General features: G+C 58.6%; 50 protein-coding genes (2 of these 50 cut by a window edge). 17 read left to right on the top strand and 33 right to left on the bottom strand.

All coding sequences use genetic code 11. From position 1 onward, the window contains the following. On the bottom strand, positions 1-471 hold the 5' portion of the coding sequence (locus KBP52_RS18665) for an Lrp/AsnC family transcriptional regulator (protein ID WP_095119717.1). 3 nt of this gene lie to the left of the window's left edge; the window shows 471 of its 474 coding nt (coding positions 1-471); its start codon is at positions 469-471; its stop codon lies beyond the left edge, outside the window. Positions 472-615: 144 nt separating this feature from the next. Here KBP52_RS18665 and KBP52_RS18660 point away from each other — a divergent pair, with 144 nt between their 5' ends. Next, positions 616-1245 carry a LysE family translocator gene (locus KBP52_RS18660; RefSeq protein WP_212620729.1) on the top strand — a complete coding sequence of 210 codons (630 nt, stop codon included), beginning with the start codon at positions 616-618 and terminating at the stop codon, positions 1243-1245. Here KBP52_RS18660 and KBP52_RS18655 read toward each other — a convergent pair. The 7 genes from KBP52_RS18655 to KBP52_RS18625 all read right to left on the bottom strand — a co-directional run bounded on the left by KBP52_RS18655 (position 1242) and on the right by KBP52_RS18625 (position 10436). Further along, positions 1242-3380: a hypothetical protein gene (locus KBP52_RS18655; protein ID WP_212620728.1), complete on the bottom strand. Its 2139-nt coding sequence runs from the start codon at positions 3378-3380 to the stop codon at positions 1242-1244. The two genes, KBP52_RS18660 and KBP52_RS18655, sit on opposite strands and share 4 nt — an antisense overlap. Beyond that, positions 3367-4551 (bottom strand): DUF3142 domain-containing protein, encoded by a 1185-nt coding sequence (locus tag KBP52_RS18650; protein WP_212620727.1) that lies wholly within the window; start codon positions 4549-4551, stop codon positions 3367-3369. Before KBP52_RS18650 ends, KBP52_RS18655 begins: the two co-directional genes overlap by 14 nt. A 147-nt stretch (positions 4552-4698) precedes the next feature. Further along, entirely contained in the window at positions 4699-5526 is an 828-nt protein-coding gene (locus KBP52_RS18645) for a class I SAM-dependent methyltransferase (protein ID WP_212620726.1), read from the bottom strand. Further along, entirely contained in the window at positions 5520-6674 is a 1155-nt protein-coding gene (locus tag KBP52_RS18640) for an acyltransferase (RefSeq protein WP_212620725.1), read from the bottom strand. The genes KBP52_RS18645 and KBP52_RS18640 overlap by 7 nt, the downstream gene beginning before the upstream one ends. Further along, positions 6671-7543 (bottom strand): class I SAM-dependent methyltransferase, encoded by an 873-nt coding sequence (locus KBP52_RS18635; protein ID WP_212620724.1) that lies wholly within the window; start codon positions 7541-7543, stop codon positions 6671-6673. The genes KBP52_RS18640 and KBP52_RS18635 overlap by 4 nt, the downstream gene beginning before the upstream one ends. Continuing rightward, on the bottom strand, positions 7540-8844 hold the full coding sequence (locus KBP52_RS18630) for a glycosyltransferase (RefSeq protein WP_212620723.1): 1305 nt from the start codon (positions 8842-8844) through the stop codon (positions 7540-7542). Before KBP52_RS18630 ends, KBP52_RS18635 begins: the two co-directional genes overlap by 4 nt. After that, positions 8838-10436 (bottom strand): glycosyltransferase, encoded by a 1599-nt coding sequence (locus KBP52_RS18625; RefSeq protein WP_137218465.1) that lies wholly within the window; start codon positions 10434-10436, stop codon positions 8838-8840. The genes KBP52_RS18630 and KBP52_RS18625 overlap by 7 nt, the downstream gene beginning before the upstream one ends. 427 nt (positions 10437-10863) lie before the next feature. Here KBP52_RS18625 and KBP52_RS18620 point away from each other — a divergent pair, with 427 nt between their 5' ends. Genes KBP52_RS18620 through KBP52_RS18585 form a run of 8 tightly spaced genes read left to right on the top strand, consistent with a single transcriptional unit; the run spans position 10864 to position 19873 of the window. Next, positions 10864-11778, top strand: a complete 915-nt coding sequence (locus tag KBP52_RS18620) for a GDP-mannose 4,6-dehydratase (RefSeq protein ID WP_212620722.1) — start codon at positions 10864-10866, stop codon at positions 11776-11778. Further along, positions 11775-12746, top strand: coding sequence for a GDP-mannose 4,6-dehydratase (gmd, locus tag KBP52_RS18615; RefSeq protein WP_011336673.1), 972 nt, complete (start codon positions 11775-11777; stop codon positions 12744-12746). Before KBP52_RS18620 ends, gmd begins: the two co-directional genes overlap by 4 nt. A gap of 3 nt (positions 12747-12749) precedes the next feature. Further along, complete coding sequence (locus tag KBP52_RS18610; protein WP_212620721.1) at positions 12750-14192, top strand: mannose-1-phosphate guanylyltransferase/mannose-6-phosphate isomerase; 1443 nt, start codon at positions 12750-12752, stop codon at positions 14190-14192. Continuing rightward, entirely contained in the window at positions 14193-14990 is a 798-nt protein-coding gene (locus tag KBP52_RS18605) for an ABC transporter permease (RefSeq protein ID WP_212620720.1), read from the top strand. After that, positions 14990-16255 carry an ABC transporter ATP-binding protein gene (locus KBP52_RS18600; RefSeq protein ID WP_212620719.1) on the top strand — a complete coding sequence of 422 codons (1266 nt, stop codon included), beginning with the start codon at positions 14990-14992 and terminating at the stop codon, positions 16253-16255. Before KBP52_RS18605 ends, KBP52_RS18600 begins: the two co-directional genes overlap by 1 nt. Next, positions 16252-17628, top strand: a complete 1377-nt coding sequence (locus tag KBP52_RS18595; protein WP_212620718.1) for a glycosyltransferase family 1 protein — start codon at positions 16252-16254, stop codon at positions 17626-17628. The genes KBP52_RS18600 and KBP52_RS18595 overlap by 4 nt, the downstream gene beginning before the upstream one ends. Beyond that, positions 17612-18742: a glycosyltransferase family 1 protein gene (locus KBP52_RS18590; protein ID WP_212620717.1), complete on the top strand. Its 1131-nt coding sequence runs from the start codon at positions 17612-17614 to the stop codon at positions 18740-18742. Before KBP52_RS18595 ends, KBP52_RS18590 begins: the two co-directional genes overlap by 17 nt. Further along, positions 18743-19873, top strand: coding sequence for a glycosyltransferase family 4 protein (locus tag KBP52_RS18585; protein ID WP_212620716.1), 1131 nt, complete (start codon positions 18743-18745; stop codon positions 19871-19873). It begins immediately after the preceding gene. A 137-nt stretch (positions 19874-20010) separates the two neighbouring features. On the opposite strand, the gene KBP52_RS18580 is transcribed toward KBP52_RS18585, so the two are convergent. The 20 genes from KBP52_RS18580 to mnmG form a co-directional block, all read right to left on the bottom strand. Continuing rightward, entirely contained in the window at positions 20011-22041 is a 2031-nt protein-coding gene (locus KBP52_RS18580; RefSeq protein ID WP_212623145.1) for a pyridoxamine 5'-phosphate oxidase family protein, read from the bottom strand. A gap of 45 nt (positions 22042-22086) precedes the next feature. Continuing rightward, on the bottom strand, positions 22087-22713 hold the full coding sequence (locus KBP52_RS18575; protein ID WP_212620715.1) for a glutathione S-transferase: 627 nt from the start codon (positions 22711-22713) through the stop codon (positions 22087-22089). Between the two features lie 105 nt (positions 22714-22818). Beyond that, entirely contained in the window at positions 22819-23745 is a 927-nt protein-coding gene (locus KBP52_RS18570; protein ID WP_212620714.1) for a LysR family transcriptional regulator, read from the bottom strand. Positions 23746-23755: 10 nt separating this feature from the next. Then, positions 23756-24955: a Fic family protein gene (locus KBP52_RS18565; RefSeq protein WP_249122195.1), complete on the bottom strand. Its 1200-nt coding sequence runs from the start codon at positions 24953-24955 to the stop codon at positions 23756-23758. Between the two features lie 212 nt (positions 24956-25167). Continuing rightward, a complete protein-coding gene (gene glmS, locus KBP52_RS18560; protein ID WP_038359538.1) occupies positions 25168-27000 on the bottom strand; it encodes a glutamine--fructose-6-phosphate transaminase (isomerizing) in 1833 nt (610 codons plus the stop codon). Between the two features lie 2 nt (positions 27001-27002). Further along, positions 27003-27779: a DeoR family transcriptional regulator gene (locus KBP52_RS18555; RefSeq protein ID WP_212620713.1), complete on the bottom strand. Its 777-nt coding sequence runs from the start codon at positions 27777-27779 to the stop codon at positions 27003-27005. A gap of 160 nt (positions 27780-27939) precedes the next feature. Further along, entirely contained in the window at positions 27940-29307 is a 1368-nt protein-coding gene (glmU, locus tag KBP52_RS18550) for a bifunctional UDP-N-acetylglucosamine diphosphorylase/glucosamine-1-phosphate N-acetyltransferase GlmU (RefSeq protein WP_116028604.1), read from the bottom strand. Between the two features lie 118 nt (positions 29308-29425). After that, a complete protein-coding gene (locus KBP52_RS18545) occupies positions 29426-29851 on the bottom strand; it encodes a F0F1 ATP synthase subunit epsilon (RefSeq protein WP_007911962.1) in 426 nt (141 codons plus the stop codon). 45 nt (positions 29852-29896) lie between these two features. Continuing rightward, positions 29897-31276, bottom strand: a complete 1380-nt coding sequence (gene atpD, locus KBP52_RS18540; protein ID WP_016984062.1) for a F0F1 ATP synthase subunit beta — start codon at positions 31274-31276, stop codon at positions 29897-29899. Positions 31277-31303: 27 nt separating this feature from the next. Then, positions 31304-32164, bottom strand: a complete 861-nt coding sequence (gene atpG / locus KBP52_RS18535) for a F0F1 ATP synthase subunit gamma (protein ID WP_007911960.1) — start codon at positions 32162-32164, stop codon at positions 31304-31306. A gap of 50 nt (positions 32165-32214) precedes the next feature. Continuing rightward, positions 32215-33759: a F0F1 ATP synthase subunit alpha gene (gene atpA / locus KBP52_RS18530; RefSeq protein ID WP_016984064.1), complete on the bottom strand. Its 1545-nt coding sequence runs from the start codon at positions 33757-33759 to the stop codon at positions 32215-32217. A gap of 21 nt (positions 33760-33780) precedes the next feature. Then, positions 33781-34317: a F0F1 ATP synthase subunit delta gene (locus KBP52_RS18525; RefSeq protein ID WP_007911956.1), complete on the bottom strand. Its 537-nt coding sequence runs from the start codon at positions 34315-34317 to the stop codon at positions 33781-33783. A 12-nt stretch (positions 34318-34329) separates the two neighbouring features. After that, on the bottom strand, positions 34330-34800 hold the full coding sequence (locus KBP52_RS18520; RefSeq protein WP_003229781.1) for a F0F1 ATP synthase subunit B: 471 nt from the start codon (positions 34798-34800) through the stop codon (positions 34330-34332). 59 nt (positions 34801-34859) lie between these two features. Then, positions 34860-35117: a F0F1 ATP synthase subunit C gene (gene atpE, locus KBP52_RS18515; RefSeq protein WP_003097235.1), complete on the bottom strand. Its 258-nt coding sequence runs from the start codon at positions 35115-35117 to the stop codon at positions 34860-34862. A gap of 133 nt (positions 35118-35250) precedes the next feature. Then, positions 35251-36120: a F0F1 ATP synthase subunit A gene (gene atpB / locus KBP52_RS18510; RefSeq protein WP_007911917.1), complete on the bottom strand. Its 870-nt coding sequence runs from the start codon at positions 36118-36120 to the stop codon at positions 35251-35253. A gap of 16 nt (positions 36121-36136) precedes the next feature. Further along, the gene (locus KBP52_RS18505) at positions 36137-36544 is read right to left on the bottom strand and encodes a F0F1 ATP synthase subunit I (RefSeq protein WP_008084411.1); all 408 of its coding nucleotides are present in this window, start codon (positions 36542-36544) and stop codon (positions 36137-36139) included. Positions 36545-36692: 148 nt separating this feature from the next. Continuing rightward, the gene (locus tag KBP52_RS18500) at positions 36693-37565 is read right to left on the bottom strand and encodes a ParB/RepB/Spo0J family partition protein (RefSeq protein ID WP_116028606.1); all 873 of its coding nucleotides are present in this window, start codon (positions 37563-37565) and stop codon (positions 36693-36695) included. A gap of 9 nt (positions 37566-37574) precedes the next feature. Then, positions 37575-38372 carry a ParA family protein gene (locus KBP52_RS18495; protein ID WP_007911909.1) on the bottom strand — a complete coding sequence of 266 codons (798 nt, stop codon included), beginning with the start codon at positions 38370-38372 and terminating at the stop codon, positions 37575-37577. A gap of 18 nt (positions 38373-38390) precedes the next feature. After that, positions 38391-39035 (bottom strand): 16S rRNA (guanine(527)-N(7))-methyltransferase RsmG, encoded by a 645-nt coding sequence (gene rsmG / locus KBP52_RS18490; protein ID WP_212620712.1) that lies wholly within the window; start codon positions 39033-39035, stop codon positions 38391-38393. After that, positions 39032-40930: a tRNA uridine-5-carboxymethylaminomethyl(34) synthesis enzyme MnmG gene (mnmG, locus tag KBP52_RS18485; RefSeq protein ID WP_212620711.1), complete on the bottom strand. Its 1899-nt coding sequence runs from the start codon at positions 40928-40930 to the stop codon at positions 39032-39034. Before mnmG ends, rsmG begins: the two co-directional genes overlap by 4 nt. A gap of 571 nt (positions 40931-41501) precedes the next feature. On the opposite strand from mnmG, the gene KBP52_RS18480 reads away from it, so the two are divergent. The 3 genes from KBP52_RS18480 to KBP52_RS18470 all read left to right on the top strand — a co-directional run bounded on the left by KBP52_RS18480 (position 41502) and on the right by KBP52_RS18470 (position 45511). Further along, positions 41502-42008, top strand: coding sequence for a sigma-70 family RNA polymerase sigma factor (locus tag KBP52_RS18480; protein WP_137218455.1), 507 nt, complete (start codon positions 41502-41504; stop codon positions 42006-42008). Beyond that, positions 42008-42955 carry a FecR domain-containing protein gene (locus tag KBP52_RS18475; protein WP_137218454.1) on the top strand — a complete coding sequence of 316 codons (948 nt, stop codon included), beginning with the start codon at positions 42008-42010 and terminating at the stop codon, positions 42953-42955. The genes KBP52_RS18480 and KBP52_RS18475 overlap by 1 nt, the downstream gene beginning before the upstream one ends. A gap of 120 nt (positions 42956-43075) precedes the next feature. Next, a complete protein-coding gene (locus KBP52_RS18470) occupies positions 43076-45511 on the top strand; it encodes a TonB-dependent siderophore receptor (protein WP_212620710.1) in 2436 nt (811 codons plus the stop codon). Between the two features lie 43 nt (positions 45512-45554). Here KBP52_RS18470 and mnmE read toward each other — a convergent pair whose 3' ends face one another. The 5 genes from mnmE to rpmH all read right to left on the bottom strand — a co-directional run bounded on the left by mnmE (position 45555) and on the right by rpmH (position 49482). Then, positions 45555-46925: a tRNA uridine-5-carboxymethylaminomethyl(34) synthesis GTPase MnmE gene (gene mnmE, locus KBP52_RS18465; RefSeq protein WP_212620709.1), complete on the bottom strand. Its 1371-nt coding sequence runs from the start codon at positions 46923-46925 to the stop codon at positions 45555-45557. Positions 46926-47006: 81 nt separating this feature from the next. Then, a complete protein-coding gene (gene yidC, locus KBP52_RS18460; protein ID WP_212620708.1) occupies positions 47007-48689 on the bottom strand; it encodes a membrane protein insertase YidC in 1683 nt (560 codons plus the stop codon). Between the two features lie 2 nt (positions 48690-48691). Next, positions 48692-48937: a membrane protein insertion efficiency factor YidD gene (yidD, locus tag KBP52_RS18455; protein WP_010465488.1), complete on the bottom strand. Its 246-nt coding sequence runs from the start codon at positions 48935-48937 to the stop codon at positions 48692-48694. Next, complete coding sequence (gene rnpA, locus KBP52_RS18450; RefSeq protein ID WP_016984072.1) at positions 48930-49331, bottom strand: ribonuclease P protein component; 402 nt, start codon at positions 49329-49331, stop codon at positions 48930-48932. The genes yidD and rnpA overlap by 8 nt, the downstream gene beginning before the upstream one ends. A gap of 16 nt (positions 49332-49347) precedes the next feature. Continuing rightward, positions 49348-49482: a 50S ribosomal protein L34 gene (rpmH, locus tag KBP52_RS18445; RefSeq protein WP_003213577.1), complete on the bottom strand. Its 135-nt coding sequence runs from the start codon at positions 49480-49482 to the stop codon at positions 49348-49350. Positions 49483-50048: 566 nt separating this feature from the next. Here rpmH and dnaA point away from each other — a divergent pair. From dnaA to KBP52_RS18420, 5 genes are all read left to right on the top strand, one after another. Further along, the gene (gene dnaA, locus KBP52_RS18440) at positions 50049-51575 is read left to right on the top strand and encodes a chromosomal replication initiator protein DnaA (protein WP_212620707.1); all 1527 of its coding nucleotides are present in this window, start codon (positions 50049-50051) and stop codon (positions 51573-51575) included. 39 nt (positions 51576-51614) lie between these two features. Next, on the top strand, positions 51615-52718 hold the full coding sequence (dnaN, locus tag KBP52_RS18435; RefSeq protein ID WP_007911887.1) for a DNA polymerase III subunit beta: 1104 nt from the start codon (positions 51615-51617) through the stop codon (positions 52716-52718). A 14-nt stretch (positions 52719-52732) separates the two neighbouring features. Further along, positions 52733-53836 (top strand): DNA replication/repair protein RecF, encoded by a 1104-nt coding sequence (recF, locus tag KBP52_RS18430; protein WP_038359568.1) that lies wholly within the window; start codon positions 52733-52735, stop codon positions 53834-53836. A 5-nt stretch (positions 53837-53841) separates the two neighbouring features. After that, the gene (gene gyrB / locus KBP52_RS18425; protein WP_007911885.1) at positions 53842-56259 is read left to right on the top strand and encodes a DNA topoisomerase (ATP-hydrolyzing) subunit B; all 2418 of its coding nucleotides are present in this window, start codon (positions 53842-53844) and stop codon (positions 56257-56259) included. A gap of 146 nt (positions 56260-56405) precedes the next feature. Continuing rightward, positions 56406-57671, top strand: the 5' portion of a protein-coding gene (locus KBP52_RS18420) for a DUF6311 domain-containing protein (RefSeq protein WP_212620706.1). 858 nt of this gene lie beyond the right edge of the window; 1266 of the gene's 2124 nt are visible here — the first part of the coding sequence; it begins with the start codon at positions 56406-56408; its stop codon lies off the right edge, out of view.

The following is a 57671-nucleotide window of genomic DNA, read 5'->3' as shown; positions in this document are numbered from 1 at the left end:
GGCCGGGAGATGCCCCAACGGCAAAGCACCCGGCGTCTTCACCGTATGAATCGCAAAGTTGCTGCGAATATCGCTCACCCCCGGCAGTTTCAACAGACAGCCGCTGAGAAAGCGGTCATACGCACGCAAATCCGGCACCACCACTTGCAACAGAAAATCCGACTCGCCCGAGACCAGAAACGCTGAAATCACCTCCGGCAGCGCCGTCACCGCGGTGTAAAACGCCTCGGCCTGTGCATCGTTGTGGCGCTCGACCTTGACCCCGACAAACACCGTCAGCCCCAGCCCGACTTCATCGCGATCGAGATTGGCCTGATAGCCGCGAATCACCCCAGCCTCTTCCAGCATCCGCACCCGGCGCAGGCACGGCGAGGCCGATAGGCCGATTTCATCCGCCAGCTCGACATTGCTCAGGCGTCCATTGCGTTGCAGGGCCGCGAGAATCTTGCGATCAAAGGCGTCGAGTTTCATGTTTGGCAGATCCCGATAGTCGTGCAATGGAAAACCAGCAGATTATGCCAATCAACAAGGTTTTTGAAGCTGACTACGCAAGCACCTGCCCCGCCCTTCGGCCCTAGACTTGGCGCACCGAATCGACAACGAAAGGGCGGCAACATGGCGAATCTCTGGCTGTTTTTCCTGGCATTGGCCGTGGTCTATCTGCTGCCCGGCCCGGACATGATCCTGCTTTTGCAAACCGGTGCCCGCCAGGGTCGCAGCGCGGCGCTGGCCACGGCCATCGGTCTGGGCGTTGCCCGCGGTTGTCACGTGGCCTTGGCGGCGTTGGGGCTGGCGGCGCTGTTCAAAGCCGCGCCGTGGACATTCGAGGCGGTGCGACTGGCGGGGGCGGCGTATCTGTTGTGGATCGGCATTCAATGCCTGCGCAGCAGCCTGCTGCCGAACCTGAGTGCTGACGAAGTTATTAGCTCCCAAGGCCAATGGCGCGAAGCGATCCGTCGTGGCCTGCTGACCAATCTGCTCAATCCCAAGGCGTTGCTGTTCTGCTCGGTGCTGCTGCCGCAATTCATCGTCAATGACGGCGCACCGGTACTGAGCCAGTTCGCCGTGCTCGGCATGCTGCTGGTCGGCGTCGGCCTGCTCTTCGACAGCGCCTACGCCCTCACCGGCGCCGCGCTGGGTCGTTGGCTGCAACACAGTCCAACGGCCCAACGCGTACAACAATGGCTGTTCGGCAGCCTGCTGATCGGTTTCGCCGTGCGCCTGACCTTCGTCCAGCAGGCTTAGCCTTTGCGGGTCTTGCGCTGGCGTCGGCTGATCAAGAGCAAGGCAGCGGCCGCGACCAGCACAACGGCACCGATCTGCACCGGCCACTTGTACGGCCGCAGCGACGAGCGCACAGCATCGGTGACCTGGGTGACGTAACGCTTGTCGGCGTTTTCGAAATCCGGGTACGGGCACTGATTGCCGAAGTCCACCGCCCACGGTACGAACGGCCCCTCCTTGATGTAACGCTGATACAGCGCACTCTGATCTTCCAGGCTGCTGTTCCAGCCAGCAGCGTTGCACAGCACAGCGGCAAACGCCTGACTGGTGTGCGGCAGGTTGTCAGCGGCACGTCCGGCCAGCTCAGTGGCGACGAAACGGTAGTGATAGCGCTGATCCGGTTTCGCTTCGCTGGCGGCCTGACGCTGCACTTCGGCTTCGCTCACCAGCGGGCCGACTTTCAGCTCCGTGCTTTCCAGACTGTAGTTGCCACCGAACGTGGCGTAGTCCGGCGCCATCTCGTAACCGAGAATGTCCATGCCCCACTCGCGAGCTGTCCACGCGGCGTTGTACAGCGCACTCGCACGTTTGCTCGGCCACCACGCAGCATCGGCCTTGAGCCGTTGTTCGCCGTAGAGTCGGGCTTTGTTTTGCAGGTCGGGATTATCGAAATACGCCACCGCTTCGGCGTAATGCCCTTCGCGCAGCAAGCGCCGACCGAGCAGATTGCGCAGGCTGGCGGCAACCGGCAGCGGCACGTAGTTGTCGCGCTCCTGCTGGGTCAACGCCGGCGGCGCCGGGACGTTGTCATCGACGTACTTTTGCAGTTCTTCGAGCGTCAGCACGCGCTCGGCCACGCTCGCGGCATCGAACCAATAGACACTGTTGCTGCGATACAACTGCACGAACGCTTGCAGATACTCGCCGCGCTGCAAGGCAAGAATCGCACTTTCGCCCTCGACCCGGCACTTCGGCTGAACGGCTTCATACGCCCAGTCCGGTGTGCGCCGGTAACCCCAGTCTTCGCTCTGCGGGAAGGCCTGCGCGGCTTTCGAATAGGCGGCGGCCGCGGCATTTTTATCGCCGTCACGCACCGCCAGTTTCGCCCGTAGCCACCATGCCAGTCCGCCGTCACCGGCGTTTCCAAGGAAAGCTTTGGCGCTGGCGTAATCACCTTGTTGATAACTCATCGCCGCCAGACGATCAGCATTGTCGAGGCTGCCACGGGTGCTGTTTTGCAGCAGCTTGACCAGTTTTTTCTCGTTCGGCGGCTCATCGCCAAACGCCCAGCCCTGGCGGCTGACCAGCGATGCCGTGACCAGTTGCTGCACGGCTTTGTGCTGCAGCAACTCGGCCAGTTCGGCCGCGGGCAACTCCGCCAGTTCATTCATCAATTGCTTGAGCGAGGTGTAACCCACGGCCGAGCCGTGCAGGTTCTGTGCTTCGTACAATTCGATGGCGCCGCTCCAGTCGCCAGCCGTGCGCAACACCCGCGCCTCTTCACCGAGGCTGGCAACACCCAACTCCAGCGGATCGCTGAAACCGTCGATGCTCAGTTGCCGGGCCTGGCGGAACGCGTCACGCGATCGCTCCAGCGCCTCGACCGCATCCCCACCTTCGCTGCTCATCGCGAACCAGGTACGCCCCATCGAATACGCCGCCCACGTGCTGCGCAACGGACGCTGATCTGCCGGCAGGGCCAGCAGCTTGTTGAAATACCCGACGGCAAGTTGATGATCACCTGTGGCAAATGCCACTGCACCTGCCACGTAGAAACGGATTTCCGTCGGCAGACTGGCGCCCTGCGCCTCGACCTGATGGGCATCGGTCAGACCGCGCAGTTGTTTGACCAACGCTTGCTGCTCGGCGCTCAGTCCGGCCTGTTCAGCCTTTTCCCGAGCCTCGGCCGCCGCGTTTTCTTCACCGTACATATCGTTGGGATTGTGCGTCGCCGCAGTGACGTTTTTCAGCCCGGCGATGGTTTTGCCGAGGCGGCTGAGTTCGAAGTTGAAGTTGCCCTCAGGCAGATCCGCGAGGGTCTGCCCGCGATTGTCGAGCAGGCGCATGGGGAAATCCGGCCCGCAGGCGAACGCCGAACCCAGCGGCAGGCAGAGGCTCAGGCAGAGCAGATGGCGGGGCCAGTTACGGGTCAACATGCGAACCTCCTTGATCAATATTTGCGCAACGCGCCCAACCGATGGCGCGTTGTCCGCCCGCCGGCAATCGGCCGTCGCGCAGGCGGGTGAAGGTAAGCAGATCCGGGCTTTGTTGCAACGAGTAACCGGCGAGCGCATCGGCGCCTTCACAGCTTTGCGCCTTCAGCGTGATCCGCGCGGGCCAGGCACTGTCGAGATTGCCGGGGTTGTCGAGTCTGATGTCGTAGAGACCGTCGTGTTCGCTCAACGTCACGCCGAGCTGACTGGCGAGTTGCTCACCACGGGCGACTGCGCGCAGGGTGGTCAGACTCCAGGCGCGGCGGTCATTGGCCAGCGGCAGGCGAAACCAGATCAGACCGGCCAAATGCGCGGGCGGGTCTGCGCGCAATGCCTGACCGAGTTGGCTCAATTGCAGCGGATCGGCGAGCAGTTCCTGGCGCTCGCCACCGCGCTCAAGTTGCACCTCGCTTTCCACCACCGGCGCCCCGCCGTCATCCGGCAACAGCGCGACGCCGTAAGCCGGCAGCGCGAGATAAAAAGGTTTATCGGTGATTCGCGCCCAGGCCTTGGCCCACTTCGACGCCTGATCGGAATCGAAGAGCCCTCGACGCGGGTCACTGACGGCGTGGACTTGCAGCACGCTGCTGTCGACGGTTTGCAGGAGTACGGGCAATTGCGAACTATCGAGCCAGGCTGGCAGCGCGGTGATGCTTAGCGGGATGTCCGTCGGCAATGCCACGCGCAGATGTTTGAGGAATTCAGCGTAGGCCGGCAAGCGCGCGTTACCGGCGTCGTGATCAATCTCGACGCCGCTCAGCGTCAGACCTTGCGCCTGCCAATCGGCGAGCACCTGCAGAATCTGCGCGGTGACCTGCTCCTGATCCAGCGACTTGAGCTGGCCGTCGAGACGAATCACGGCTATCAATGGACGGCCATCGGCTTTCAATAATTGCGCATCGATCCGCGCGCGGCTCCAACCGGCATTTGGAAAGGCTTGCAGTGCGAGGACGCGTAGCGTTGAGAAATCCTGGCGACTGTCACGCAGCGCCGCCTCGTGGGCCGGCGTCCATTGACGTTGCCAGATGTAGAGTTGTTGGTCGAGGGGTGGCGCGTCTTGCTGCTTGCAACCCACAAGCAAGATGCCCAAGAACAGACCCACAATAAGTCGCATACCTTCCAACCCCCTGACACCACAAGGCTGCAAGGGTACACAAAACCCTGTGGGAGCGTGCCTGCTCGCGATGGCATTTGTCATTCAACCACGATGGCGACTGACACGGCCTCTTCGCGAGCAGGCTCGCTCCCACAGGGGAAAGGTTCAGGGTTTGCGGGCGATGATCACCTGGCTCTTCGCAACCACCGCATCGAGCGCCTGTTTGATCTGCGCGCCACGCGGCGAGTCCAGCACCGCTTGCCAGGTGTCGGCCCAGTGATTGAGCAGCGGATGATCCGGGTTGTTGAAATCGACCTTGGCTTCCCAGAACAGCAGCATCCACATCGACCAGTAAAAACCGTACTGACTGTGGCTGATTATCTCCAGCCCGGCCTCGCTGACCAGCGCCTTGAACTGCTCTTCGCTGATGATGCGAATGTGATTGGGCTTCTGGAAATACTCGGCCGCGGCGATATCTTTCTGCAAGTCTTCGGAGCTTGGGTGCGGCACGCTCAGCAAGTACAAGGCACCCGGTTTGCCGACACGCACCAGTTCGGCGAGGAACTGCGCCGGATCATCGACATGCTCGATGACTTCGGTGGAGACCACGCGCGTTGCGGTGCCGTCGGCGATCGGCAACGGATTGCAATCGGTGACGTGGCATTCGATGTCCCGTGCCGGCGTATCGCTCAGGCGCTGACGAGTCGCTTCGACCTTGGCGCCGTCGATGTCGGCGATGATGATCTTCGCCCCGCGCATGCCGCAAAAATGCACGTTGCCGCCATCACCGCAGCCAACATCAAGCAGGGTGTCATCGGCAGACACCACAAAGCCTTTGAACAGCTCGTTGGTTTCCTGGTTGAACCAGCCGCTGAGCTTGGCATCGTACAGGCCGAGCATGTACGGATCGACCTTGCTGGCGACCGGTTCCACTGCCTGCGTGGGCGCCGGTGCTGGCGTCGCCGCCGTGAGTTTCTTCAGTAGGCTCAGCATGAGGTGGCTCCAGAGGACGGGACGGTGGATCGGGGCGCACCGAGGCGTCGCACGAGCGCGGCACCACGGTTGCGCATGGGCATTTCGACCAAGCGGTAATTGAGTTCGCTGAGCAACACGATCAGGCCGAAAGCGATCAGCAGCGTCAGCACCGGGTGGCCGGCAGGGCTGGAGAGACCGGCGCTCTGCAAGCGAAAGATCAGCTCACGCACCAATTGATAAGCGGGTATGTGAATCAGGTAGATGCCGTAGGACCGGCTGCCGACCCACCCCAGCAGCCGCTGCATCGCGCCAGCGGGCATCAGGTAATTGCGGTCATAGGATGCGATCCACACCAGTACTGCGCTCAGTACGGCGATTGAACCGATGCGGTACCAGGCGAACGTGAAGCGATCGGTGGCCAGGAAACTCAACAGTGCGCCGAGCAGAATCAATGCCGACATCCCGACCCATGGCCGATCGAGAAAATTCGGCCGCCAACGCTGATAACTCGGCTGCGCACTCCACATCGCCAGCAATACACCGAGGGCCAGCGCATCAGTCCGCACCACCATCAGCAACGGCGTGCGCAGGGTGAAAATCTGCACGGCGACCAGCGCCAGCAATGCCCACACCAGATGTTTGCGACAGAGCAGAATCAGCAGCGGGAACAGCAGATAGAACTGCTCCTCCAGTGCCAGGCTCCAGTAGACGAAACTGCTGCCGTACTCGTACCGGAAGAAGCTGTCGGCAAAACGCAAGTTGGCGTACTGCAACACCCCCGCCAGCGTCGCTTGCAGGTTGGCGGACAACGTACCGAACGCCCCCGAACGATTGAGAAACACGCACGCCAGCAACATCAGCGCCAGCCATAGCCAGGCCGACGGCAATAACCGGAAAACCCGGCGCAGCCAGAAATTGCGTGTCTGCTGCCAGTATTCCTGGCGGGTTGTACAGCCTTGCAGCGCCGGGATCAGGCTTCGGGCAATGACAAACCCGGAGATGGCGAAAAACAGATCGACCCCCCACCACGGCTGCGCCCAGGCATGGATCTTTTCCAGCGACGGCACGACATCGGTGAACAGGCTCCCCTGCAGGTGATGGAACAGCACGCCCAATACGGCAACTGCGCGCAGCACTTCAATGTCCATGATCCGTTTGCCGCTCATGGTGCCTCCCCCACAACCGGCTTGCGGGCGATGATCACCTGGCTCTTGGGCATGAAGCGGTCAAGCGTCTGCTTGATCGCCAGTCCGCCCGGTTGAGCGAGCAGGTCTTGCCAGGTCTTGGCCCAGCCCTCCATCAATGGCATGAAGGGCTCCTGAATCCGGTCACGCACCGCACCGCCCGGGTCACGCCCGGCAGCCCGTTCGCCGGCCCAGAAAAAGATCATGCCCATCACCCAGAAGAATCCGCTGGCCTGACGATGTTCGATCACCAGACCGGCCTCTTCTACCAGCGCAGCGAAACGCTCCGGGGTGAAAATCTGCACATGGTTGGGCGACTGATAGTAACTGTCCGGGGCAATGCCTTTTTGCAGGTGTTCGCCCACCGGTGCCGGCACGCTGAACAGATATTGCGCACCCGGGCGCCCCATCCGCACCAGTTCGGCCATGAACGGTTGGGGCTGGTCAATGTGCTCCAGCACCTCCATGCACACCACTTTACTGGCGCAGCCGTCAGCCAGTGGCAGCGGCAGACTATTGCTGACCAGCCCCAGACTGGCTTTGCCGCTTTGCGCTTCGACCTGCCGTGCGAGCTCGCGCACCTTGGCGTGTTCGCTGTCGGTAAAAATCACCGAAGCGCCCTGACGCACGGCAAACAGGGTCGCCACGCCTTCGCCGCAACCGACATCCAGCAACGTATCGTCGGCGCTGATCGCAAAGCCCTTGAGCAACTCGCCGCTGTCATTCAAGAACCAACCGTCAAGCACGGCGTCATGTAAACCGACGTCGCGAGGCGACACCTTGGCCGACGGTGCCGACAGCGGTTGCGCGGCACGCGTCGGACGCCATCGCGCGAGCAGACGCCGGATCATGCGAGCGTGACTTGCGCAGGCAACGATCCGCGGGCTTGCAGTGGCTGCACAAAAAAATCGCGCAATCTCTGCTCGGTACTGGCCTGACTACAGAATCGCTGCAGACTGCGAATCGCCTCGGCGGACATCGCGGCGTAACGCGGCTCATCGGTTTTTGCCACGTCATAGCTGGCGCGATACGCCAGACACAGCGAATCCCAATCGGTGATGTAACGCATCGTGCGATAGGCCGCACGCGGGTCATGAGGCCAGGCGGTGAGCTCTTCGGTGAAGTCGACGATAAATGCATTATCGCTGCTCACATAATCGGCCATCGCGGTGTTCAACGGCGCAATCGCCGGTTTGCCGCAAGACATGAACTCCATCAACGGCAGGCACTGTCCTTCACCGTAAGAACTATTGACCACGTAACTGGTGGCCTGCACCAGGGCTTCGTAATCGGCATCCGCCAGATAACCATGGATCAGCACGATCCGACACTGATACGACTGGTTCTTGTACAAGTGATGCAGCATGTCGCTCAGCGCATCGGCGATGTCATGGTGGGTCAGCTTGAGCACCAGGGTCACGTCGCTGATGTCGCGAAACGTGGTGCAGAACGCGCTGACCATATCCTGCCAATTCTTGCGGCCGTCGTATGGGTTGAACACCGAGGTGTAGACCACGCCTTCCAGCTGCAATTGGCAATCCTCTGGCGGTCCTGCAAAGGACATCGGCGTTCCTTCGCGCAATCGCGGTGGGCCATACGGCCGCAAGTCCGTGCGACGACTGTCGATCAGCAATCCGCGCAGGTTCAACGTCACAAGGTCAACCACCGGACGCTTGGTCAATTGCTCACCGCGAGCGGCAAAGCGATCCCACACCGGAGCCGGGATCGCGCAGATCGGATAGTCCGCCCCCATCACGTCGCGCACCGCGTTCACCGTGAACGTTGAATGCGTAATCGCCCGGCCACACGCCTGCAGCACCACACGCCAATCGTGGCGGGATTCGCCCTGCCAGCTTTCAGTCGGAATGGTGCTGAATTCCCAAGCGAACACCGGGATGGTCGGGCATGCGTAATGAATGGGCGTGCGATGCGGCGGCGAGAATGACAGAAAGACGCAGTCCTCGCCCCGGCTCAAGCAATCGAAATACAAACGATCCACCAGCTCGTCAGGGTTACTGACTTCAATCACCTGACCGATTCGTTCGAGAACGGGGCGAAACTCCTTGAGCACGAAGTAGTAGCTGTACTCCGGCCGGCCGAGGTTCTGCTGGATATTGCTCTTGTTGGTTTCCGAATGAATGATGATCAGCATGAGGCTGCTCCGGTCTCGACCGCCACCGAAGTCATTTCGCTATTGGCCCTCAGACCGAAAAACGCCTCCGCACGCTGCTGCACAGGCGTAAAACCGCAGTATTCACGCATCCGCTCAGCAGCGGCAGCGGCCATCGCCAGGTAAGCCTGTGGATGGTTTTTGGCCATGGCGTAGCTGTCCTCGTAGGCGGTTTTCAACGATCCCCAGTCGGGACGATGGCGCAGCGTGCGATAGAGGATGCGCACGTCCTCCGGCCAGATGGTCGGCTCGCGGCTGGACTTGACGATGAAAGCGACGCGTTCGTCGATGTAATCGCCCATCGCGGTGTGGTTCGGCGCAATCACCGGGCGGGCACACGACATGAACTCCATCAACGGCAGGCACAACCCTTCGCAGCGCGACGCATTGACGTAGAAACTTGCAGCGCCATACAGCCGGGCGAATTCCTCTTCTTCCAGATAGCCATGCATGACCACCACGCGACAGGCGAATGGCGAAAGCTGCGAGAGCAACGTAATGAGATGAACGTAATAGCTCGACAGATCGTTTTGGGTGATTTTCAGCACCAGCGTCGCGTCGTCGACATCCCGCATGGCCCAGCAGAAGGCAGTGATCAGGTGATGCCAGTTCTTGCGCCCGTCCTCGGGGTTGAACACGCTGACGTATACCACGCCGCTGACGTCGATCTGTACGTGCTGAGTGGTATCGGGGAGCAAGGCTTGTGGGTGTTCAGCCGACGGTATGGACTCGGCAACGGGGTCAGGCAACTCGGGGCCCTTCTCGCGGCCCGAGCCCGGCAGCAAATCACTGACGGCTTCGCGATACCACTGCAACAGGTTGTGCTTGAGCAGAAACAGCGGTCGATGCTCGGAGGCTGTCGCGACGGCTCTGTAGCCCTCGACCAAGTAATGCTTGGTGATGAAAGCGCGCCGTCGCAGGGTCAGTGCCGGAAAAGGTTCCGCAATCGGCTCCGGCACGGGCTCGATCACTTGCAGTGTTTGCAGTTGCTGCTCGCTGAGTATCGGTGCGATCAAGCCATCGGCCGACAGTCCCAGCGCATGGCTGTCGATGATGCAGCCCTTGATCTGCAACGTGGTGCCCGGGTTTACCGGGACACTCGGACAGTCTCGCCGCACCTGTGCGAAGCGTTCCCACAGCGGCGTGGGCAATACCAGCACGGGGAAATCTTCACCCAGACTGCGACGGATGGCCTGCGCGGTATGGGTGGACAACGTAATCACCCGGCCATGGCGGGCCAGTGTCTGGCGCCAGTCCTGGCGCACATCGTCGTCAGCGTATTCGCTGGGGATCGAGTCATATTCCCAGGCAATCACGCACACCATCGGGCACTGCAAGCCGATCGGGGTTTTATGCGGCGGAGCAAACGAAAGGAACAGGCATTCCTGACCGGCCTGGCGCAATTGCAGATACAGCGGATCAACGTCGTCAGTCGACGCGACCACATGCACGCGGCCAAGGCTTTCCAGCACTGGGCGATAAGCCTTGAGCACGAAGTAGTAGCTGTATTCGGGACGCCCGAGACTTCGGCTGATGGAGCGGTCGTTGACGTCCGAGTAAAGAATGAAATTCATGGCATCCCACGATGAAGCAGCCGTCCCGGCAACCTCATGCTATGACGACCCGGCGTTGGATCGAGCCGCAATAACGCAGCTAGTCCATCATCTTCAGGTACGTCTTCGTTCTTGTTTTAGTGGTCAGTTTCACCCTGCTTGCGCCATGCCCACGGCGGACCTGGGGGAATGGCGACGAGGGCCATTCTAAACACATCCATCAAGGATCCGGGAACCGCCCGACGAGAATAAATCGGACTACGCTGACGAGAACTGACCGGTCACGGTTTGGCCTGTTGAAATTGCTGCGCAATTGGCACAGATTGGTAACAAACAACTACAACAACTGACTTCGCCCGTCTTTCACCCGGTTTTTCCTTCGGTCTGACAGACCTCTCCTTAAAGCCTGTGAGAAAGTGGCGCAAGTTCAAGACCAAGGGGTCGCTGTTTGAAAAAGCGTCTGTTCGTCACGGGCCTCACTGGCTTCGTGGGACAACATCTTCAGTCGCGTCTGGCATTGCCTGATTCGTCGTGGGAGCTGCTGCCTGCCGCCTCGCCCTACGACCTCACGAAGGCTGACAGCCTCAATGATCTTTGGCCGCAGATGCCCGATGCGGTGATTCATCTGGCCGGGCAGACCTTCGTCCCGGAAGCCTTCCGTGATCCGGCGCGCACCCTCGACATCAATCTTTTCGGCACTCTCAATCTGCTGCAGGCGCTCAAGGCGCGTGGCTTTGCCGGCACCTTCCTTTACGTCAGCTCCGGCGATGTCTACGGTCAAGTCAGCGAAAGCGATCTGCCGATCAGCGAGCAACAGTCGCCCTGCCCGCGCAATCCTTACGCGGTGAGCAAACTCTCGGCCGAATTTCTCAGCCTGCAATGGGGCCTGAGTGAAGGCTGGCCGGTGTTGGTGGCGCGTCCGTTCAACCACATTGGCAGCGGGCAGAAAGACAGCTTTGTCATCGCCAGTGCCGCCCGCCAGATAAGTCGCATCAAACAGGGCCGTCAAGCGCCGCAACTGGAAGTTGGCGACATCGATGTGACGCGAGATTTCCTTGATGTCGGCGATGTGATTTCGGCCTATTTCGCGTTGCTCGAAAAAGGCACACCCGGGCAGGTCTACAACATCTGCTCGGGCCGCGAGCAAAGCATCCGCAGCCTGATCGAGCAGCTCGGCGATCTGGCCGAAGTGGAGATGCAACTGGTTCAAGACCCTGCGCGCATGCGGCGCGCCGATCAGCGTCGCGTTTGTGGCAGCCACAACAGGCTGACCCAGACCACAGGATGGACGCCTGAAATCACCACACAACAATCCCTGCGGGCGATCCTGTCCGACTGGGAGACGCGAGTACGACAAGAATGACAAAAAGTGCACTGATCACAGGGATCACCGGCCAGGACGGCGCGTATCTGGCCAAGCTGTTGCTCGACAAGGGCTACAAGGTTCACGGCCTCGTCGCACGGCGCAGCAGCGATTCGCGCTGGCGCCTGCGCGAGATGGGCGTCGAAGCCGACATCGTCTATCTGGACGGTGACATGGCCGATGCCTGCTCGGTACAGCGTGCAGTCATCAAGTCGGCGCCGGACGAGGTCTATAACCTCGCCGCGCAAAGCTTCGTCGCCGCCTCGTGGGATCAACCGGTGACCACTGGCATCGTCGATGGCCTGGGCGTTACTCACTTGCTCGAAGCGATCCGTCAGTTCAGTCCGCACACACGCTTTTATCAGGCCTCGACCAGCGAAATGTTCGGCCTGATCCAGGCAGAGCAGCAGGATGAAAACACGCCGTTCTACCCGCGCAGCCCTTACGGCGTGGCCAAACTCTACGGTCACTGGATCACCGTCAACTACCGCGAAAGCTTCAACCTGCACGCCAGCAGCGGCATACTCTTCAACCATGAATCACCGCTGCGCGGCATCGAATTCGTGACGCGCAAGGTTACCGATGCCGCCGCACGCATCAAGCAAGGCAAACAGCAGGAGCTGGCCTTGGGCAACATCGATGCGAAACGCGATTGGGGTTTTGCCGGTGACTACGTCGAAGCCATGTGGCTGATGCTGCAGCAGGACAAGCCTGACGATTTTGTCGTCGCCACCGGCGTCACCACCACCGTGCGGGAAATGTGCCGCATCGCCTTCGATCACGTCGGCCTCAACTACCGTGACTACGTGAAAATCGACCCGGCATTCTTCCGCCCGGCCGAAGTCGAAGTGCTGCTCGGCAATCCGGCCAAGGCTCAGCGCGTGCTGGGCTGGAAGCCGAAAACCGACCTGGATACCTTGATCCGCATGATGATGGATGCGGACATGAAACGCGTCGCCAAGGAGTAGGCCATGCTGATCCCCGTGATTCTGTCCGGCGGTGCCGGCACCCGTTTGTGGCCGGTGTCCCGCGAGGGCCATCCCAAGCCGTTCATGACCCTGCCCGACGGCCAGTCGCTGCTGGGCAAGACCTACCAGCGTGCGGCGGCGTTGCTCGATGGCTGGGGCGACATTGTCACGGTGACCAACCGCGAGTACTACTTCCAGAGCAAGGATCACTATTGCGCCGCCCACGTGTCGCGCCATCGCGGGCACTTCCTGCTGGAGCCGACCGGGCGTAACACGGCGCCGGCCATCGCGGCGGCGGCGTTGTCGCTGCAAGCACTGCATGGTGATGACGCGATCATGGTGGTGATGCCCGCTGACCATTTGATCGTCAATCAGGACGCGCTGAAAACCGCGGTCGAGCACGCCGTCAATCTGGCCAAAGACGGTTATCTGGTGACCTTCGGCGTGATCCCGACGGCGCCGGAAACCGGCTTCGGCTACATCGAGACCGGCGCCCCGCTGGACGCCAAAGGCGCGGCGAAAGTGCAGCGCTTCGTCGAGAAACCCGACCTGCAAACCGCCACGCATTATCTGGAAAGCGGCAACTTCCTGTGGAACTCAGGCATGTTCTGTTTCACCACCGCAAGTGTGCTGGCCGAGTTGCAACTGCATGCGCCGCAGTTGCTCGAGCAGACTCGCGCCTGCATGGCGGCAAGCGCCCCGCTGGAAACTGTCGGCTGCCTGCAACAGGAACTGTCACCGACGCTGTTCGCCGAGATCACCGACATCTCCATCGACTACGCGTTGATGGAGCGCTCGGAAAAAGTCGTCGTGGTACCCGCCGGTTTCGACTGGAGCGATATCGGTTCCTGGGGCGCCGTCGCGGCCCTGGTACCGGCCGATGCCGATAACAATCGTGCCAGCGGAGAAGCGATTTTCATCGACAGCCACAATAACTTCGTTCAAAGCGAAGGTCGGCTGGTAGCTGCCGTCGGCGTCGACAACCTGATCGTCATCGACACCGCCGACGCCGTACTGGTCGCCCACGCTGATCGTGCGCAGGACGTGCGACGGGTGGCCAAGCAGCTCAAGGACAAATCCCACGAAGCCTACCGCCTGCACCGTACGGTGAGTCGGCCATGGGGCACCTACACCGTGCTTGAGGAAGGCCCGCGCTTCAAGATCAAGCGCATTGTGGTCAAACCCGGCGCCAAGCTCTCTCTGCAAATGCACCATCACCGCAACGAACACTGGGTGGTGGTCGAAGGCATGGCCAAGGTCACCAACAACGGTACCGGCACCCATCTGGTGGCGAAAAACGAATCGACGTTCATCGCTGCCGGTCACCGCCATCGCCTGGAAAACCCCGGGGTGATCGATCTGGTGATCATCGAAGTACAAAGCGGCGAATACCTGGGAGAGGACGACATCGTTCGCTTCGAAGACCAATACGGCAGGACGGTTTGAATGCTGCTTTCCCTGTACCGCTCAATGCGCAGTTATCGCGGATTCATCCTCGGTAGCGTCAAGCGGGAGTTTCAATCACGTTATCGCAACTCGTTGTTCGGCGCGCTGTGGACGGTACTCAACCCGTTGTCGATGATCGTTGTGTACACGGTGATCTTTTCCCAGATCATGCGCGCCCGTCTGCCGGGCGTGGACGATGGCCTGGCCTACAGCGTCTATCTCTGCGCCGGCTTGCTGACGTGGGGTCTGTTCGCGGAAATCACCACGCGCAGCCAGAGCATGTTTCTGGAAAACGCCAATCTGCTAAAGAAAATCAGCTTCCCGCGCATGTGCCTGCCGGTGATTACCCTGCTCAACGCCGGTATCAATTTTGCGATCATTCTCGGGCTGTTCTTCGGCTTTCTGCTGATCAGCGGCCGCCTGCCCGGCATGGCCCTGCTGGCGCTGATACCGCTGTTGATCGTGCAAGTGATCTTCGCCGCGGGCCTGGGGATGCTGCTCGGCATTCTCAATGTGTTCTTTCGCGATGTCGGGCAGATGTTCGGCATCTGCCTGCAGTTCTGGTTCTGGCTGACCCCGATCGTTTACCCGCTGTCGATCCTGCCGTCAGGCATCCAGCACATCATCAGTCTGAACCCGATGACGGCGCTGATGACCAGCTACCAGAACGTGTTCCTCTACAACCAATGGCCGCAGTGGTCGTCACTGACACCGCTGCTGCTCATCGGTGTGCTGCTCTGCACCATGGCGCTGCGTCTGTTCCGTCAGCGTGTCGGTGAAATGGTGGATGAACTCTGATGGGACACATACGCGTCACTGGCCTGGCCAAAGCCTATAAACAGTACCCGAATCGCTGGAGTCGCCTGCTGGAATGGCTGGTGCCGTTCTCGCCGAACCGCCACCACCTGCACTGGGTCTTGCAAGATGTCGATTTCGAGATCAGCCCCGGTGAAGCGGTTGGCATCGTCGGCGTCAACGGCGCGGGCAAAAGCACCCTGCTGAAGATGATCACCGGCACCACCCAACCGACCTGTGGACAGATCCATCTGCAAGGCCGCGTGGCCGCGTTGCTGGAATTGGGCATGGGTTTTCACCCGGACTTTACCGGTCGGCAGAACGCTGTCATGGCCGGTCAGCTGCTGGGCATGCAGGTCGAAGAGATCGAAGCGTTGATGCCGCAAATCGAAAGTTTTGCCGAAATCGGCGAAGCCATCGATCAACCGGTGCGCACCTATTCCAGCGGCATGCAGATGCGCCTGGCATTCAGCGTCGCGACTGCGCGGCGTCCGGATATCCTGATCGTCGACGAAGCGCTGTCAGTGGGCGATGCGTATTTCCAGCATAAAAGTTTCGAGCGCATCCGCAGCTTCCGCAAAGCCGGCACCACCCTGCTGATCGTGTCCCATGACCGCTCGGCCATTCAATCGATCTGCGACACCGCGATTCTGTTGGAAAACGGCCGGTTGGCCATGCGTGGCAAACCCGAAGAAGTCATGGATTACTACAACGCCATGCTGGCCCAGCGCGAAGGCCAGACCGTGCGCCAGGAGATGCTCGCCAATGGCCAGGTACAGACCATTTCCGGCACCGGTGAAGCCGGGATTCTCAGCGTGCGCCTGCTCGACGCGCAGGGGCGCAGCCTTGAAGTCGCGGAGGTCGGTCAGCCTGTGGTGCTGGAGGTGCAGACCGAAATTCGTGAAGACATCGAGCGGCTGATTCTCGGCTTCATGATCAAGGATCGTCTGGGCCAGGCCATTTATGGCATCAACACCCATCGCCTCGACAAAGCGATTACCGAACTGAGTGCCGGCGAGCGCGTGACCTTTCGTTTCGCTTTCGACATGCGACTGGGCAAGGGTAACTACTCAGTGGCGTTGAGCCTGTCACGTCTGGACTCGCACCTGGATCGCAACTTCGAGTGGCGCGACTACGGTTTGATCTTCCACGTGATCAACAATCGCCAGGAAGACTTTGTCGGCTGCTCATGGCTGCAGGCCCGGACCGAAATCAGCCGCTCCAGTGAAATCCTTGTAGAAGCGTCTGATACGGAGATCTTGCGATGACACGATTGTTGGTGGAGTGCACCTACGTATTCGAACATCCCTCCGCCAACTCGGGCATTCAACGTGTTGTACGCAACGTCATTCAGCAGTTGCCGGCGGCCGATGAAACCGTCGAATGCATCCCGGTGGTGATGATCAATGGCGGTTTGTACGAAGTTAAAAGTCTGGCGCCGCTGAAGTCCACGAAGCTCGACCTGATGGGCCTGCGGGTGAAACTGGAACAGTGGGCCAACGCCTTCTGGCTACGTCACCGCGCCGTGGAACGGCGCTGGCCGTTCAACCGGTCGCATTTCAGCCGCCGGGTGCTATACGTCGGCTGCCGGCTCACGGCATTCGCTTGTTTGAGCTTGCCCATGCGTCTGCTTGAACGAGTCCTCAAGGGCCAACATATTCCCGAGCGCTGCGTACCGCTGGCCCACCGGGCAGGCGATCAATTGGTGCTGCTCGATTCATCCTGGCACGCCAACTTTTTCCCCCTCGCCGAGCAACTCAAGCGTGAGGGTGTGGGCATCATTTCAGTGATTTACGACCTGATCCCCCTGACCCACCCGCAGTTTTGCGATGCCGGGCTGGTCAAAGTGTTCAACGACTGGTTCGATTGGATCGCGCGCACCGCCGACGGTTATGTCGCGATCTCGACCACTATCCGCGATCAGGTGCGCGAGGAAATGCTGAGCCGGATCGGCACGCAACAGGTCGGTCAGCGCTGGTTTGATTATTTCTACCTCGGCTCCGAACTGGATTTGAGTGAGGCCGATGCCAAGGTCGATCGGGGCCTGCTGGACATGTTCCAGACGAATGACCCGGTGTTTCTCATGGTCAGTACCATCGAACCGCGCAAAAACCATGCGTACCTGCTCGAGGCGTTTGAACTCGCTTGGGCAACAGGATCGAAAGCGCGGTTATGCATCGTCGGCAAGATTGGCTGGAAGTGCGATGCACTGATCGAACGAATCCGCCAGCATCCCGAGCTGAACCGGCGTTTGTTCATGTACAACTCGCTCTCGGACAAAAGTCTCGAACACGCCTACTCCCACGCCACGGCGCTGGTGTTTCCGTCCCATGTCGAAGGTTTCGGCTTGCCACTGGTGGAAGCCATGCAACGCAAGTTACCGGCAATGGCCAGCGATATTCCGGTGTTCCGCGAGATCGGCGGCGACTACATGGCGTATTTCGATCTGGCGAATCCACAGAGTCTGAGCGATCTGGTGACCGGCATGGATCGTACCGGCGAGTTTCCGGCAGCGCTGGGCCTCGAACAATGGCGCTGGCTGAGCTGGCGCGAAGCGAGCGCGCAATTGGTCGAGCGTATTGAGCGCAACTTGCATGCATCGTTGCCTGCCCCTGAGAGCCAGCATGCGCATTGCTCTTAACGCGCGCATTCTCCAGGCACCGCGTACCGGCATCGGCCATTACGTTGCCGAACTGGTCAACGCCTTGCGCAGCGAGCCGGAGATTGACGTGACGTTGTTCCATGGCTGGGGCTGGAGCTCGGCACTGCCGGAAGCGGCCATGCCCGGTTACTCGCGTCTGACACCGCTGCTGCGGCAGATTCCCGGGGCCTATCAGGCGCGTCGCTGGCTGGAGCAGAAACGCTTCGATCAGGGCCGCGCGCAAGGCATCGACCTCTATCACGAACCGAGCCTGTGGCCGCTGGCCTTCGACGGCCCGACCGTGATCACCCTGCACGACCTGACCCACCTGCATTTCCCTGAGACTCAGCCACCGGCACGGCTCAAGGAAATCGAGCGTCGATTGGCTGTCGGGGTGCAACAGGCGCAGGTGATTCTCACCGACTCGCAAGCGATTGCCGATGAAGCTCAAGCGTATTTCGGCCTGCCTGCCGAGCGTTTTGTGGTGGCCCCCCTGGGCGTCGCCGCGCGCTTTCATCCGCGCGAGGCGAGCGCCATTGACGCGGTGCTCAAGGCGCACGCAGTCGAGGCGCGGGAGTATTTCCTGTGTGTGGGCACGCTGGAGCCACGCAAGAATCTTGGCCTGGCCCTGCGCGCCCATGCCCTCTTGCCGGAAGCGCTGCGTCAGCGCTTTCCGCTGCTGATCGTCGGCATGGCCGGGTGGGAGCGCGAGCAGTTCAGCGAACCACTGCGTCAGGCGCTGGCCAGCGGGCATGTGTGCCTGCTCGGCTATCTGCCCGACGAACAAGTGGCGCAGCTTTTGGCCGGCGCCCGGGCGCTGATTTTTCCATCGCTGTATGAAGGTTTTGGTCTGCCGGTACTGGAAGCCATGGCCAGCGGCACTCCGGTGCTGCTCACGCGCTCTTCGGCGATGCCGGAAGTCGCCGGTGCAGCGGGCAACTATATTGAAGCTGACGATGCAGAAGGCCTGCGTGATGCGCTGAGCCGACTGATCGACGATCAAGCGCATTGGCAGGCATGCCAAGAAGCCGGGTTGCAGCAGTCACGGCTTTTTTCCTGGGAGCGTTGTGCACAGGCCACCGCCAGTGCCTACCGCCAGGCCATGGGAGGTTGAATGCGAGTTCTTCATTTTTTCAAGACGTACCTGCCTGACTCGGTCGGCGGCATTGAGCAAGTGATCTTCCAACTGTGCGAAAGCGGCGCCCAGCACGGCATCGACGGCCAGGTGCTGACGCTCAGCGCGGATCCGACGCCGGCCGTGGTGAAATTGGGTCAGCACGAAGTGCACCGGGCCAAACTCGACATCCAGTTCGCCTCCACCGGGTTTTCCTGGAGCGTGTTCAAACAGTTTCGCGAGATGGCGGCCGAAGCCGACGTGGTCAACTATCACTTCCCGTGGCCATTCATGGACCTGGTGCATTTCGCCAGCGCCAGGAACAAACCCACTGTGGTGACTTACCACTCGGACATTATTCGCCAGAAGCACCTGCTCAAACTCTACCGGCCACTGATGAACCGCTTCCTCGCCAGTGCCGACCGCATCGTTGCCGCTTCGCCAAACTACCTGCACACCAGCGATGTGCTGCAGCAGTTTCGGGACAAGACCCGAGTGATTCCCTACGGTTTGAACAAGGCCGGTTATCCACAGCCCGATCCCGAACGAATGAATCGCTGGCGCCAGCAGGTTGGGGATAAGTTTTTTCTGTTTGTCGGCGTGATGCGTTACTACAAAGGCCTGCACATTTTGCTGGAGGCCCTGAAAGATGTGGATTATCCCGTGGTCATTGTCGGCGCCGGGCCGCTGGAACTGGAGCTGCACGCTCAGGCGCAGGCGTTGGGCCTGCGCAACATTCATTTCCTCGGGCGCCTGGGTGACGAGGACAAGGTCGCGCTGCTGCAACTGAGCTACGCCATCGTCTTCCCTTCGCACCTGCGCTCGGAAGCGTTCGGCATTTCTTTGCTGGAAGGCGCGATGTACGGCAAGCCGATGATTTCCAGCGAGATTGGCACTGGCACCAGCTACATCAATATCCACAACGAAACCGGGCTGGTGGTGCCCCCCAGTAATCCACTGGCATTTCGCGAGGCGATGCGCACCCTGTGGGAGGATCCGGAGCGGGCAGCTGCGATGGGCGTAAAAGCTGAAGCACGTTATCGGCAGTTGTTCACAGCCGACGACATGGGCCGCAAGTGGACAGAGCTGTATCAGGAATTGCTGGAAGAGAAATCGCTGTCCTACGCCTGAACCCTGTTTTGGAACACATACCAAGTGTGGGAGCGAGCCTGCTCGCGAATGCGGTCTGTCAGCAACAATGATGTTGACTGAGCCGACGCATTCGCGAGCAAGCTCGCCCCCACAGGGTATTTGTGGTGGGTTCGCAATTACAGATCCAGCACTAAAGGCTGCGTGCTTTCTGCCGGAACGGCACAGCAAATCAGCACATGCCCCGCTTCCGGAATATCCGCCGGCACCTTTGGATAATTCACTGCACCGCTGACCAGCCGGGTCTTGCACGTACCGCACGAGCCACCGCGGCAACTGAACTCGGGGCGCAATCCGCGACTTTCCGCCAGCTCCAGCAAACTGCCGCCATCGGGTTGCCAGCGTGCTTCCTTGGCCGAGCGCTCGAACACCACTGGCACCGAAGTGGTTGCCGCAGGCGGTTGCTCGATCACGATCGCGTCCGGATCGGCCTGACGTTTCAGGGTCGACGGGCCAAAGGTTTCCGCATGAATCTGCGCATCGCGCACATCCAGTTCGCGCAAAGTGTCGTAAAGCCCTTGGGTAAAACCACCGGGGCCGCAGAGCACAAAGTCGAGCTGATCAAAATCCTCGGCATCCAGCAGGTTCCTCAGCACCGCGCCGTCGATCCGCCCGCGCACATCGAAATCCTCGCCCTCTCGCACATCCGCTTCCGGCTGGCTGAGCAGACGCAGGACTCGCACAGAGTCGCCCGCCGCTTCGAGCAGACGATCCAGCTCCTTGCGAAACGGTTGATCCGCCAGACTGCGCGAACTCTGCAACAACAATGTCGGACGAATTCCCCGCGTCCGCAGGCCTTGGTAGACCACCTCGCGCAGCATCGACAGCAACGGCGTGATGCCCACACCGGCAGCCAGCAGCACCAATGGTCGCTGTTCCAGCGGCGCCACGGTGAAATGCCCTTGCGGTGCCCGCGCTTCAAGTACGTCGCCAACGCGAATTTGCTCATGCAGATGCGATGAAATCAGGCCTTCGCGTTTGACGCTAATGCGGTAGAAACCATCCGACGGCGCACTCGAAAGGCTGTAAGTACGAATATGCACCTCGCCATCAATCGTGAAACGCAGCGGCAAATGCTGACCCGCGAGAAACACCGGCAAACCAGCGCCATCGGTTGGCTCCAGATAGATTGAACGGATGCTGCGGCTTTCCGCCTCAATCTTCGCCACGCGCAACGGCCGCCATTGATTGCCCAGCGCCTGCGCCTGCAAACGCGCATCGGCTTCGGCCCAGTTACCGGTCAAAAGACTGGTCGGCGACATACCGTCGAAGCGCCAGCGCAATGCCAGGGCTGCCGGACGCCGCACCAGTTTTTCCACTTCAAACGTCCACAGCCGTTCCGCACCTTGAAAGGCCTCGATCTGCGGATCATCGAGAAGAATCTCGGTGCGCCCGCTGAGTTGCAGCAGATCGCCTGTGGAAAAGTCGATGAACAGCAAGCCAGCCTTGGGATTGAGCAACAGATTGCCCAAGGTGTTGAAATGCAGATTGCCGGCGAAATCGGGGATGGTCAGACGATTGCCTTCCACCCGCACGAAACCAGCCTGGCCGCCACGGTGAGAAACATCCACCGCACGCTGGTCCTCGACATCGACATAACTGGCGACGAAGAACGTGTCGGCGCCATTGATCAGCGCGATGGCCGCGTCATCGAGGCCATTCAGATGCTGAGCTGGACGAGTATTCGGATCCGTCAGCGGCACACGTTGAAACTGGCGCAACTGAATGTACTGCGGGCAATTGCCGAATGCCTGATCCACGTTCACGTCAAAACCATCAGCGCTCAGATTACCGACATGGCCGTTGAGGCGATTGCGCCGGCGGGTGTGCAATTCGATACCGAGCAAACCGATCGGTTCGCCGTTACGCAGTTGCGCCGGGTCATCGGCAGCAACCTGGCTGGCGAAATGCAGATGCTCGGGATCCGGCGAATGGGCAAACCCCGGCGCGCCTTCGAGCACACTGGCCCACGGCCGCCCTTGCGCATCGACTGCGCCGTATAGCATGAAGGGCAGTTGCTGATAGAACTCGCGGTGCTGATCCGGCATCCAGGTGCGAATCACCTTACGCCCGAAGGCTTCCATGCGTTCGGCAACCCCGACCTTCGCTTGCAACTGTTGCTCGCCAGCGTGCCACGGTGAACGTTCCATCATGACCTCTCCCCTGCACCCTCGGCACAGTGTGGATTGCGAAAATCAGGCAGTGGTTTGCAAACCGGCAACCGTGCGCGGCATGCCGACAAAACCAGGCAGGGCCTCAACCCGGGCCAGCCAGATGCGGACATTGCCGTAGTCGTCCAGCGACACGTTGCCTTCCGGTGCGTGGGCGATGTAACTGTAGGCAGAAACGTCGGCAATGGTCGGTTCGTCGCCGGCCAGGTACGCGGTTTTGCCCAACTCGATGTCCATCACCTTGAGCAGGTTGTGCGCCCGGGTAATCGCTTCTTCTGCATTCAGCTGGGCACCAAACACCGTGACCAATCGCGCAGCGGCGGGGCCGAAAGCAATCGGTCCGGCGGCAGCCGACAACCAGCGCTGCACACGTGCCGCACCGGCCGGATCAGTTGGCAACCAACGACCGTGGCCGTATTTCTGCGCCAGATAAACCAGAATGGCGTTGGAGTCGGCCAGCACCACGCCGTCGTCGTCGATGGCCGGCACTTGGCCGAAACTATTGATAGCAAGGTACGCCGGCTGCTTGTGCTCACCTTTGGCCAGATCGACGAAGATCAGCTCGGTCGGCAGTTGCAGCAGGGACAACATCAGCTCGACACGGTGGGCGTGGCCGGAACGTGGAAAGTTGTAGAGTTTGATCGCTTGCATGGTCGACTCCGCTGAACAGGGGCGCCGCTGCGGGGGTGAGAGCGCCGATGGAGGCCATCATCCACTGACCGCGAAAAGAACAGAATCACCAGCAACTGCAATCGATTATTTCAGCTCATGCAATAACGCGGCGTGTTTAAGCGCTGGGTGCTCACGCAAAGCCTTGGCCGTGAAATCGACGAAACTGCGGATTCGCGCTGGCGCCTTGCGCCCACCCTGATACACCACGTGGATCGGCAATGGCGGCAGCTCAAATTCGGCGAGGACGATTTCCAGCTCACCGGTGGCGATTTTGCTGGCGACTTGATAGGACAACACTCGGGTCAAGCCCAGCCCCATACAGGCTGCGGTAATCGCTGCCTGATTGGCGGTCACGATCAGACGCGGCTCAGGACGCACATTGAGCGGCTCGCCATTGTCGAGAAAAGGCCAACTGCGTTGCTGGCCAATCGCTGAGGTCGCCACCACTGGCGCCCCCGCCAACGCGTGGGGATGAGCCGGTCGGCCATACGCGGCAAAGTATTTCGGCGAGCCGCAGATAACCCGACGCACCTCACCCACGCGAATCGCATGCTGACTGCTGTCCGGCAGATCGCCGATGCGCACCGCGACATCGATGCCCTCCTCGACCATGTTGACGATCCGATCGACCAGGACGGCATTGATCGTGACATCCGGATACTGCGCGAGATAACTCGCCATCACCGGCGTCACAAACAAATCACCGAACAACACCGGCGCCGTCACCGTCAGTTGCCCACGCGGCTCGGCATGACTGCCCGCCGCCGAATCTTCGGCCTCCTGCACCTCGGCGAGAATCCTCCGGCAATCTTCAAGATAACGCTGCCCGGCTTCGCTCAAATGCACACTGCGCGTGGTGCGGATCAGCAACTGCGTACCAATTCGCAACTCCAGCGCCGCCACCGCCCGCGTGACGCTCGCCGCAGAGAGACCCAGACGCCGCGCCGCCGCAGAGAAACCTTGCTCTTGGGCGACAGTGGTGAAGATGTGCATTTCCTGGAAGCGGTCCATTCCTTGACTCCTACGTCGCAGCGTTCATCCGCTGGTGCAAATCCGGGAACAACAACTGAGCAAACCAAATCGGTAGACCCGGATAAAGATCACGCGCTTTCGGTGTCGCACTTTCCACCAACCCCAACTGCACCAAACCTTTCAACTGATCCGTGGCTACGCGATCCGACAGTCCGGTGAAAATCTTGAAATCGGCTCGACTCAACGTTCCCTGAGTCAGGAGAACATGCAATGCCCGTGCAGCCTCAGGTTTGATTCCCGCCATGTTTACACGCTCGTGCCACACAAAAATGCTGTGCAATCTTTCGCGCATATTCGATATGTTCAGCGCCCGCTCGGTATAACGCATTTGGTCGAGACAGGTTTCCAACATGAAGCCGACAAACTCGAACAAGCCTGCTTGAGTCAGCTGACCACGACCGTCCAGATCTCCGCGGCGGGGTTTGTCGGCATTGGCTAATCGGGCGTAATAGGTTCCCTGCTGTCGAGCGAGACCGCGAGATAACGACCAGAGAGGTGAGACCAGCCCAAGTTTTTGCAGTTGAAGGTGAGTAAGTAACCTGATGGTTCGCCCGTTGCCATCGATAAATGGATGTACCCAAGCCAGTCTATGGTGATACGCCATCACCGAAAGCAATCGACTCCGCGCATCCGGCAAACGCCCATACACATTCTGCATTCGAGCGAGCATCGGACTCACGGATTGACAGGGTGGTGCAGAATGGTTGCCGACCAGAACTTCTCGTCCCCTCACATCGCGCAATTCGCCGGGTACCAAGTGGCTACCGTCGCTCAACATCAATTGATCTTCGCGGGTTCCGTAGAAGAGTCTTTTGTGCAAACGCGCAACGAAAGCCGGGCTGAAGAGAACTTCCCAAGGAAGGCTCTTATGCATGGACAACGCGCGCTCGAAAGCCTGTTGCGTACCGATGTGCGTCATCGCCAGTTCGGTCAGCTCCTTGCGTTGCCGTTTGGGAGACGTCGGGGCGAGGGTCACCGGCTCGGTGAACTGGCCTTCAATCAAGTTACTGTAAAAGCTGCTGGTAACCCGAAGTAACCCGCCGACCCGCTGCAGCATGGGGGGAGAAACCATCGCACTGAGCTTCCCAGCCTGAAACGGCACCTGCTCAGCCAAATGCAGTATTTCATTCGGAAATACCGGCATAAGCGGCTCAAGCCAATGGGTTCCCAAGACTGTTTCAGCACACATTCAACCTCCTGAATCGCGGATTTATCTGCGGATTCAAGAATACGCTCAAGGCCGCTATTTACCTAGCCTTGAGTTCTGTAGGAGGTTTCTCATACTGATGTAATACGCGGATTATTTTGCGGATTTTTTGACAGAAAAAAACGCAGTAGTGAGAGTCTGGTTCCAATGTCCTACATGAGAGCGCGAAATCTCGCGCTCTCATGCAAAAACCGTTACTCCACCGTCACCGACTTCGCCAGGTTACGTGGCTGATCCACGTCCGTGCCCTTGAGCACCGCGACGTAGTACGACAGCAGCTGCAGCGGAACCGTGTAGAGGATCGGCGAGAGAATGTCGTGGATATGCGGCATCTGCACCACGTGAGTGCCTTCGCCGTTGGTCATCCCGGCTTTTTCGTCGGCGAACACGATCAGTTCACCACCACGGGCGCGGACTTCCTGCAGGTTGGATTTGAGCTTTTCCAGCAGTTCGTTGTTCGGCGCCACGGTGACCACCGGCATGTCGTTATCCACAAGCGCCAGCGGGCCGTGTTTCAGTTCACCGGCCGGGTAGGCTTCGGCGTGGATGTAGGAGATTTCCTTGAGTTTCAGGGCACCTTCCATCGCCACCGGGAATTGCGCGCCACGACCGAGGAACAGGGTGTGGTTCTTTTCGGCGAACAGCTCGGCGATTTTCTCCACGGTGCTGTCCATGGCCAGTGCTTCACCGAGACGGGTTGGCAGGCGACGCAGTTCTTCGACCAGACGTGCTTCGACGCCATCGGCCAACGTTCCGCGCACTTGGCCCAGCGACAGGGTCAGCAGCAGTAGACCAACCAATTGCGTGGTGAAGGCTTTGGTCGAGGCCACGCCGATCTCGCGACCGGCCTGGGTCAGCAGAGTCAGGTCGGACTCGCGCACCAGCGAGCTGATGCCGACGTTGCAGATCGCAAGGCTGGCCAAGAAGCCCAGCTCTTTGGCGTTGCGCAGGGCCGCCAGGGTGTCGGCGGTTTCACCGGATTGCGAGATGGTCACGAACAGGGTGTCTGGCTGCACTACGACTTTGCGGTAGCGGAATTCGCTGGCGACTTCGACCTGGCACGGGATCCCGGCCAGTTCTTCCAGCCAGTAACGGGCAACCATGCCGGCGTGATAACTGGTGCCGCAGGCGACGATTTGTACATTGCGCACTTTGGCGAACAGCTCGGCGGCTTGTGGGCCGAACGCTTGCACCAGCACCTGATCATTGCTCAGGCGACCTTCGAGGGTGCGTTGTACAACGGCCGGTTGCTCGTGGATTTCCTTGAGCATGTAGTGGCGGTATTCACCTTTGTCGGCGGCTTCGGCACCGTCGCTGTACTGCACGGTCTGGCGCTCGACGGCATTGCCGTTGATGTCCCAGATCTGCACGTTATCGCGGCGAATTTCGGCGATATCGCCTTCTTCCAGGTACATGAAGCGGTCGGTGACCTGACGCAGCGCCAACTGGTCAGAGGCGAGGAAATTCTCGCCCAGACCCAGACCGATCACCAACGGGCTGCCACTGCGCGCGGCGACCAGACGATCCGGCTGCTTGGCATTGATCACGGCCAGGCCGTAAGCACCGTGCAGTTCCTTGACCGTCGCTTTAAGCGCAACGCTCAGGTCTGGCTGGTCCTTGAGTTTGTGGCTGAGCAGGTGGGCGATGACTTCGGTGTCGGTATCCGAAGTAAACACGTAACCCAGCGCTTTCAGTTGTTCACGCAGGGCTTCGTGGTTTTCGATGATGCCGTTGTGCACCACGGCGATGTCGCCGGAAAAATGCGGGTGGGCGTTGCGCTCGCATGGCGCACCGTGAGTGGCCCAACGGGTGTGGGCAATACCGAGGCGACCCACCAGTGGATGCTCTGCCAACGCAGCTTCAAGTTCACTGACTTTACCCGGACGACGCATGCGCTCGAGGGTTTCGTCGTTGGTGAAGACCGCGACACCGGCGCTGTCGTAGCCGCGGTATTCCAGGCGTTTGAGGCCTTCGAGCAGGATGGCGGTGATATTACGTTCAGCAACTGCGCCGACAATTCCACACATGCTTATTTCTCCTGACTGACAGCCGCGCAAATCACGGTGATACCGCGGGCCTGAATCTGATCGCGTGCGTCATTGGGCAGGCGATCATCGGTAATTAGGGTATGGACGCTGCTCCACGGCAGTTCCAGATTGGGAATCTTGCGACCGATCTTGTCGGCCTCGACCATGACGATGACTTCTCGCGCCACGTCAGCCATGACCCGGCTCAAACCGAGCAGCTCATTGAAGGTCGTGGTGCCGCGCACCAGGTCGATACCGTCGGCGCCAATGAACAATTGGTCGAAGTCGTAAGAGCGTAGTACCTGCTCGGCGACCTGGCCCTGAAAGGATTCCGAATGCGGATCCCAGGTGCCGCCGGTCATCAACAGCACCGGCTCGTGTTCGAGTTCGCTCAAGGCATTGGCGACGTGCAGGGAGTTGGTCATCACTACCAGACCGGGCTGTTGGCCAAGCTCCGGGATCATGGCAGCGGTGGTGCTGCCGCTGTCGATGATGATTCGCGCGTGTTCGCGGATGCGTTTCACCGCTGCACGGGCAATCGCCTGTTTGTACTTGGAAACGCTCTGCGCGGTTTCCGCGACCAGTTCCTGCGGCATGGTGATCGCCCCGCCGTAGCGGCGCAGCAACAGGCCATGACTTTCCAGCGCAGCGAGATCCTTGCGAATCGTAACTTCGGAGGTTTCGAAGCGCTTGGCCAGTTCATCCACACTGACTTCGCCCTGCTCGTTGAGCAAGGCGAGAATGTTGTGACGGCGTTGTGGCGTGTTGCGTTTCGACATGGCGGCTTAAGTTTCGTTTCGAAAGATAACGGAAGCAATCAAAACCTATCGGCTCTAAATCGTCAAGCGGTCGCCCAAAAAAAATCGCAACCCCCAACAGTCCCCGTAGGAGCTGCGAAGGCTGCGATCTTTTGATCTTCAAAAAGCCGCTGTGGATAACTCAGCTCTTCTTGATCTTCTCCGGCCGTTTCCAACCGTCGATATTTCTCTGCCGCGCTCGGCCCACGGCCAACTGTGCGTTATCCACATTCTGCGTAATGGTCGACCCGGCCGCCGTGGTCGCACCGGCAGAGATATCCACAGGTGCGACCAACGAATTATTGGAGCCGATGAACACATCCGCACCCAACACGGTTTTCCACTTGTTGGCGCCGTCGTAGTTGCAGGTGATGGTGCCAGCGCCAATGTTGGTGCGCGCACCGATTTCGGCATCGCCCAGATACGTGAGGTGACCGGCCTTGGCGCCTTCGCCCATGTGGGCGTTTTTCAATTCAACAAAGTTACCCACATGCGCACGCGCTTCAAGCACGGTGCCCGGACGCAGACGCGCAAACGGGCCGGCATCGCTGCCCTCGCCCAGAACGGCACCCTCAATGTGCGAGTTGGCCTTGATCACCACGCCTTTGCGCAGGGTGCTGTCCTTTATCACACAATTCGGGCCGATCACCACGTCGTCTTCAATGACCACATTGCCTTCGAGGATCACGTTGATGTCGATCAGCACGTCGCGACCAACGGTGACTTCGCCACGCACGTCGAAACGTGCCGGGTCACGCAGAGTCACGCCTTGCGCCATCAACCGCCGACCGGCGCGCAACTGGTAATGGCGCTCCAGCTCTGACAATTGCTTGCGATCATTGGCGCCCTGCACTTCCATTGGGTCGTGCGGTTGTTCGGTGGCGACAACCAGGCCATCGCTGACCGCCATTTCGATCACATCGGTCAGGTAGTACTCGCCTTGGGCATTGTTGTTTGACAGACGACTCATCCAGTCGGCCAGACGATTGGCCGGCACGGCGAGAATGCCGGTGTTGCCTTCGGTAATCGCGCGCTGCGCTTCGCTGGCGTCTTTGTGTTCAACGATGGCTGCGACCTTACCGTCTGCATCGCGCACGATGCGGCCATAACCGGTCGGGTCGTCCAGCTCGACGGTGAGCAAACCCATCTGCCCCGGCACGACATGCTTGAGCAGCCGTTGCAGGGTTTCGACTTCGATCAGCGGCACGTCACCGTAGAGGATCAGCACGGTGTCGGCAGTAATGAACGGCACCGCTTGAGCGGTGGCGTGGCCGGTGCCGAGCTGCTTGTCCTGCAGGACGAAATTCAGATCATCAGCGGCCAGACGTTCACGCACCACATCCGCGCCATGGCCGATCACCACATGAATGCGTTGTGGATCGAGTTGTCGGGCGCTGTGGATAACATGGCCCAGCATGGAGTTGCCGGCAATCGGGTGCAGAACCTTCGGCAGTGCCGAACGCATACGAGTGCCTTGACCGGCCGCGAGGATAACGATTTCAAGAGACATGACTGGCTACCAATCCTGGGTGGTCAGCAACTGCGACCGGGTTTCGGGAATTCGGAAAAGAAAAAAGGGTAGCCGAGGCTACCCTTTTTTATCAATCGCACAACAAGCGGCTGACGGATTAACCGCCAAACTTCTTGCGGATCTGCTGGACGGTGCGCAGCTGAGCTGCAGCCTCGGCCAGACGTGCTGACGCAGCGCTGTAGTCGAAATCAGCGCCTTTTTCATGCAGAGCATGCTCGGCAGCCTTGAGAGCTGCTTGAGCCTGAGCTTCATCCAGGTCGGCGGCACGTTGCACGGTATCGGCAAGCACTTTGACCATGTTCGGCTGAACCTCGAGGAAACCACCGGAGATGTAAAACACCTCGGGTTCCCCGCCTTGCTTGATCAGGCGGATCGGACCTGGCTTCAGATTAGTGATCAGCGGCGCGTGACCCAGAGCGATACCAAGATCACCCAGTGCACCGTGCGCAATCACCATCTCGACCAGGCCGGAAAAGATTTCCCCTTCCGCGCTGACGATATCGCAATGGACTGTCATAGCCATCTGATTGCCTCAACCTAAATTAGCGCCCGTTGCCGGGCGCCGGGATTACAGTTTCTTGGCTTTCTCGATCGCTTCTTCGATGCCGCCAACCATGTAGAACGCTTGTTCTGGCAGGTGGTCGTAGTCACCGTTGAGGATGCCTTTGAAGCCAGCAATGGTGTCTTTCAGGGAAACGTATTTACCCGAAGCACCGGTGAAGACTTCAGCCACGAAGAACGGCTGCGACAAGAAGCGCTGGATCTTACGAGCACGGTTTACCAACTGCTTGTCGGCTTCCGACAGCTCGTCCATACCCAGGATCGCGATGATGTCCTTCAGCTCTTTGTAACGTTGCAGAACGTACTGAACGCCGCGAGCGGTGTCGTAGTGGTCCTGGCCGATTACGTTCGGGTCCAGCTGGCGCGAAGTCGAATCCAGTGGATCTACCGCTGGGTAGATACCCAGGGAAGCGATGTCACGGGACAGAACGACGGTGGCGTCCAAGTGGGCGAAGGTGGTCGCTGGCGATGGGTCGGTCAAGTCATCCGCAGGTACGTATACCGCTTGGATCGAGGTGATCGAACCTTCCTTGGTCGAAGTGATACGTTCTTGCAGAACGCCCATCTCTTCAGCCAGGGTCGGCTGGTAACCTACTGCCGAAGGCATACGGCCCAGCAGTGCGGATACTTCAGTACCGGCCAGGGTGTAACGATAGATGTTGTCGACGAACAGCAGAACGTCGTTACCTTCGTCACGGAACTTCTCGGCCATGGTCAGGCCAGTCAGTGCTACGCGCAGACGGTTACCCGGCGGCTCGTTCATCTGACCGTAAACCAGTGCCACTTTGTCCAGAACGTTGGAATCCTTCATCTCGTGGTAGAAGTCGTTACCCTCACGAGTACGCTCACCCACACCGGCGAACACGGAATAACCGCTGTGCTCGATGGCGATGTTACGGATCAGTTCCATCATGTTTACGGTTTTGCCTACACCGGCACCACCGAACAGACCGACTTTACCGCCTTTGGCAAACGGGCAAACCAGGTCGATAACCTTGATGCCGGTTTCCAGCAGGTCGTTGCCGCCTGCTTGCTCAGCGAACGAAGGCGCTGGACGGTGAATGCCCCAACGCTCTTCGGTGTCGATCGGGCCAGCTTCGTCGATCGGGTTACCGAGAACGTCCATGATCCGGCCCAGGGTCGCTTTACCGACCGGTACGGAGATGGCTGCGCCAGAGTCGGTAACTTCCAGACCGCGCTTCAAGCCCTCGGTGGAACCCATCGCAATGGTACGAACCACGCCGTCGCCCAGCTGCTGCTGAACTTCCAGAGTGGTGCCGGCATCGCTTTTGACTTTCAAAGCGTTGTAGATGCTCGGTACGCTGTCGCGTGGAAATTCCACGTCGATAACGGCGCCGATGATTTGAACGATACGTCCGCTACTCATAGCTGGATCCTCTGAATATTTGAACCGTTAAACCGCGGCAGCGCCGCCGACGATTTCCGAGATCTCTTGGGTGATCGCAGCCTGACGCGCCTTGTTGTAGATCAGCTGCAAATCGCTGATCAAATCACCGGCGTTGTCGGTAGCGTTCTTCATCGCGATCATCCGCGCAGCTTGTTCAGCCGCGTTGTTCTCGACCACCGCCTGGTAGACCTGCGACTCAACGTAGCGGACCATCAAGCCGTCAAGCAGCTCTTTGGCATCCGGTTCGTAGAGATAGTCCCAGTGGTGCTTGAGATCCTGATCCGGGGTGGCCACCAGTGGAATCAATTGCTCCACGGTAGGCTGTTGCGTCATGGTGTTGATGAACTTGTTGGACACCACGGACAGGCGGTCAATACGGCCGTCCAGGTAGGCATCCAGCATCACCTTGACGCTGCCGATCAAGTCATTGATCGACGGCTCTTCACCCAGGTGGCTGATAGCTGCAACGACGTTACCGCCGAAGTTGCGGAAAAAGGCCGCACCCTTGCTACCAACGACACACAGATCAATCTCGACGCCGTTTTCGCGGTTTACCGCCATGTCCTTGACCAGGGCCTTGAACAGGTTGGTATTCAAGCCGCCGCACAGACCACGGTCACTGCTCACCACAACATAACCAACGCGCTTGATTTCGCGGTCGATCATGAACGGGTGGCGGTATTCCGGGTTGGCGTTGGCCAGATGCCCAATAACCTGGCGGATACGCTCCGCATAAGGACGGCTAGCAGCCATGCGCATTTGTGCCTTGCGCATTTTGCTGACCGCCACTTTTTCCATGGCGCTGGTAATCTTTTGCGTGCTTTTGATGCTCGCAATCTTACTGCGAATCTCTTTTGCGCCTGCCATGTAACACCTATCAGGTTAGCAAGCGGGAGCCTCGCGGCTCCCGCTGCGGCTTACCAGGTTTGGGTGGCCTTGAACTTCTCGATACCGGCTTTCATGCCAGCGTCGATTTCGTCATTGAAGTCACCTTTAACGTTGATCTTGGCCATCAAATCGGCGTGATCGCGGTTGAAGAAAGCAATCAGCGCTTGTTCGAAGCTGCCGATCTTGGCGATTTCAATGTCAGTCAGGAACCCACGCTCAGCGGCATACAGCGACAGCGCCATGTCAGCAATCGACATTGGTGCGTATTGCTTCTGCTTCATCAGCTCGGTAACGCGCTGACCATGCTCAAGTTGCTTACGGGTCGCTTCGTCCAGGTCAGAAGCGAACTGAGCGAATGCCGCCAGTTCACGGTACTGAGCCAGAGCGGTACGGATACCACCGGAGAGCTTCTTGATGATCTTGGTCTGAGCGGCACCACCCACACGGGATACCGAAACACCGGCGTTCACTGCAGGGCGGATGCCCGAGTTGAACATGGCCGATTCCAGGAAGATCTGACCGTCGGTGATGGAAATCACGTTGGTCGGAACGAACGCGGAAACGTCGCCAGCCTGGGTTTCGATGATCGGCAGTGCGGTCAGGGAACCGGTTTTGCCGGTCACTGCGCCGTTGGTGAACTTCTCTACGTATTCTTCCGAAACGCGGGATGCGCGCTCCAGCAGACGGGAGTGGAGATAGAACACGTCGCCTGGGTAAGCTTCACGGCCTGGTGGACGGCGCAGCAGCAGGGAAATCTGGCGGTAAGCCACTGCTTGCTTGGACAGATCGTCATAAACGATCAGCGCGTCTTCACCGCGGTCGCGGAAGAATTCACCCATGGTGCAACCGGAGTACGGTGCCAGGAATTGCAGCGCAGGAGATTCCGAAGCACTGGCAGCCACGATGATCGTGTTGGCCAGGGCGCCGTTTTCTTCCAGCTTGCGAACCACGTTGGCGATGGTCGATTGCTTCTGACCAATAGCTACGTAGACGCAGAAAATGCCGCTGTCTTTCTGGTTGATGATCGCGTCGATCGCCAGAGCGGTTTTACCGATCTGACGGTCACCGATGATCAGCTCACGCTGGCCACGGCCGACAGGGATCATGGCATCGACTGCCTTGTAGCCAGTCTGTACAGGCTGGTCTACCGACTTACGCCAGATCACGCCCGGAGCAACTTTCTCGACCGCGTCGGTCTCGGTGTTGCCCAGTGGACCTTTGCCGTCAACAGGGTTACCCAGTGCGTCGACTACGCGACCCAGCAGTTCCTTACCAACCGGAACTTCGAGGATGCGGCCGGTGCACTTGGCGCTCATGCCTTCAGCCAGAGACTGGTAAGCGCCCAGTACAACGGCACCTACGGAGTCTTGCTCCAGGTTGAGGGCCATACCGTAGACGCCGCCCGGAAACTCGATCATCTCGCCGTACATGACGTCGGCCAGACCGTGAATCCGCACGATGCCGTCAGATACGCTGACGACAGTGCCTTCGTTACGGGCTTGGGAGGTCACATCGAGCTTGTCGATGCGGCCCTTGATAATTTCACTTATTTCGGAAGGATTGAGTTGCTGCATTGCTCTGCTGCCCCTTCAAACTCAAGATTTCAATGCTTCGGCAAGTTTCGCGATTTTGCCGCGAATCGAGCCATCGATAACCAGGTCGCCGGCGCGGATGACGACACCACCTATAAGGGCAGCATCCTCCGCAACTTGCAGGCGCACTTCCCGGTTGAGTCGTGCACTGAGAACCTTGGCGAGTTTGTCTTGCTGTTCTTGGTTCAATGCAAAAGCACTGGTCACTTCAACGTCTACCGACTTCTCTTGTTCGGCCTTGTACAGGTCGAAAAGAGCGGCAATCTCCGGCAGAAGCGGGAGACGGTCGTTTTCGGCAACGACATTGATGAAGTTCTGTGCCTTGGCATCAAACTTGTCGCCGCACACGTCAATAAACGTGGCGGCCTTTTCTGCGCTCGTCAGTCGCGGGGCCTTGAGCACGCGCTGCATGGTGTCATCTTGTGACACCGCTGCAGCCAGGCCGAGCATGGCTGACCAATTGGCCAGTTGCTGGTGGGCCTGAGCGTGCTCGAAGGCCGCCTTAGCGTAAGGTCGGGCCAACGTGGTCAGTTCTGCCATGATCGCCCTCGCTTAGATTTCAGCAGCCAGTTGGTTAACCAGCTCTGCGTGCGCGTTTTGATCGATTGTGGCACCCAGGATCTTCTCGGCGCCGCCGACAGCCAGCAAACCCACTTGGGCGCGCAGCTTGTCTTTGACACTGTTCAGTTCCTGTTCGATCTCGGCTTGAGCCTGAACCTTCACACGGTCAGCGTCGACACGGGCCTTTTCAACGGCCTCTTCGACAATCTGGTTACCGCGTTTCTTGGCTTGCTCGATGATTTCAGCTGCCTGAGCTTTCGCTTCGCGCAGTTGCTGACCCGCTTTTTCTTGGGCCAACTCCAGGTCGCGAGCTGCACGGCTGGCAGCGTCCAGACCATCAGCGATCTTCTTTTGACGTTCGTGCAGAGCAGCGATGACCGGAGGCCATACATACTTCATGCAGAACAGTACAAAAATCAGGAACGCAACGGACTGGCCAATCAGGGTCGCATTAATGTTCACGCCAACACCTCGCAGTTACGTTGTCCATCACATCAAATTACTCGGAAGAATCCGGGTAATTAGCCAGCGATCTGACCAACGAACGGGTTCGCAAAGGTGAAGAACAGAGCGATACCAACACCGATCATGGTTACGGCGTCGAGCAGACCGGCAACGATGAACATTTTAACTTGCAGCATTGGAACCATTTCTGGCTGACGCGCTGCGCCTTCCAGGAACTTGCCGCCCAGCAGGCCGAAACCAATTGCGGTACCCAGTGCGCCCAGGCCGATCAACAGTGCAACAGCGATAGCGGTTAGACCAACTACAGTTTCCATCTTTCCTCCCGACTTTTACGTCGTATGGTTTAGGTTTTTTAGATTAAAGCGGTAAAACAAATCGTTTCAGGTGCCCTGTGAAGAGCCCCTTCCCGTTTGACCGGGAAGGACATCAGACTAGTCGAGACTGGCCTTAATGGTTTTCTTCGTGCGCCATCGACAGGTAGACGATGGTCAGCATCATGAAGATGAACGCCTGCAGCGTGATGATCAGGATGTGGAACACAGCCCACGCCCACTGCAGAACAACGCCCAGGCCGCTCAGCCAGAGCAGGCCGCTGCCGAACATCACAGCGATCAGAATGAACACCAGCTCGCCGGCATACATGTTGCCGAACAGACGCAGAGCCAGAGAGATCGGCTTGGCGATCAGGGTCACGAATTCCAGCAGGAAGTTCACCGGGATCAGCAGGGCTTGAACGAAAATGTTCTTGCTGCCGAACGGGTGCAGGGTCAGTTCGCCGATGAAGCCGCCGAAGCCCTTGACCTTGATGCTATAGAAAATGATCAGTGCGAAAACCGAGAACGCCATGCCCAGGGTCGCATTCGGGTCGGTGGTCGACACGGCGCGGAACGGGATGTGGTGGTCACCGGAGATCAGGATGGCCAGCTGAGGAATCCAGTCGACCGGTACCAGGTCGACGGCGTTCATCAGGAACACCCAGACGAAGATGGTCAGTGCCAACGGTGCAATCACCGGGCTACGGCCATGGAAGCTGTCTTTCACGCTGCCATCGACGAATTCGACCAATACTTCAACGAAGTTCTGCAAAGCACCCGGCTGACCCGAAGTCGCTTTCTTTGCCGCCATGCGGAAAAGAAGTACGAAGATCAGACCCAACGCGACCGACCAGCCGAGAGTATCGACGTGGAAAGCCCAGAAACCCATTTCTTTGGCTTCTGCTGCGGTATGGGCAAAGCCCCAGCCGCCGTTAGGTAGCTGACCGAAGGTCAGGTTCTGCAAGTGGTGCTGGATATAGCCCGAAGCGGTTGTTTCTGCCATGGTTGCCTCAAACGCCCTAAGGTCTCGAAAGTCTTGTTCTCATCAGCAGGGGAGCGAACCAGCTGACCGACTGAGTCAGCACGAACACGCCGAATACTGCTATCGGCGCCAGTGGCTTCACACCTGCAAACACCAGTGCAAAGAGCACTGCCGTCAAAATCAGTTTGCCTGCCTCGCCGGCATAAAATGACCGGACGATGGACTGGGCTGCTCGGGCGCCGGAAAACCGAAATGCCTTGTGAGCGAAATAAACATTGGGCAGCAAGGCTATCAGGCCTCCGCAAAGTCCCGAGTATCCGGCAACGACTCCGTGCCATTGCCAGAGCGCCAAAGCGGCAATGAGCAAAATGACAAATTGAGCCATCAACACCGGAAAAACCGCCAGGCGATGGAACGGCAGGCGGTTTGGCTTGCGGGTTTCCATCACGTTTGCTCTCCAATGGTCGGCTGCCAGAATTCAATAACTTGGCATAATTTGTGCCGACAAAATGCGCGCAGAGTATAGGGGCGGTTCTGCCCCTATTCAACTGTCAGGTAGTGATTTCCGACTGCGCGCTACATGAGGAAATGTTTCAGCGGATGTGTGCGAGCACACCTTGAAGCTCATCAAGGGAGTTGTAACCGATCACCAGCTGGCCCTTTCCCTTCTTGCCGTGGCGAATCTGCACCGCAGAGCCTAGGCGCTCGGCCAGACGCTGTTCGAGACGCGCGATATCCGGGTCGGGTTTGCTCGCTTCCACAGGCTCCGGTTTGCCACTCAACCACTGGCGAACCAGTGCCTCGGTTTGGCGCACGGTGAGACCGCGTGCGACAACATGTCGCGCCCCTTCAACCTGTTGATTGTCCGGCAGACCGAGCAAAGCACGGGCATGACCCATTTCCAGGTCGCCGTGAGACAACATCGTCTTGATGACTTCCGGCAGCGCAATAAGCCGCAACAGGTTAGCCACAGTGACGCGGGACTTACCCACAGCCTCGGCAACTTGCTGCTGAGTGAGCTGGAATTCCTGCTGCAAACGCTGCAGGGCCACCGCTTCTTCGATCGGGTTGAGGTCTTCGCGCTGGATGTTCTCGATCAGCGCAATGGCGATTGCGGTTTCATCCGGTACATCCCGGACCATCGCCGGAATGGTTTCCTGCCCGGCTTGCTGACTCGCGCGCCAGCGACGTTCACCAGCGATGATCTCGAAGCGGCCACCGCCAATCGGGCGCACCACGATCGGCTGCATCACGCCTTGCGCCTTGATCGATGCTGCCAGTTCTTCCAGCGCCTGCGGATCCATGTCGCGGCGCGGCTGGTATTTACCGCGCTGCAGCAGATCCAACGGCAAGTGCTGCAGTTCGCGGGTGTCAGCTTGCGCCGCTTGTTCTTCCAGCGCGCTGACGGTCGGACCACTCAGCAGTGCATCCAGTCCACGTCCGAGACCTCGTTTCTTGACGGCCATGGGGATTCCTTAAGTTGCCTGAGCGGCGGCGATGCGTGAGTTTTTGCGCTGACGACGAACCATCTCGCCGGCCAGGGCCAGATAAGCCAGGGCGCCGCGCGATTGCTTGTCGTAGGCCAGCGCCGGCATGCCGTAGCTCGGCGCTTCGGCCAGGCGGATGTTGCGCGGGATCACCGTGTCGTAGAGCTGCTCGCCGAAGTGTTCCTTGAGTTGCGCCGAAACGTCGTTCATCAGGCTCAGGCGCGGGTCATACATGGTCCGCAGCAGGCCTTCGACTTTCAGGTTCGGGTTCAACAATTCGGCGATGCGCTTGATGTTATCCACAAGGTCGCTCAAACCTTCGAGCGCAAAGTATTCGCACTGCATGGGGATAATCACCCCATCGGCGGCCACCAAAGCGTTCAGCGTGAGCATCGACAGCGACGGCGGGCAGTCGATCAGAATGTAATCGTAGTTTTCGCGGATCGGCGCCAACGCGCTGCGCAGACGGCTTTCCTTCATCTGCATTTCCAGCAGCACGACTTCGGCCGCCGTCAAATCGCGGTTGGCCGGCAGCAGTTGATAACCACCGTGCTCGGAATAGTGCATGGCCTGGGCCAGATCGCATTCGCCGATCAGCAGGTCATAGACCGAATTTTCCAGGCCGTGTTTATCCACACCGCTACCCATGGTGGCGTTGCCCTGTGGATCGAGATCGATCAACAGCACCCGGCGCTTGGTCGCGACCAGGGATGCTGCGAGGTTGATGCAGGTGGTGGTCTTGCCCACACCACCCTTCTGGTTCGCTATCGCGAATACCTTAGCCATTCTTGCTTGTGTTCCCAATCATGCCGTGCGGCGCAGTATCAGCAGATGGCGTTGGCCTTGGCAACCGGGTACGGCCAGGGCGTGTTCGCTATCGAGTTTGAAGTCTGCCGGCAATGCTACCAGCTCATCGGCCGGATGAACGCCCTTCATTGCCAGCCAGCGTGTATCGGCGTCGCCGAGGTGGCGAGTCCAGTTGGTGAAGTTTTCCATGCTGCTGAACGCCCGGGAAATGATCCCGTTGAACGGCTGCGCAGGCTGGAAAGCTTCGACACGACTGTGGATAACTTGCAGGTTATCCAGTTTCAGTTCGAGTTTGACCTGGGTCAGGAAGCGGGTTTTCTTGCCGTTGCTGTCCAGACAGGTCACTTGCGAATCCGGATACAGGATCGCCAACGGAATCCCCGGCATGCCGCCGCCACTGCCGACGTCGAGCCAGCGGCCGTTTTCGATGAACGACATCACGCTCAGACTATCGAGCAAGTGCCGCGAAACCATTTCGTCCGGATCGCGCACCGCAGTCAGGTTGTAGGCCTGGTTCCATTTGATCAACAGGGCCAGATAACCCAGCAGCAATTCGTGCTGGTTTTCAGTGAGGTTGACACCGAGCTCGCGGGCTCCTGTGGATAACTCTTCGGCGTGTTGCGAAGTGACCTTAGAACTCAAGCGCTTTGCTCCAACTGACGGCCCGCGCCGCGTTTTTTCAAATGAATCATCAACAGCGAAATCGCTGCCGGGGTCACACCCGGGATCCGTGAAGCCTGGCCCAGCGTCTCTGGACGAGTCGCGCCGAGCTTGCTCTGGATCTCCTTGGAGAGACCGGAAATGTTGGTGTAATCGATATCCACAGGCAGTTTCGTGTCTTCACTGGCGCGCAGACGGGCGATTTCGTCCTGTTGACGGTCGATGTAACCGGCGTACTTGGTCTTGATTTCAACCTGCTCGGCGACCTGTGGATCTTCGGCGCCATTGCCGGTCACTTCGACCAGACCAGCGTAGTCGATTTCCGGACGGCTCAAGAGGTTGAGCAAGTTGTATTCGTGGGTCAGCGGCGTGCCGAATTTTTCCGCGATCGCATCGCCCTGCTGCGTATTCGGGCGAACCCAAGTGCTTTTCAGGCGTTGTTCTTCGAGTTCGATGCTTTCGCGTTTCTTGCAGAAGGCTGCCCAACGCGCGTCATCGACCAGACCAAGCTCGCGACCTTTTTCGGTCAGACGCAGGTCGGCGTTGTCCTCACGCAGGATCAGGCGGTACTCAGCACGGGAAGTGAACATGCGGTACGGCTCTTGGGTGCCGAGGGTGATCAGGTCGTCGACCAACACACCGATGTACGCTTCATCGCGACGCGGGCACCAGGCTTCTTTGCCCTTGGCGCGCAGTGCGGCGTTGGCACCCGCGAGCAAACCTTGAGCGCCAGCTTCTTCGTAACCGGTGGTGCCGTTGATTTGCCCGGCGAAAAACAGACCGTCGATGACTTTGGTCTCGAGGCTGTACTTCAGGTCGCGCGGATCGAAGTAGTCGTACTCGATCGCATAACCCGGACGCACGATGTGCGCGTTTTCCATGCCGCGGATCGATTGCACGATCTGCAATTGCACGTCGAACGGCAAGCTTGTGGATATCCCGTTCGGATACAGCTCATGGGTGGTCAAACCTTCCGGTTCGATAAACACCTGATGGCTTTCCTTGTCGGCAAAGCGGTGGATCTTGTCTTCGATCGACGGGCAATAGCGCGGGCCAATGCCTTCGATCTCGCCGGCAGCGGAATACATCGGCGAACGATCGAGGTTCGCCGCGATGATTTCGTGGGTGCGGGCGTTGGTGTGAGTAATCCAGCAACTGACCTGGCGTGGATGTTGTTCCTTGTTGCCCATGAAGGACATCACCGGAATCGGCGTATCGCCTGGTTGCTCGGTCATCACCGAGAAATCCACAGACTTGCCGTCGATACGCGGCGGTGTGCCAGTTTTCAGGCGACCGACACGCAGTGGCAGTTCACGCAAACGGTGAGCCAGGGCAATCGACGGTGGATCACCGGCGCGGCCGCCGGAAAAATTCTGCAAACCGATGTGGATAAGTCCGCCGAGGAAAGTACCGGTGGTCAGCACCACTGAATCGGCGAAGAAGCGCAGACCCATTTGCGTGACAACACCACGGACTTGTTCCTGCTCGACGATCAGGTCGTCAGCGGCTTGTTGAAATATCCACAGGTTCGGCTGGTTTTCCAGAATTTCGCGGACAGCGGCTTTGTACAGAATCCGGTCAGCTTGCGCACGGGTTGCCCGAACGGCTGGGCCTTTGCGGCTGTTCAACACGCGAAACTGGATGCCACCCAAATCGGTAGCCGTGGCCATCGCGCCGCCGAGGGCATCGATTTCCTTGACCAGATGGCTTTTGCCAATGCCACCGATGGCCGGGTTGCAACTCATGGCACCGAGGGTTTCCACGTTATGCGTCAGCAACAGGGTTTTTGCCCCCATACGTGCTGAGGCCAGTGCTGCCTCGGTACCGGCATGACCGCCGCCGATGACGATCACTTCAAAACGGGAAGGGAAATCCACCACGCACCTCGTGCCTGCTTAAGTAGGTAATTCAGGAATAGTTTGAGATCAGGTTTTTGGACCTGGTCGACAAGTATAGGGACTTCGCCCTTCCTAAAGAACCCTTTGCACAAAATTTAACCAGCTGTGGAGAACTCGAGGTTAAAAGAATAAAAAAGAGAGAAATTTATAAAACCTTTGTTTTTATGTTTATTCTTACTGAGCATACTTTCTGTGGATAGATTGCTACAGGCCTTTATATTCAATGTGTATAGAGTTTCAAAACCCTGTGCTCATGTACCAATGAGGCCCTTGGATAACCGGTGTAAGCCTGTGGATGAAAGGGGTTGTTATCCACAGACGGGGTTATGTCCAGTTTTCAGGCCCTGTTATCAACTGCTCTTAGTGGCAGTTATTCACAGGGCTTAATCCACAGAAAAACGACACAACGGCTTTTTCACAGCGCAAAAAAAAACGCCAGCGAGGGTTCGCTGGCGACAAAGAAGCCGATGGAGGGAAGTGCGGGGACTATTGTGAGAGAACTTAACAGGGGCTAATAATAGGCATTATCATTAACTCATCAGTTTTCCCAATGCCCCTACCCGCCCACACTGCTGCGATTGAGCAAATCTACGAGCAACATCATTCGTGGCTATATGGATGGCTCAAAGGAAAATTGCATGACGCCTGCGATGCAGCCGATGTGGCGCATGATACGTTTGTGCGGATTCTGGCGGCCCGCAATGCCGCGCAGATTCACGAGCCACGGGATTATCTGGCGACCATTGCACGCGGCCTGGTGATTGATCGTTATCGCAGACAGGCTATCGAAGCCGCGTATTTGCAGACCCTCGCAGCTCGACCGGAAGCCACCGCCATCAGCGAGGAAGACAAGGCGCTGATCATTGAAACCCTGGTCGCTGTGGATAAAGCTTTGGCCGGCCTTGGCGCCAGAAGCCAACAGATCTTCATGCTCTCTCAGATCGATGGCCTGACTTATCAACAGATTGCTCTGCAGCTAAAGGTTTCGCTGACCACGGTGAAGAAACACATGATCCGCGCCCTGACGGAATGTGCGCTGATCATGGCGCAGCATTGATGGCCACCGCACCCAACCGTCAGGTTTTCGAAGCGGCCGCCAGCTGGTATGTGCAGTTTCAGGCAGAACCGCCGACGCTCGCCGATCAGAAAGCCTGGCAGCTGTGGATCGACAGTGATCCAGCGCATCTCGCGGCATGGAACCAGATTGAACAACTGCAGCGCCATCTCGGTTCGTTGCCGCCGGATTTGAAACGTCGCGCCCTGAATACCGGACAGCAACGACGCCAGGTGCTGAAATTGTTGCTGCTCGCTGCGGGGGCTGGGTTCGTTGGCTGGAATGTTCAGCAACACACATCCTTGGGGAATGTCTGGGCCGACTATAAAACTGGCGTTGGCCAGCGTCGCAATATCACATTGGCGGATGGCAGTCAGATTCAGCTCAACACCGACACTGCCATCGACGTGTCTTTCGACCCGGCGCAGCGGCTGATTCGCCTGCGCTCCGGCGAGATCCTCATTCAAACCGGAAAGCTTGGCGATCAACGGCCCTTTTTCGTCGAAAGCCGGGATGGCCGGATTCAAGCACTGGGCACCCGGTTTTCCGTACATCAGTTATCGGGGGCTACCCGTGTGGGTGTGCTGGAAGACCGGGTCATTGTTCAGCCCGCCGATCTATCAACAGCCGCAATTGTTCTGAGCGCAGGTGAAGGCGCCGATTTTGATCGTCGACACATAGGGCTCATTCACCCCTTCAAATCCACGGAAGTGGCATGGACCAACGGCCAATTGATCGTACTCAACGCACGCTTGGGCAATGTCATTGAAGAATTGGGCCGCTATCGCCGCGGCGTTTTGCACTGTGATGACCGCGCGCGAGATCTGCGGGTCTCCGGCACCTTCCGGCTCGATTCTACCGATGCAGTCCTGGCCAATCTTCAGGCTTCGCTGCCGATCAACGTGCGCTATTTCACTCATTACTGGGTCTCGATCAGCCGCAACGCTTGATCGAAATTTCACCTGGGGAAAATAAATCGAAAACAGGGTTATCTTTTTTCGCCCTGATCCGGCCCTACAGGTAATCGCGATAAACGCGGCTCTTTTGCCACCTTCAGGGCTTGTCCACACATGCGTCTTCCCACGATTCGTCAGCGTTTTTCCTACCACTGCATTGCCTACAGCCTACTGATGACCAGCGCCGCGTCCTGCCTGGTAATGACCAACAACGCCTTCGCGGCGACGGCCGCCCAGCGCTACACCATTGTTGCCGGCCCGCTGGACAATGCCTTGAGCCAGTTCGCCTCGGCTGCGAATGTGATTCTGTCGTTCTCGCCACAGCAGACCAGCCGTTTGCGCAGCGCCGGGCTGAACGGCAACTTCACCGTCGACCAGGGATTCGCCCAACTGCTGCAAGGCTCGGGGTTGCAAGCCGTACCGCAGGCGCCGGGCAGCTACATTCTGCAGGCACTGCCGAACGGCGATTCACTGGAGCTGGCCCCGACCAACATCAACGGTGAGTTGGCTAACCCGATGAATCTCGATTACGCCGCCGACGTCGGCTATAAAGCGCAGAACAGCCGGATCGGTACGAAAACCAGCACGCCGTTGTCGGAAACGCCGCGCTCGGTGTCAGTCGTAACCGCGCAACGCATGAAAGATCAGAAATCTCAGACGCTCACCGAGGTGCTTGGCTACGTGCCGGGGATCTTTGCTCCTCCGTTTGCCGCCGGCGACAGTCTGGCCGGCGATCTGTTTTTCATTCGCGGTTTCAACGCCACCGATTACGGCTACGGCCTGCTGCGCGATGGACTCCGTGTGCAAGGAAACCGCTATGACACCAGTACCGAGCCTTACGGTCTTGAGCGAGTGGAGATTTTCCGCGGCCCGTCTTCTCTGCTGTACGGCGAAAACGCCCCCGGCGGCCTGGTCAATCTGGTGAGCAAACGGCCAACCGCTGCACCGCAAGGCGAAGTGCAACTGGGCTATGGCTCGAACAACCGTCGGCAGATCGGCGTCGACGTGTCGGGGCCACTCAACGACAGCGGCAACATTCTCGGGCGCATCGTCATGCTCGGTCGCAAGGCCGACACCCAGACCGATCACGTCCCGGATGACCGCCTCTACATCGCCCCTTCGCTGACCCTGAATATCGACGACTTCAACACCCTGACCCTGCTGGCCAACTACCAGAAGGATCACACCAACATGGAACTTGGCCTACCGGCGGCCGGGACTTTGCTGACAAACCCCAACGGCAAGTTATCCAAGGACACCATGCTCGGCGACCCGGACTGGAACACTTTCGAGCGGGAAACCTGGAGCACCGGTTACGAATTCAGCCACTCATTCAACGACGACTGGCAGTTCCGCCAGAACTCGCGCTACATGCAGTCGCGCATTACCCGCCACGAAACCTGGCCAGGCAACCTCAACAATGCCGGTTTCGGCACACGCCTGAACATGACGGCCTACGATCGCTACAACAAATCGATGGTGTATTCGCTGGATAACCAACTGGAAGGCAAATTCCAGCTCGGTGAGCTGGAAAACACCGTGCTGTTCGGCGCCAGCTACGATCGTACTTCGTTCAATCAGGACTGGAATGCCGGCATCGTCGGGCCGATCGATGTGTATAACCCGGTTTACCTGCGCGACCCGACCACGCCGATCGCGGTGCAAAACACCTTGCTTGAGCAACAGATGAAAGGGGTTTATGCACAGATCCAGAGCAAGTACGACCATTGGCTGTTCCTGCTCGGTGGCCGTCAGGACTGGGTCGACAGTGATTTCCGCGACAAGGTGGCCAAGGGCAGCAACATCAGCTCCGAGGACAAGAAATTCACTTATCAAGGTGGGGTGATGTACCAGTTCGACAACGGCATGACGCCGTATGTCAGCTACTCCACCTCGTTCGTACCGGTGCAGCAGATTTCCAATGCCGGCACTCCGCTCGACCCGATCACCAGCAGCCAATATGAAGTGGGCCTGAAGTACGAACCGATCGGCTGGGATACTGCGTTCACCGCGTCGGTGTATGACTTGCGCAAAAAGGACGACACCTACTTCGATTCGACCACGTCGACCTATCGTCAGGTCGGCGAAAGCCGTTCCAAAGGTGTGGAACTGGAACTGAACAGCAACCTGACCCAGAACCTCAATGTTACTGCCGCTTATACCTACACCGATGCGCGCATTACCAAGGATGCCGCGACGTCATTGGTCAAAGGCCATCAAATGACCGGCGTGCCACGTAATCAGGCGTCGGTCTGGGCGAAATACCGTTTCCTCGATGGCGATCTGAAAGGTCTGTATGTGGGGGGCGGTGTGCGTTATTTCGACAGTGCCTTCGCTTACACCTCGCCTTCTCTGTACGGAAAGCTCGATGCCGGCGATGTCACGTTGGTAGATGCGGCGATCGGCTATCAGATCGACACGCACTGGAGCGTCGACCTGAACGCGAAAAACCTGTTCGACAAGGAGTATGTGTCGGGATGCAACGATGCCGGTCGCTGCTACTGGGGTGAAGACCGCACCTTGCTCGGTACGGTCTCTTACAATTGGTAAAACGAAGAAGGGGCTGTGGATAAATTTCCACAGCCCCTTTTTGTTATTTGCCGATGCAAAAGCTGGAAAAGATTCTTCCCAGCAGATCATCAGAGCTGAAAGCCCCGGTGATTTCACCCAGAGAATGCTGGGCCTGACGCAAATCTTCGGCGAGCAATTCACCGGCACCCGCCAATGTCAGCTGCGCACGGCCGTGTTCCAGCGCGGCACTGGCATGGCGCAGAGCCTCGAGATGGCGACGACGTGCACTGAAGCTGCTTTCCGACGTTTGCTCGTAACCCATGCAGGCCTTGAGATGATCGCGCAGCAAGTCCAGACCTTCACCGGCCGACTTGGCGCTGAGGCTGATCGTCACGTGCCCGTCTTCGCTGGTTTCCAAAACAATGGCTTCGCCCGTTAGATCGGCCTTGTTGCGGATCAAAGTAACTTTGGCCGGATCTGGCCGGGTTTCGAGGAATTCAGGCCACAGGGCAAACGGATCAAGTGCTTCCGGAGCGGTCGCATCGACCACCAGCAACACCCGATCTGCCTCGCCAATGGCTTTCAACGCCCGTTCAACGCCGATCTTTTCCACATGATCATCGGTATCACGCAAACCTGCAGTATCGACAACGTGCAGCGGCATGCCGTCAATGTGGATATGTTCGCGCAGGATATCTCGCGTGGTGCCGGCAATCTCAGTCACGATTGCAGCTTCGCGACCGGCCAACGCATTCAGCAGGCTGGATTTACCGGCATTCGGACGCCCGGCAATCACCACGGTCATGCCATCACGCAACAACGCGCCCTGCCCGGCTTCGCGCAATACTGTGGATAACTCATCACGGACTTTGTCGAGCATGCTCAGCACATGGCCATCGGCGAGGAAGTCGATTTCTTCTTCCGGAAAGTCGATGGCAGCTTCGACGTAGATACGCAAACCGATCAGCTGTTCGGTCAAGTTATGCACACGCTGGGAAAACGCACCCTGCAGAGAACGCAGAGCATTACGCGCGGCCTGTGCAGAACTGGCTTCGATCAAATCGGCAATCGCCTCGGCCTGGGCCAGGTCGAGTTTGTCATTGAGGAAGGCGCGTTCGCTGAATTCACCCGGACGCGCCAAACGGCAACCCAGTTCCAGGCAGCGCTTGAGCAACATGTCCAGAACGATCGGGCCGCCGTGGCCTTGCAGTTCCAGCACGTCTTCGCCGGTGAACGAGTTTGGCCCCGGGAAATACAGCGCCAGACCTTCATCGAGGACTTGCTGGTCTTCGCTGAAAAACGGCCCGTAATGGGTGTAACGCGGTTTCAGTTCGCGGCCGCTGATCGCTTTTGCCGCGACACTGGCCAACGGCCCGGAAATACGGACGATGCCCACACCACCACGACCTTGAGCGGTGGCAACGGCGGCGATGGTTTCACGAGGTGTGCTCATAAACCGGAATCCAGACAAAAGTGGCAGATAGCAAAACGCCCCACTAGGGGGCGTTTTGAGTGGTGTTATCCACAGTGCAAGTTACGCCTCGGCTTTTTTCGTCGCCGCTTCGATCTTACGCGTGATGTACCACTGTTGTGCAATCGACAGGCAGTTGTTCACAACCCAGTACAGCACCAGACCTGCCGGGAACCACAGGAAGAAGAAGGTGAAGATGATTGGCATCATTTTCATGACCTTCGCCTGCATCGGATCCGGCGGAGTCGGGTTCAGCTGCTGCTGGATGAACATGGTTGCGCCCATGATGATCGGCAGAATGAAGAACGGATCCTTGATCGACAGGTCAGTGATCCACAGCATGAATGGCGCCTGGCGCATTTCCACGCTTTCCAGCAGAACCCAGTACAGCGAAAGGAAAACCGGCATCTGCACGAGGATCGGCAAGCAACCACCCAGCGGATTGATCTTCTCTTTCTTGTACAGCTCCATCATGGCTTGCGACATTTTCTGCCGATCATCGCCATGTTGCTCTTTTAGAGCAGCCAGTTTCGGTGCAACGGCACGCATGCGCGCCATCGATTTGTAGCTGGCAGCCGACAGAGGGAAGAACAGACCCTTGATCAGCATGGTCAGGAAGATGATCGACCAGCCCCAGTTTCCGACAATGGCGTGGATGTGTTGCAGCAGCCAGAAGATTGGCTGGGCAATGAACCACAGAATGCCGTAGTCGACGGTCAGTTCCAGACCTGGGGACAACTCTTTCAGTACAGCCTGGCTTTTCGGACCGGCGTACAGCACAGCGCTGGTTTCAACTTTGGCACCCGGTGCAGCGGTCAGTGTCGGACCGGTGTAACCGATGATGTAGTTGCCTTTGCTGTCTTTACGGGTCTGGACGATGTTGTTTTCGCCCTTGGCCGGAATCCACGCGGTCACGAAGTAGTGTTGCAGCCAGGCTACCCAACCACCAGTGACGGTTTCTTTCAGCTGTGCCTTGTCCATGTCCTTCATGGACACTTTCTTGTACGGCTCCGAACTTGTCCACAGGGCAGCGCCCAAGTAAGTCGCGGTGCCAGTAGCAGTCGTGGACGAAGGATCAGCGCTGTTGTCGCGCTTCAACTGAGCAAACATTGCGCCGTTCCAGGGCTGAGCGCTCTGGTTATCCACAATGTAGGAAACGGCTACGTCATACAGGCCGCGTTTCAGGGTGAAACGCTTGATGTAATTGACGCCGTCCTTGCTGAACTTCAGGTCGACGACCAGTTGGTCCTGACCGTCAGCCAGTTGATAAGTCTTCTTCTCCGCGGAGTAGACCGGACGACCGGCCGGATTTGCATCCGGGCCGTTGGTGCCGATCAGACCGCTTTGGGCCAGATAAACACGTTCGCCGCCGTTATCGAACAGCTGGAACGGGACATCAGGACGATCCTGACGACGCGGATACAGAGGCAAGGTCAGTTGAGCGACATCGCCACCTTGTGGATCGATCGCGAGATCGAGCACATCGGTTTTGATCTGGATCAGATCCTTGCTGGCGGCTACCGGCGTTTCGGCAGGTGCGCTGGTATCGCTAGCGGCGCGCGGAATATCGTCACTGGCGGCAGCATTATTGCCAGTGGCGGTGTCCGGCAAACCGGATGTAGTCGTACTGGAAGCAACATTCTGAGTCGGCAGGGCAGCCTGACCATAGTCCTGGTTCCATTTAAGGACCATAACGTAGGCCACGATTGCCAGGGCGACGATCAGGATCGTGCGTTTGATATCCATGATTACTCGGCCATCGAAGAAGAACGGGAGGTAGGGATAGGTGGAACCGGGTCATAACCACCGGGATTCCACGGATGACAGCGACCTAAACGACGAAAGGTCAGCCAGCCACCGCGCAGAAGGCCATGATTTTCAATGGCTTCATACGCGTAGCAGGAACAACTGGGGTAGAAACGACAGTGACTGGCCATCAAAGGACTAATGGCATAGCGATAAAACTGGATCGGAACGAGGGCCAGTTTACGCATCGGTACTGTCTACCCCTACAGTTTCGGTTTTGACTTCTGGAACTGGCTTGCTGCGTGCCAGACGCTTCCAGAGCTTGCCGAAATGCTGAATCAATTCGGGGTTTTCTACATCGCCCAGACCTTTGCGCGCGACGATAACGATATCCCAGCCGACCAGTGAATCCTGGTGCAGACGGAACGATTCGCGCATCAAACGTTTGAGGCGATTGCGCTCAACGGAGAGCTTTACGCTCTTTTTCCCGATAACCAGCCCGAGACGGGGGTGATCGAGATCGTTGTTGCGTGCAAGGAGCAGGAGATTTTTCCCCGGAACCTTGCCGGTAGGGGAGTCAAAGACTGCCTTGAAATGCCGGGGGGTAAGCAGACGCTTTTCCCGACTGAAGTCCTGACTCACCTCCAGTACCGGATTATCAAACTGCCAGACGCGCACGACCTTTGGCGCGGCGACGCGACAGGACAGCACGGCCGTTCTTGGTAGCCATGCGAGCACGGAAACCGTGGGTACGGGCGCGTTTGATAGTGCTTGGTTGGAAAGTACGTTTCATGTCGTGTTACCTGGTTCGTCCACAACGGGCCGGAATGGCCCCCGTTTTAAGAGACCGGGGATTCTAGAGAAAGCAAGCCTTCAGGTCAATTTCCAACCAACGTTTCCTTATAAATAGATCTCAAGGTGTTCTTTGCCTGATCACCTGCTCGCCATACATAAAAATAAAGAAGGGAATTATTTAAAGCTTTTCTGTAAAGCTTATAAAAGCTAGGCACGCCTTCTTCTGTGGATAAGTGGCAGCAGCCCATGTTTTACCTGCTGTACAGAGAATGACAACTACAGTGGAAAACCGTGATCAGCCTGTGCTGCGCTATCGGATAACCTGTGCGTGGAATGGGCTGTTATCCACAGGCAGGTTATCCACCGAGTTCAACCCCCAGTTGTCCAGTGCCCTTAGAGGCGGTTATCCACAGAGCTTATTCACACACCGTTGGTCGCCTTTTTCTGATTTAACGCGTTGATAAATCATGCTCACCCGGCAACCTGCATGTGGATAAGTGGACGGCTCGCCGCTACAATGGCCGCTTGTTTTTGCCTCACCGGCTTTCAACTTAGGGGATATCCGTGTCAGTGGAACTTTGGCAGCAGTGCGTGGAGCTTTTGCGCGAGGAGCTGCCTGCCCAACAATTCAACACCTGGATCCGTCCACTACAGGTCGAAGCCGAAGGCGACGAGTTGCGCGTCTACGCACCGAACCGTTTTGTGCTGGACTGGGTCAACGAAAAGTACCTGGGACGGGTCCTTGAACTGCTGGATGAGCACGGCAACGGCATGGCGCCTGCGCTTTCCTTATTAATAGGCAGCAAACGCAGTTCCGCTCCGCGTGCCGCACCGAATGCGCCGCTGGCCGCCGCACAGGTTTCTCAGGCTCAGGCCAATGCCGCGCCTGCGAACACGCCGGCACCCTCGCAGACGCCTGCACCGACGGCCAAGCGCTCTACGCAGAAAAGCCCTGAAATCAGCGATGAACCGTCTCGCGACAGTTTCGACCCGATGTCCGGCGCTGCTTCGCAACAGGCCCCGGTCCGTGCCGAACAGCGCACCGTGCAGGTCGAAGGTGCGCTCAAGCACACCAGTTATCTGAACCGCACCTTTACCTTTGAAAACTTCGTCGAAGGTAAATCCAACCAGCTCGCCCGCGCGGCGGCCTGGCAAGTGGCGGACAACCCCAAGCACGGTTACAACCCACTGTTCCTTTATGGTGGTGTCGGCCTGGGTAAAACCCACTTGATGCACGCGGTGGGTAACCACCTATTAAAGAAGAACCCGAATGCCAAGGTCGTGTACCTGCATTCCGAGCGTTTCGTCGCCGACATGGTCAAGGCGCTGCAACTGAACGCGATCAACGAGTTCAAGCGTTTCTACCGTTCGGTGGATGCCTTGCTGATCGACGACATTCAGTTCTTCGCCCGCAAAGAGCGTTCGCAGGAAGAGTTTTTCCACACCTTCAACGCCCTGCTTGAAGGTGGCCAGCAGGTCATTCTCACCAGTGACCGCTACCCGAAAGAAATCGAAGGCCTTGAAGAGCGCCTCAAATCCCGCTTTGGCTGGGGCCTGACGGTAGCCGTCGAGCCGCCGGAACTGGAAACCCGCGTCGCGATCTTGATGAAGAAGGCCGACCAGGCCAAAGTCGAGTTGCCGCACGACGCCGCGTTCTTTATTGCCCAGCGCATTCGCTCCAACGTCCGAGAGCTGGAAGGCGCGCTGAAACGCGTGATCGCCCACTCGCACTTCATGGGCCGCGACATCACCATCGAACTGATTCGCGAATCCCTGAAAGACCTGTTGGCGTTGCAGGACAAACTGGTCTCTGTGGATAACATTCAGCGCACCGTCGCCGAGTACTACAAGATCAAGATCTCGGACTTGCTGTCCAAGCGCCGTTCGCGCTCGGTGGCGCGTCCGCGTCAGGTGGCCATGGCCTTGTCCAAGGAACTGACCAACCACAGCCTGCCGGAAATCGGCGATGTGTTTGGCGGCCGTGACCACACCACCGTGTTGCACGCCTGCCGCAAGATCAACGAACTTAAGGAATCCGACGCGGACATCCGCGAGGACTACAAGAACCTGCTGCGTACACTGACCACTTGATGAACACCAGCGCAGCTTATTAAGGCAAGGGACTAGACCATGCATTTCACCATTCAACGCGAAGCCCTGTTGAAACCCCTGCAACTGGTCGCAGGCGTTGTCGAGCGCCGACAGACCTTGCCGGTACTCTCCAACGTGCTGCTGGTTGTCGAAGGCCAGCAACTGTCGCTGACCGGTACCGACCTGGAAGTCGAGCTGGTCGGTCGTGTGCAACTTGAAGAGCCGGCTGAAACAGGTTCCATCACTGTGCCTGCGCGCAAGCTGATGGATATCTGCAAAAGCTTGCCCAATGATGCGCTGATCGACATCAAGGTCGACGAGCAGAAGCTGGTGGTAAAAGCCGGCCGTAGCCGTTTCACCCTGTCGACCTTGCCGGCCAACGATTTCCCGACCGTTGAAGAAGGTCCGGGCTCTCTGACCTGCAGCCTTGAGCAAAGCAAACTGCGTCGCCTGATCGAACGCACCAGCTTCGCCATGGCTCAGCAGGACGTGCGTTATTACCTCAACGGTATGCTGCTGGAAGTGTCCGAAGGCATCATCCGCGCCGTGGCCACCGACGGTCACCGTCTGGCCATGTGCTCGATGAAAGCCGATATCGGCCAGCCTGATCGCCATCAAGTGATCGTGCCGCGCAAAGGTATCCTTGAACTGGCACGGCTGCTCACCGAGCCCGACGGCAACGTCAGCATCGTCCTGGGTCAGCATCATATCCGCGCGACCACCGGCGAATTCACCTTCACCTCGAAACTGGTCGACGGCAAATTCCCGGACTACGAGCGCGTTCTGCCGAAGGGCGGCGACAAACTGGTACTCGGCGATCGCCAGGCGCTGCGTGAAGCGTTCAGCCGTACCGCGATTCTGTCCAACGAGAAGTACCGCGGTATCCGTCTGCAACTGGCCAGCGGTCAGTTGAAGATCCAGGCCAACAACCCGGAGCAGGAAGAAGCGGAAGAAGAAGTCGGCGTTGAATACAACGGCGGCTCGCTGGAAATCGGCTTCAACGTGAGCTACTTGCTTGACGTGCTGGGCGTGATGACCACCGAGCAGGTTCGTCTGATCCTGTCCGACTCCAACAGCAGTGCGCTGGTGCAAGAGTCTGACAACGACGATTCGGCTTACGTTGTCATGCCGATGCGTCTGTAATCAGCTGACTCTGGATGTCCTTAAGTCGTGTTTCGGTCACCGCGGTGCGCAATCTGCACCCGGTGACCTTCTCCCCCTCCCCCCGCATCAACATTCTTTACGGCGCCAACGGCAGCGGCAAAACCAGTGTTCTGGAAGCCATTCATCTGCTGGGGCTTGCCCGTTCGTTTCGTAGCACGCGGCTTTTGCCGGTCATCCAGTATGAACAGCTCGCCTGTACCGTGTTCGGTCAGGTCGAATTGGCCGAGGGTGGCCATAGCGCGTTGGGGATCTCGCGTGATCGTCAGGGCGAGTTCCAGATCCGCATCGACGGTCAGAACGCCCGCAGTGCTGCGCAACTGGCGGAGATCCTGCCATTGCAGTTGATCAACCCCGACAGCTTCCGTCTGCTTGAAGGTGCGCCGAAGATTCGCCGGCAGTTTCTCGACTGGGGCGTGTTCCACGTCGAGCCACGGTTCATGGCCACTTGGCAGCGTTTGCAGAAGGCCTTGCGCCAGAGAAACTCATGGCTGCGGCATGGTACACTTGACGCCGTTTCGCAAGCGGTTTGGGACAGGGAACTGTGCCAGGCCAGCGCTGAAATCGATGAATACCGCCGCGCTTACATCAAAGCCTTGAAACCAGTCTTTGAACAAACCTTGAGCGAACTGGTTGAGCTCGAAGGTTTGACGCTCAGCTATTACCGAGGCTGGGACAAAGACCGGGAACTGAGCGCCGTACTGGCTGGTTCCGTGCAACGGGATCAGCAAATGGGTCATACCCAGGCCGGACCGCAACGAGCTGATTTGCGTCTTAGATTGGGCGCACACAATGCCGCGGACATTTTGTCCCGGGGTCAGCAGAAGTTGGTGGTCTGTGCACTGCGGATTGCCCAAGGGCATCTGGTCAGCCAGGCCCGCCGCGGTCAGTGTATTTATCTGGTGGATGACTTGCCGTCCGAGCTGGACGAGGGCCACCGTCGCGCGCTGTGCCGCTTGCTGGAAGACTTACGCTGCCAGGTGTTCATCACCTGTGTAGATCACGAATTATTGAGGGAAGGCTGGCAGACGGAAACGCCAGTCGCTCTGTTCCACGTGGAACAGGGCCGTATCACCCAGACCCACGACCATCGGGAGTGAAGGCATTGAGCGAAGAAAATACGTACGACTCAACGAGCATTAAAGTGCTGAAAGGCCTGGATGCCGTACGCAAACGTCCCGGTATGTACATTGGTGACACCGACGATGGCAGCGGTCTGCACCACATGGTGTTCGAGGTGGTCGACAACTCGATCGACGAAGCCCTCGCCGGCCACTGCGACGACATCAGCATCATCATCCACCCGGATGAGTCCATCACCGTTAAAGATAACGGCCGTGGCATCCCGGTAGACGTGCACAAAGAGGAAGGCGTTTCCGCCGCCGAGGTCATCATGACCGTCCTCCACGCTGGCGGTAAGTTCGACGACAACTCCTACAAAGTATCCGGCGGTCTGCACGGTGTAGGTGTGTCGGTAGTGAACGCACTGTCCGAAGAGCTGGTACTGACCGTTCGCCGCAGCGGCAAGATCTGGGAACAGACCTACGTTCACGGCGTACCTCAGGCGCCGATGGCCATCGTTGGCGACAGCGAAACCACCGGCACCCAGATCCACTTCAAGGCTTCCAGCGAAACCTTCAAGAACATTCACTTCAGCTGGGACATCCTCGCCAAGCGCATTCGTGAACTGTCCTTCCTCAACTCCGGTGTCGGCATCGTCCTCAAGGATGAGCGCAGCGGCAAGGAAGAGCTGTTCAAGTACGAAGGCGGTTTGCGTGCGTTCGTTGAATATCTGAACACCAACAAGACTGCGGTCAATCAGGTATTCCACTTCAACATCCAGCGTGAAGACGGCATCGGCGTGGAAATCGCCCTGCAGTGGAACGACAGCTTCAACGAGAACCTGTTGTGCTTCACCAACAACATTCCGCAGCGCGACGGCGGTACTCACCTGGTGGGTTTCCGTTCGGCACTGACGCGTAACCTGAACAACTACATCGAGCAGGAAGGTCTGGCGAAAAAACACAAAGTCGCCACCACCGGTGACGATGCCCGTGAAGGCCTGACCGCGATCATCTCGGTGAAAGTGCCGGATCCGAAGTTCAGCTCGCAGACCAAAGACAAGCTGGTCTCTTCCGAAGTGAAGACCGCGGTCGAGCAGGAGATGGGCAAGTACTTCTCCGACTTCCTTCTGGAAAACCCGAACGAAGCCAAGCTGGTCGTCGGCAAGATGATCGACGCGGCGCGTGCCCGTGAAGCGGCGCGTAAAGCCCGTGAGATGACCCGCCGCAAAGGCGCGCTGGACATCGCCGGCCTGCCGGGCAAGCTCGCTGACTGCCAGGAAAAAGACCCGGCGCTGTCCGAACTGTACCTCGTGGAAGGTGACTCCGCGGGCGGCTCTGCCAAGCAGGGACGTAACCGCAAGACCCAGGCGATCCTGCCGTTGAAGGGCAAGATCCTCAACGTCGAGAAAGCGCGTTTCGACAAGATGATCTCTTCTCAGGAAGTGGGCACTTTGATCACCGCGCTGGGCTGCGGTATCGGTCGCGACGAATACAACATCGACAAGCTGCGTTATCACAACATCATCATCATGACCGATGCTGACGTTGACGGTTCGCACATCCGTACGCTGCTGCTGACCTTCTTCTTCCGTCAGTTGCCGGAGCTGATCGAGCGTGGCTACATCTACATCGCCCAGCCGCCGCTGTACAAGGTCAAGAAAGGCAAGCAAGAGCAATACATCAAAGACGACGACGCCATGGAAGAGTACATGACGCAGTCGGCCCTGGAAGATGCGAGCCTGCACCTGAACGAAGAAGCCCCGGGCATTTCCGGTGAAGCGCTGGAGCGTCTGGTAAACGACTTCCGCATGGTGATGAAGACCCTCAAGCGTCTGTCGCGCCTGTACCCGCAGGAGCTGACCGAGCACTTCATCTACCTGCCGGCCGTGAGCCTGGAAAAGCTCGGCGACCACGCCGCAATGCAAGAGTGGCTGGCCCAGTACGAAGCGCGTCTGCGCACCGTGGAGAAATCCGGTCTGGTCTACAAAGCCAGCCTGCGTGAAGATCGTGAACGTGGCGTGTGGCTGCCAGAGGTCGAACTGATCTCCCACGGCCTGTCGAACTACGTCACCTTCAACCGCGACTTCTTCGGCAGCAACGACTACAAAACCGTCGTCACCCTCGGCGCTCAACTGAGCACCCTGCTCGACGAAGGTGCGTACATTCAGCGTGGCGAGCGCAAGAAAGCGGTCACCGAGTTCAAGGAAGCACTGGACTGGCTGATGGCCGAAAGCACCAAGCGCCACACCATCCAGCGATACAAAGGTCTGGGCGAAATGAACCCGGATCAGCTGTGGGAAACCACCATGGACCCGAGCGTGCGCCGCATGCTGAAAGTCACCATCGAAGACGCCATTGGCGCAGACCAGATCTTCAACACCCTGATGGGTGATGCGGTCGAACCTCGCCGTGACTTCATCGAGAGCAATGCGCTGGCGGTATCCAATCTGGACTTCTAGGTTGCCGACTCCGCACAGGAAAGGCCCGCGCAAGCGGGCTTTTTTTTGCGTTCAATTTCGTCTTGAAGCGCGATACGATGCGGCTCTTTCGTCGCAGACAGGCGGCGGCCAGATTGTAGAAAAACGACTAAAAAAAGAGCAATCAATTGACTCATCAATGCGTCAGGAAGGATTCCGTCACACGTCTATCGGTCAATGTGCTGCCCCTGCTGTTGGGGATTCTGGCCTTTTTTATCGTCATCGGTCCAAGGGCGCTAAACCCGCAAAACATTGCGTGGCTGGGCAGCGGTGATCCGGCGACGCACTATCTTGGCTGGGTGTTTTTCAGGCATTCGCCTTGGTCGTTGCCGCTGGGGCTCAATCCTTCGTATGGATTGGAGCTGAGCAGCGCGATCATCTACTCGGATTCGAACCCGCTGCTGGCGTTGATCTTCAAACCCTTTGCCGCATGGCTTCCCGAGCCTTTCCAGTACTTTGGCCTGTGGCTGTTATTGTGTTTTGTGTTGCAGGGCTGGTTTGCCTGGAAGCTGATGGGCCTGGCCACCGCCAACATTGCGCTGCGTTTGCTGGGGGCGGCACTGTTTCTGTTCAACCCGGCGCTGATTTCGCGGATGGCAGAGCATTTATCTCTCGCCGGGCACTTCCTGATCCTGGCCGCCCTGTATCTGGCCCTGCGCCCTCATGTCGAGCGGCGTTGTCCGGCCTGGGGCACGTTGCTGGCGGTCGCGGCCTTGATACACGCTTATCTGTTGGCAATGGTTGGCTTGATCTGGCTCGCCGACTTGCTGGCCCGATCATTGAGGCGGCAGCTGCTGCTGAAAAAGGCGTTTGTCGAGCTGGTTGGCCTGCTGTTGCTGACCGGGGTGTGTTGCTGGCAAGCAGGCTATTTCACCGTTGAAGGTGAGGGACTGGCTTCATTCGGATTCGGACTGTTTCGCGCCAATGTGCTGACGTTTTTCGACCCCGCTGGATGGTCTCGCGTCCTCGGCGATATACCTGGCGTACCTGGGGATTCGGCCGGCATGGCTTTCCCGGGGCTGGGGGTGATGTTTCTGCTCGTTTGCGCGCTGTGGTTCATTTGCTCAGGCGAAGGCCAGATCGTTGCAACGATGCGCAAACGCTGGTTATTGCTGCTGGCACTGTTTGGACTGATGCTTTTTGCATTCTCCAACAGGATCGGCGTCGGACCGCTCGAGTTCGTCTACTGGTTGCCTGACCCCGTCATTTCCATGGCCGGTATTTTCCGCGCTTCGGGGCGGATGATCTGGCCGGTCATGTACGCGGCGATCTTTGCGGTGGTGTTCCTGATCGCGCGTAACGCGGCGCCACGGACTGCGCTGTTGCTGCTGGTGACAGCCCTTCTGGTACAGGTCTTCGACACCCGCGCCGGTTGGGCAGGCATACGCCGGCAG

It is taken from the genome of Pseudomonas sp. SCA2728.1_7, assembly GCF_018138145.1.
In the GTDB taxonomy this organism is placed as follows: domain Bacteria; phylum Pseudomonadota; class Gammaproteobacteria; order Pseudomonadales; family Pseudomonadaceae; genus Aquipseudomonas; species Aquipseudomonas koreensis_A.
The sequence above is the reverse complement of the archived record's forward strand: the minus strand, read 5'-3'. Positions and strand labels throughout refer to the sequence as shown.

Excerpts from the sequence above, each read along its gene's own strand:
- KBP52_RS18495 (WP_007911909.1), bottom strand. The coding sequence starts at position 38,372 with ATGGCTAAGGTATTCGCGATAGCGAACCAGAAGGGTGGTGTGGGCAAG.
- KBP52_RS18505 (WP_008084411.1), bottom strand. The coding sequence starts at position 36,544 with ATGGAAACCCGCAAGCCAAACCGCCTGCCGTTCCATCGCCTGGCGGTT.
- atpG (WP_007911960.1), bottom strand. The coding sequence starts at position 32,164 with ATGGCAGGCGCAAAAGAGATTCGCAGTAAGATTGCGAGCATCAAAAGC.
- KBP52_RS18575 (WP_212620715.1), bottom strand. The coding sequence starts at position 22,713 with ATGCAAGCGATCAAACTCTACAACTTTCCACGTTCCGGCCACGCCCAC.
- KBP52_RS18475 (WP_137218454.1), top strand. The coding sequence starts at position 42,008 with ATGGCCACCGCACCCAACCGTCAGGTTTTCGAAGCGGCCGCCAGCTGG.
- yidC (WP_212620708.1), bottom strand. The coding sequence starts at position 48,689 with ATGGATATCAAACGCACGATCCTGATCGTCGCCCTGGCAATCGTGGCC.
- KBP52_RS18570 (WP_212620714.1), bottom strand. The coding sequence starts at position 23,745 with ATGGACCGCTTCCAGGAAATGCACATCTTCACCACTGTCGCCCAAGAG.
- KBP52_RS18605 (WP_212620720.1), top strand. The coding sequence starts at position 14,193 with ATGCTGCTTTCCCTGTACCGCTCAATGCGCAGTTATCGCGGATTCATC.
- dnaN (WP_007911887.1), top strand. The coding sequence starts at position 51,615 with ATGCATTTCACCATTCAACGCGAAGCCCTGTTGAAACCCCTGCAACTG.
- KBP52_RS18625 (WP_137218465.1), bottom strand. The coding sequence starts at position 10,436 with ATGAATTTCATTCTTTACTCGGACGTCAACGACCGCTCCATCAGCCGA.
- KBP52_RS18630 (WP_212620723.1), bottom strand. The coding sequence starts at position 8,844 with ATGCTGATCATCATTCATTCGGAAACCAACAAGAGCAATATCCAGCAG.
- KBP52_RS18595 (WP_212620718.1), top strand. The coding sequence starts at position 16,252 with ATGACACGATTGTTGGTGGAGTGCACCTACGTATTCGAACATCCCTCC.
- glmU (WP_116028604.1), bottom strand. The coding sequence starts at position 29,307 with ATGTCTCTTGAAATCGTTATCCTCGCGGCCGGTCAAGGCACTCGTATG.
- KBP52_RS18635 (WP_212620724.1), bottom strand. The coding sequence starts at position 7,543 with ATGATCCGGCGTCTGCTCGCGCGATGGCGTCCGACGCGTGCCGCGCAA.
- KBP52_RS18525 (WP_007911956.1), bottom strand. The coding sequence starts at position 34,317 with ATGGCAGAACTGACCACGTTGGCCCGACCTTACGCTAAGGCGGCCTTC.
- KBP52_RS18565 (WP_249122195.1), bottom strand. The coding sequence starts at position 24,955 with ATGTGTGCTGAAACAGTCTTGGGAACCCATTGGCTTGAGCCGCTTATG.
- gmd (WP_011336673.1), top strand. The coding sequence starts at position 11,775 with ATGACAAAAAGTGCACTGATCACAGGGATCACCGGCCAGGACGGCGCG.
- atpD (WP_016984062.1), bottom strand. The coding sequence starts at position 31,276 with ATGAGTAGCGGACGTATCGTTCAAATCATCGGCGCCGTTATCGACGTG.
- glmS (WP_038359538.1), bottom strand. The coding sequence starts at position 27,000 with ATGTGTGGAATTGTCGGCGCAGTTGCTGAACGTAATATCACCGCCATC.
- atpE (WP_003097235.1), bottom strand. The coding sequence starts at position 35,117 with ATGGAAACTGTAGTTGGTCTAACCGCTATCGCTGTTGCACTGTTGATC.
- atpB (WP_007911917.1), bottom strand. The coding sequence starts at position 36,120 with ATGGCAGAAACAACCGCTTCGGGCTATATCCAGCACCACTTGCAGAAC.
- mnmE (WP_212620709.1), bottom strand. The coding sequence starts at position 46,925 with ATGAGCACACCTCGTGAAACCATCGCCGCCGTTGCCACCGCTCAAGGT.
- KBP52_RS18580 (WP_212623145.1), bottom strand. The coding sequence starts at position 22,041 with ATGGAACGTTCACCGTGGCACGCTGGCGAGCAACAGTTGCAAGCGAAG.
- yidD (WP_010465488.1), bottom strand. The coding sequence starts at position 48,937 with ATGCGTAAACTGGCCCTCGTTCCGATCCAGTTTTATCGCTATGCCATT.
- KBP52_RS18585 (WP_212620716.1), top strand. The coding sequence starts at position 18,743 with ATGCGAGTTCTTCATTTTTTCAAGACGTACCTGCCTGACTCGGTCGGC.
- KBP52_RS18500 (WP_116028606.1), bottom strand. The coding sequence starts at position 37,565 with ATGGCCGTCAAGAAACGAGGTCTCGGACGTGGACTGGATGCACTGCTG.
- KBP52_RS18610 (WP_212620721.1), top strand. The coding sequence starts at position 12,750 with ATGCTGATCCCCGTGATTCTGTCCGGCGGTGCCGGCACCCGTTTGTGG.
- KBP52_RS18470 (WP_212620710.1), top strand. The coding sequence starts at position 43,076 with ATGCGTCTTCCCACGATTCGTCAGCGTTTTTCCTACCACTGCATTGCC.
- KBP52_RS18590 (WP_212620717.1), top strand. The coding sequence starts at position 17,612 with ATGCGCATTGCTCTTAACGCGCGCATTCTCCAGGCACCGCGTACCGGC.
- KBP52_RS18640 (WP_212620725.1), bottom strand. The coding sequence starts at position 6,674 with ATGAGCGGCAAACGGATCATGGACATTGAAGTGCTGCGCGCAGTTGCC.
- KBP52_RS18645 (WP_212620726.1), bottom strand. The coding sequence starts at position 5,526 with ATGCTGAGCCTACTGAAGAAACTCACGGCGGCGACGCCAGCACCGGCG.
- atpA (WP_016984064.1), bottom strand. The coding sequence starts at position 33,759 with ATGCAGCAACTCAATCCTTCCGAAATAAGTGAAATTATCAAGGGCCGC.
- KBP52_RS18650 (WP_212620727.1), bottom strand. The coding sequence starts at position 4,551 with ATGCGACTTATTGTGGGTCTGTTCTTGGGCATCTTGCTTGTGGGTTGC.
- rpmH (WP_003213577.1), bottom strand. The coding sequence starts at position 49,482 with ATGAAACGTACTTTCCAACCAAGCACTATCAAACGCGCCCGTACCCAC.
- KBP52_RS18545 (WP_007911962.1), bottom strand. The coding sequence starts at position 29,851 with ATGGCTATGACAGTCCATTGCGATATCGTCAGCGCGGAAGGGGAAATC.
- recF (WP_038359568.1), top strand. The coding sequence starts at position 52,733 with ATGTCCTTAAGTCGTGTTTCGGTCACCGCGGTGCGCAATCTGCACCCG.
- KBP52_RS18600 (WP_212620719.1), top strand. The coding sequence starts at position 14,990 with ATGGGACACATACGCGTCACTGGCCTGGCCAAAGCCTATAAACAGTAC.
- KBP52_RS18480 (WP_137218455.1), top strand. The coding sequence starts at position 41,502 with ATGCCCCTACCCGCCCACACTGCTGCGATTGAGCAAATCTACGAGCAA.
- KBP52_RS18660 (WP_212620729.1), top strand. The coding sequence starts at position 616 with ATGGCGAATCTCTGGCTGTTTTTCCTGGCATTGGCCGTGGTCTATCTG.
- KBP52_RS18555 (WP_212620713.1), bottom strand. The coding sequence starts at position 27,779 with ATGTCGAAACGCAACACGCCACAACGCCGTCACAACATTCTCGCCTTG.
- KBP52_RS18655 (WP_212620728.1), bottom strand. The coding sequence starts at position 3,380 with ATGTTGACCCGTAACTGGCCCCGCCATCTGCTCTGCCTGAGCCTCTGC.